The organism is Rhizobium sp. IBUN (assembly GCF_000510625.1).
GTDB lineage: Bacteria > Pseudomonadota > Alphaproteobacteria > Rhizobiales > Rhizobiaceae > Rhizobium > Rhizobium altiplani.
Window position 1 is genome coordinate 56,286 of record NZ_AZNV01000017.1, and the last position, 55,179, is coordinate 111,464.

The 55,179-nt window shown below is 61.0% G+C and carries 55 protein-coding genes and 2 pseudogenes (1 of these 57 cut by a window edge); 26 read left to right on the forward strand and 31 right to left on the reverse strand.

The window, feature by feature from the left end; genetic code table 11:
- The 5 genes from RHIBUN_RS0116905 to ade all read left to right on the forward strand — a co-directional run.
- Positions 1–302, forward strand: the end of a protein-coding gene (locus RHIBUN_RS0116905) for a pyridoxamine 5'-phosphate oxidase family protein (protein ID WP_025660423.1). 454 nt of this gene lie to the left of the window's left edge; the window shows 302 of its 756 coding nt (coding positions 455–756); the start codon falls outside the window, past its left edge; the stop codon is at positions 300–302.
- Positions 303–398: 96 nt separating this feature from the next.
- Positions 399–716, forward strand: coding sequence for a metalloregulator ArsR/SmtB family transcription factor (locus tag RHIBUN_RS0116910; RefSeq protein ID WP_025660424.1), 318 nt, complete (start codon positions 399–401; stop codon positions 714–716).
- A gap of 265 nt (positions 717–981) precedes the next feature.
- Positions 982–2,310 carry an aspartate aminotransferase family protein gene (locus RHIBUN_RS0116915; RefSeq protein ID WP_025660425.1) on the forward strand — a complete coding sequence of 443 codons (1,329 nt, stop codon included), beginning with the start codon at positions 982–984 and terminating at the stop codon, positions 2,308–2,310.
- Positions 2,311–2,567: 257 nt separating this feature from the next.
- Positions 2,568–3,671 (forward strand): branched-chain amino acid ABC transporter substrate-binding protein, encoded by a 1,104-nt coding sequence (locus RHIBUN_RS0116920; protein WP_018857563.1) that lies wholly within the window; start codon positions 2,568–2,570, stop codon positions 3,669–3,671.
- A 137-nt stretch (positions 3,672–3,808) separates the two neighbouring features.
- Positions 3,809–5,506, forward strand: coding sequence for an adenine deaminase (gene ade, locus RHIBUN_RS0116925; RefSeq protein WP_025660426.1), 1,698 nt, complete (start codon positions 3,809–3,811; stop codon positions 5,504–5,506).
- A 4-nt stretch (positions 5,507–5,510) separates the two neighbouring features.
- Here ade and RHIBUN_RS0116930 read toward each other — a convergent pair whose 3' ends face one another.
- Positions 5,511–7,160 (reverse strand): alpha-glucosidase, encoded by a 1,650-nt coding sequence (locus RHIBUN_RS0116930; protein WP_025660427.1) that lies wholly within the window; start codon positions 7,158–7,160, stop codon positions 5,511–5,513.
- Between the two features lie 66 nt (positions 7,161–7,226).
- On the reverse strand, positions 7,227–7,460 hold the full coding sequence (locus RHIBUN_RS0116935; RefSeq protein ID WP_025660428.1) for a hypothetical protein: 234 nt from the start codon (positions 7,458–7,460) through the stop codon (positions 7,227–7,229).
- Between the two features lie 151 nt (positions 7,461–7,611).
- Here RHIBUN_RS0116935 and RHIBUN_RS0116940 point away from each other — a divergent pair, with 151 nt between their 5' ends.
- Positions 7,612–8,532, forward strand: a complete 921-nt coding sequence (locus tag RHIBUN_RS0116940) for a sugar kinase (RefSeq protein ID WP_025660429.1) — start codon at positions 7,612–7,614, stop codon at positions 8,530–8,532.
- 210 nt (positions 8,533–8,742) lie between these two features.
- A pseudogene (locus tag RHIBUN_RS0116945) lies at positions 8,743–9,855 on the forward strand (glycosyltransferase family 1 protein); the annotation flags it as partial.
- Between the two features lie 5 nt (positions 9,856–9,860).
- On the opposite strand, the gene RHIBUN_RS0116950 reads toward RHIBUN_RS0116945, so the two are convergent.
- Positions 9,861–10,874, reverse strand: coding sequence for an alpha/beta hydrolase (locus RHIBUN_RS0116950; RefSeq protein ID WP_025660431.1), 1,014 nt, complete (start codon positions 10,872–10,874; stop codon positions 9,861–9,863).
- Positions 10,875–11,033: 159 nt separating this feature from the next.
- Here RHIBUN_RS0116950 and RHIBUN_RS0116960 point away from each other — a divergent pair, with 159 nt between their 5' ends.
- Positions 11,034–11,471 (forward strand): MarR family transcriptional regulator, encoded by a 438-nt coding sequence (locus RHIBUN_RS0116960; RefSeq protein ID WP_025660432.1) that lies wholly within the window; start codon positions 11,034–11,036, stop codon positions 11,469–11,471.
- Between the two features lie 14 nt (positions 11,472–11,485).
- On the opposite strand, the gene der is transcribed toward RHIBUN_RS0116960, so the two are convergent.
- The 3 genes from der to RHIBUN_RS0116975 all read right to left on the reverse strand — a co-directional run bounded on the left by der (position 11,486) and on the right by RHIBUN_RS0116975 (position 14,298).
- Positions 11,486–12,910, reverse strand: coding sequence for a ribosome biogenesis GTPase Der (der, locus tag RHIBUN_RS0116965; protein ID WP_018857555.1), 1,425 nt, complete (start codon positions 12,908–12,910; stop codon positions 11,486–11,488).
- Positions 12,911–12,925: 15 nt separating this feature from the next.
- Positions 12,926–13,609, reverse strand: a complete 684-nt coding sequence (locus tag RHIBUN_RS0116970) for a tetratricopeptide repeat protein (protein ID WP_018857554.1) — start codon at positions 13,607–13,609, stop codon at positions 12,926–12,928.
- 104 nt (positions 13,610–13,713) lie between these two features.
- A complete protein-coding gene (locus tag RHIBUN_RS0116975; RefSeq protein ID WP_025660433.1) occupies positions 13,714–14,298 on the reverse strand; it encodes an NnrU family protein in 585 nt (194 codons plus the stop codon).
- Between the two features lie 117 nt (positions 14,299–14,415).
- Between RHIBUN_RS0116975 and RHIBUN_RS0116980 the strand changes: the two genes are divergently transcribed.
- Positions 14,416–15,414 (forward strand): polysaccharide deacetylase, encoded by a 999-nt coding sequence (locus RHIBUN_RS0116980; RefSeq protein WP_025660434.1) that lies wholly within the window; start codon positions 14,416–14,418, stop codon positions 15,412–15,414.
- Between the two features lie 134 nt (positions 15,415–15,548).
- A complete protein-coding gene (locus RHIBUN_RS0116985; RefSeq protein ID WP_018857551.1) occupies positions 15,549–15,815 on the forward strand; it encodes a DUF2277 domain-containing protein in 267 nt (88 codons plus the stop codon).
- A 22-nt stretch (positions 15,816–15,837) separates the two neighbouring features.
- On the opposite strand, the gene sbmA is transcribed toward RHIBUN_RS0116985, so the two are convergent.
- Together sbmA and RHIBUN_RS0116995 are read right to left on the reverse strand one after the other, a co-directional pair.
- Positions 15,838–17,103, reverse strand: coding sequence for a peptide antibiotic transporter SbmA (gene sbmA / locus RHIBUN_RS0116990; RefSeq protein ID WP_018857550.1), 1,266 nt, complete (start codon positions 17,101–17,103; stop codon positions 15,838–15,840).
- 124 nt (positions 17,104–17,227) lie between these two features.
- Positions 17,228–18,436, reverse strand: coding sequence for a YbfB/YjiJ family MFS transporter (locus RHIBUN_RS0116995; protein ID WP_025660435.1), 1,209 nt, complete (start codon positions 18,434–18,436; stop codon positions 17,228–17,230).
- A gap of 128 nt (positions 18,437–18,564) precedes the next feature.
- On the opposite strand from RHIBUN_RS0116995, the gene RHIBUN_RS0117000 reads away from it, so the two are divergent.
- Positions 18,565–19,134 (forward strand): PadR family transcriptional regulator, encoded by a 570-nt coding sequence (locus RHIBUN_RS0117000; protein ID WP_025660436.1) that lies wholly within the window; start codon positions 18,565–18,567, stop codon positions 19,132–19,134.
- Positions 19,135–19,138: 4 nt separating this feature from the next.
- Here RHIBUN_RS0117000 and map read toward each other — a convergent pair whose 3' ends face one another.
- The 8 genes from map to RHIBUN_RS0117040 all read right to left on the reverse strand — a co-directional run bounded on the left by map (position 19,139) and on the right by RHIBUN_RS0117040 (position 25,532).
- A complete protein-coding gene (map, locus tag RHIBUN_RS0117005; protein ID WP_018857547.1) occupies positions 19,139–19,897 on the reverse strand; it encodes a type I methionyl aminopeptidase in 759 nt (252 codons plus the stop codon).
- A 106-nt stretch (positions 19,898–20,003) separates the two neighbouring features.
- Positions 20,004–21,065 (reverse strand): LLM class flavin-dependent oxidoreductase, encoded by a 1,062-nt coding sequence (locus tag RHIBUN_RS0117010; protein WP_025660437.1) that lies wholly within the window; start codon positions 21,063–21,065, stop codon positions 20,004–20,006.
- A gap of 153 nt (positions 21,066–21,218) precedes the next feature.
- On the reverse strand, positions 21,219–21,635 hold the full coding sequence (locus RHIBUN_RS0117015) for a DoxX family protein (protein ID WP_018857545.1): 417 nt from the start codon (positions 21,633–21,635) through the stop codon (positions 21,219–21,221).
- A gap of 29 nt (positions 21,636–21,664) precedes the next feature.
- The gene (locus RHIBUN_RS0117020; RefSeq protein WP_018857544.1) at positions 21,665–22,132 is read right to left on the reverse strand and encodes an SRPBCC family protein; all 468 of its coding nucleotides are present in this window, start codon (positions 22,130–22,132) and stop codon (positions 21,665–21,667) included.
- Positions 22,133–22,234: 102 nt separating this feature from the next.
- Positions 22,235–23,494, reverse strand: coding sequence for an RNA polymerase sigma factor (locus tag RHIBUN_RS0117025; RefSeq protein WP_025660438.1), 1,260 nt, complete (start codon positions 23,492–23,494; stop codon positions 22,235–22,237).
- Positions 23,491–23,865: a YciI family protein gene (locus RHIBUN_RS0117030; protein ID WP_018857542.1), complete on the reverse strand. Its 375-nt coding sequence runs from the start codon at positions 23,863–23,865 to the stop codon at positions 23,491–23,493. Before RHIBUN_RS0117030 ends, RHIBUN_RS0117025 begins: the two co-directional genes overlap by 4 nt.
- 207 nt (positions 23,866–24,072) lie before the next feature.
- Entirely contained in the window at positions 24,073–24,999 is a 927-nt protein-coding gene (locus tag RHIBUN_RS0117035; RefSeq protein ID WP_025660439.1) for an MYG1 family protein, read from the reverse strand.
- Between the two features lie 125 nt (positions 25,000–25,124).
- Positions 25,125–25,532 (reverse strand): OsmC family protein, encoded by a 408-nt coding sequence (locus tag RHIBUN_RS0117040; protein WP_018857540.1) that lies wholly within the window; start codon positions 25,530–25,532, stop codon positions 25,125–25,127.
- 72 nt (positions 25,533–25,604) lie between these two features.
- Here RHIBUN_RS0117040 and RHIBUN_RS0117045 point away from each other — a divergent pair, with 72 nt between their 5' ends.
- Positions 25,605–26,687, forward strand: a complete 1,083-nt coding sequence (locus RHIBUN_RS0117045) for a hypothetical protein (protein ID WP_025660440.1) — start codon at positions 25,605–25,607, stop codon at positions 26,685–26,687.
- A 39-nt stretch (positions 26,688–26,726) separates the two neighbouring features.
- Here RHIBUN_RS0117045 and glpK read toward each other — a convergent pair whose 3' ends face one another.
- Entirely contained in the window at positions 26,727–28,220 is a 1,494-nt protein-coding gene (glpK, locus tag RHIBUN_RS0117050; protein ID WP_025660441.1) for a glycerol kinase GlpK, read from the reverse strand.
- A 178-nt stretch (positions 28,221–28,398) separates the two neighbouring features.
- On the opposite strand from glpK, the gene RHIBUN_RS0117055 reads away from it, so the two are divergent.
- Genes RHIBUN_RS0117055 through xdhB form a run of 3 tightly spaced genes read left to right on the forward strand, consistent with a single transcriptional unit; the run spans position 28,399 to position 33,015 of the window.
- The gene (locus RHIBUN_RS0117055) at positions 28,399–29,175 is read left to right on the forward strand and encodes a 3-hydroxybutyrate dehydrogenase (RefSeq protein WP_025660442.1); all 777 of its coding nucleotides are present in this window, start codon (positions 28,399–28,401) and stop codon (positions 29,173–29,175) included.
- A gap of 34 nt (positions 29,176–29,209) precedes the next feature.
- Positions 29,210–30,676, forward strand: a complete 1,467-nt coding sequence (xdhA, locus tag RHIBUN_RS0117060; protein ID WP_025660443.1) for a xanthine dehydrogenase small subunit — start codon at positions 29,210–29,212, stop codon at positions 30,674–30,676.
- Entirely contained in the window at positions 30,676–33,015 is a 2,340-nt protein-coding gene (gene xdhB / locus RHIBUN_RS0117065; protein WP_025660444.1) for a xanthine dehydrogenase molybdopterin binding subunit, read from the forward strand. Before xdhA ends, xdhB begins: the two co-directional genes overlap by 1 nt.
- 54 nt (positions 33,016–33,069) lie before the next feature.
- Here the strand turns inward: xdhB and RHIBUN_RS33540 are convergent, their stop codons facing one another.
- The gene (locus tag RHIBUN_RS33540; protein WP_037216974.1) at positions 33,070–33,267 is read right to left on the reverse strand and encodes a hypothetical protein; all 198 of its coding nucleotides are present in this window, start codon (positions 33,265–33,267) and stop codon (positions 33,070–33,072) included.
- Positions 33,268–33,368: 101 nt separating this feature from the next.
- Between RHIBUN_RS33540 and RHIBUN_RS0117075 the strand changes: the two genes are divergently transcribed.
- Complete coding sequence (locus RHIBUN_RS0117075; protein WP_018857533.1) at positions 33,369–34,274, forward strand: LysR substrate-binding domain-containing protein; 906 nt, start codon at positions 33,369–33,371, stop codon at positions 34,272–34,274.
- Here the strand turns inward: RHIBUN_RS0117075 and RHIBUN_RS0117080 are convergent.
- Positions 34,271–34,603: a hypothetical protein gene (locus RHIBUN_RS0117080; protein ID WP_018857532.1), complete on the reverse strand. Its 333-nt coding sequence runs from the start codon at positions 34,601–34,603 to the stop codon at positions 34,271–34,273. The genes RHIBUN_RS0117075 and RHIBUN_RS0117080 overlap by 4 nt on opposite strands.
- 780 nt (positions 34,604–35,383) lie before the next feature.
- Here RHIBUN_RS0117080 and puuD point away from each other — a divergent pair.
- From puuD to guaD, 3 genes are read left to right on the forward strand one after another with little or no spacing between them, the layout of a single operon-like run.
- Positions 35,384–36,622, forward strand: coding sequence for a urate hydroxylase PuuD (gene puuD, locus RHIBUN_RS0117085; RefSeq protein ID WP_025660445.1), 1,239 nt, complete (start codon positions 35,384–35,386; stop codon positions 36,620–36,622).
- On the forward strand, positions 36,619–37,050 hold the full coding sequence (locus RHIBUN_RS0117090; RefSeq protein ID WP_025660446.1) for a membrane protein: 432 nt from the start codon (positions 36,619–36,621) through the stop codon (positions 37,048–37,050). The genes puuD and RHIBUN_RS0117090 overlap by 4 nt, the downstream gene beginning before the upstream one ends.
- Positions 37,051–37,094: 44 nt before the next feature.
- Positions 37,095–38,402, forward strand: coding sequence for a guanine deaminase (guaD, locus tag RHIBUN_RS0117095; protein ID WP_025660447.1), 1,308 nt, complete (start codon positions 37,095–37,097; stop codon positions 38,400–38,402).
- Positions 38,403–38,458: 56 nt separating this feature from the next.
- On the opposite strand, the gene RHIBUN_RS0117100 is transcribed toward guaD, so the two are convergent.
- Complete coding sequence (locus RHIBUN_RS0117100; protein ID WP_025660448.1) at positions 38,459–39,352, reverse strand: LysR family transcriptional regulator; 894 nt, start codon at positions 39,350–39,352, stop codon at positions 38,459–38,461.
- Between the two features lie 123 nt (positions 39,353–39,475).
- On the opposite strand from RHIBUN_RS0117100, the gene RHIBUN_RS0117105 reads away from it, so the two are divergent.
- The 3 genes and pseudogenes from RHIBUN_RS0117105 to RHIBUN_RS33545 all read left to right on the forward strand — a co-directional run bounded on the left by RHIBUN_RS0117105 (position 39,476) and on the right by RHIBUN_RS33545 (position 41,644).
- The gene (locus RHIBUN_RS0117105; RefSeq protein ID WP_018857525.1) at positions 39,476–39,871 is read left to right on the forward strand and encodes a cupin domain-containing protein; all 396 of its coding nucleotides are present in this window, start codon (positions 39,476–39,478) and stop codon (positions 39,869–39,871) included.
- Between the two features lie 14 nt (positions 39,872–39,885).
- Complete coding sequence (locus RHIBUN_RS0117110; RefSeq protein ID WP_018857524.1) at positions 39,886–40,875, forward strand: aldo/keto reductase; 990 nt, start codon at positions 39,886–39,888, stop codon at positions 40,873–40,875.
- A gap of 24 nt (positions 40,876–40,899) precedes the next feature.
- Positions 40,900–41,644: pseudogene (locus RHIBUN_RS33545) on the forward strand (SDR family oxidoreductase).
- 74 nt (positions 41,645–41,718) lie between these two features.
- On the opposite strand, the gene RHIBUN_RS0117120 reads toward RHIBUN_RS33545, so the two are convergent.
- Positions 41,719–42,570, reverse strand: coding sequence for a LysR family transcriptional regulator (locus RHIBUN_RS0117120; RefSeq protein WP_018857523.1), 852 nt, complete (start codon positions 42,568–42,570; stop codon positions 41,719–41,721).
- A gap of 97 nt (positions 42,571–42,667) precedes the next feature.
- On the opposite strand from RHIBUN_RS0117120, the gene RHIBUN_RS0117125 reads away from it, so the two are divergent.
- Together RHIBUN_RS0117125 and RHIBUN_RS0117130 are read left to right on the forward strand one after the other, a co-directional pair.
- Complete coding sequence (locus tag RHIBUN_RS0117125) at positions 42,668–43,636, forward strand: quinone oxidoreductase (RefSeq protein WP_025660449.1); 969 nt, start codon at positions 42,668–42,670, stop codon at positions 43,634–43,636.
- 76 nt (positions 43,637–43,712) lie between these two features.
- On the forward strand, positions 43,713–44,855 hold the full coding sequence (locus RHIBUN_RS0117130) for an alpha-hydroxy acid oxidase (RefSeq protein WP_025660450.1): 1,143 nt from the start codon (positions 43,713–43,715) through the stop codon (positions 44,853–44,855).
- Between the two features lie 9 nt (positions 44,856–44,864).
- Here the strand turns inward: RHIBUN_RS0117130 and RHIBUN_RS0117135 are convergent, their stop codons facing one another.
- The 9 genes from RHIBUN_RS0117135 to RHIBUN_RS0117175 all read right to left on the reverse strand — a co-directional run bounded on the left by RHIBUN_RS0117135 (position 44,865) and on the right by RHIBUN_RS0117175 (position 50,709).
- Positions 44,865–45,605: a metallophosphoesterase family protein gene (locus tag RHIBUN_RS0117135; protein ID WP_025660451.1), complete on the reverse strand. Its 741-nt coding sequence runs from the start codon at positions 45,603–45,605 to the stop codon at positions 44,865–44,867.
- A 3-nt stretch (positions 45,606–45,608) separates the two neighbouring features.
- The gene (gene uraH, locus RHIBUN_RS0117140) at positions 45,609–45,965 is read right to left on the reverse strand and encodes a hydroxyisourate hydrolase (RefSeq protein WP_018857519.1); all 357 of its coding nucleotides are present in this window, start codon (positions 45,963–45,965) and stop codon (positions 45,609–45,611) included.
- Positions 45,962–46,462, reverse strand: a complete 501-nt coding sequence (locus RHIBUN_RS0117145) for an ureidoglycolate lyase (RefSeq protein WP_025660452.1) — start codon at positions 46,460–46,462, stop codon at positions 45,962–45,964. The genes uraH and RHIBUN_RS0117145 overlap by 4 nt, the downstream gene beginning before the upstream one ends.
- 4 nt (positions 46,463–46,466) lie before the next feature.
- The gene (locus RHIBUN_RS0117150; RefSeq protein ID WP_025660453.1) at positions 46,467–46,829 is read right to left on the reverse strand and encodes a HepT-like ribonuclease domain-containing protein; all 363 of its coding nucleotides are present in this window, start codon (positions 46,827–46,829) and stop codon (positions 46,467–46,469) included.
- Complete coding sequence (locus RHIBUN_RS0117155; RefSeq protein WP_025660454.1) at positions 46,826–47,119, reverse strand: nucleotidyltransferase family protein; 294 nt, start codon at positions 47,117–47,119, stop codon at positions 46,826–46,828. Before RHIBUN_RS0117155 ends, RHIBUN_RS0117150 begins: the two co-directional genes overlap by 4 nt.
- Positions 47,120–47,174: 55 nt before the next feature.
- A complete protein-coding gene (uraD, locus tag RHIBUN_RS0117160) occupies positions 47,175–47,672 on the reverse strand; it encodes a 2-oxo-4-hydroxy-4-carboxy-5-ureidoimidazoline decarboxylase (RefSeq protein WP_018857515.1) in 498 nt (165 codons plus the stop codon).
- Positions 47,672–48,595 (reverse strand): allantoinase PuuE, encoded by a 924-nt coding sequence (puuE, locus tag RHIBUN_RS0117165; protein WP_018857514.1) that lies wholly within the window; start codon positions 48,593–48,595, stop codon positions 47,672–47,674. Before puuE ends, uraD begins: the two co-directional genes overlap by 1 nt.
- 99 nt (positions 48,596–48,694) lie before the next feature.
- Entirely contained in the window at positions 48,695–49,417 is a 723-nt protein-coding gene (locus RHIBUN_RS0117170; RefSeq protein ID WP_025660455.1) for a DUF1045 domain-containing protein, read from the reverse strand.
- A gap of 113 nt (positions 49,418–49,530) precedes the next feature.
- Positions 49,531–50,709: an FAD-binding oxidoreductase gene (locus RHIBUN_RS0117175; RefSeq protein WP_025660456.1), complete on the reverse strand. Its 1,179-nt coding sequence runs from the start codon at positions 50,707–50,709 to the stop codon at positions 49,531–49,533.
- On the opposite strand from RHIBUN_RS0117175, the gene mnmD reads away from it, so the two are divergent.
- A complete protein-coding gene (mnmD, locus tag RHIBUN_RS0117180; protein ID WP_025660457.1) occupies positions 50,708–51,424 on the forward strand; it encodes a tRNA (5-methylaminomethyl-2-thiouridine)(34)-methyltransferase MnmD in 717 nt (238 codons plus the stop codon). The two genes, RHIBUN_RS0117175 and mnmD, sit on opposite strands and share 2 nt — an antisense overlap.
- On the opposite strand, the gene RHIBUN_RS0117185 is transcribed toward mnmD, so the two are convergent.
- A complete protein-coding gene (locus RHIBUN_RS0117185; protein ID WP_025660458.1) occupies positions 51,414–54,260 on the reverse strand; it encodes a response regulator in 2,847 nt (948 codons plus the stop codon). The genes mnmD and RHIBUN_RS0117185 overlap by 11 nt on opposite strands.
- 283 nt (positions 54,261–54,543) lie before the next feature.
- Between RHIBUN_RS0117185 and RHIBUN_RS35410 the strand changes: the two genes are divergently transcribed.
- Positions 54,544–54,930, forward strand: a complete 387-nt coding sequence (locus tag RHIBUN_RS35410) for a hypothetical protein (RefSeq protein WP_082728539.1) — start codon at positions 54,544–54,546, stop codon at positions 54,928–54,930.
- Positions 54,931–55,179: the final 249 nt, after the last annotated feature.

A 55,179-nucleotide genomic window follows, 5' to 3' on the forward strand; every position in this document is an offset into this window, starting at 1 on the left:
CCTATCTTCTTGATGGAGACGACCTGACGATTCGATCCCCCGGCAACGAGAACGTGGCGGCACAGGCCGATGCGATAGTGCAAGAATTACTAGGTACAAGCCCCGATCTCGCCGCCATGACCGCAGCGAGTTTGAAGGCCGGCAACGGCGGCGATTGGCGCATTTGTGGAGTGGACTGCGCCGGTTTCGATCTGATTTCGGGTGATTTGCTTCTGCGTTGCGAATTCGCTGCCGTCGCAGAGGACATCGAGGACGTTTATTTCCATATATCTAACATAAAATCCGCAATACCTGAAATTTAGCTATATACAATCTTGACGCCGTATTGATAGTTTTCGCCGTCCGGCATTGAGCGGGAACATGCGTTTTTGAAATTAGTTTCACATCGGGAAGAAGATATGGACACAATCGATTTAACCGCCAATGCGAATATTGCCGCTGCGCTCTTGTCCGCGATGGCAAACCCGAAAAGGCTTCTCATTCTCTGCAACCTCGTGAAGGGCGAAATCCCGGTCGGTGCGCTGGCGCAGGAGGTTGGCTTGAGCCAGTCCGCGCTGTCGCAGCACTTGTCAAAGCTGCGCGCCCAAAAACTGGTGAAGACGCGCCGCGACGCCCAGACGATCTACTACTCCAGCAACTCCGAGCCGGTCCTCAGGATCCTCGAAGCCCTCACCGACATCTACTCTGTTCAAAGCCAGGCAAAGTCCGCGGCGTAAGGACAAGCTGACATAATGTCAGCCGATAAGCCCCACTGCCGTGAAATGCATCCGGAATAGTGTGGCAACCTCATTTCAGCACGTTTACATACTTTTAGACCGGCAGCGATGCCGGTCTATTTTTTGCGCGTATCTCCGATGCAGCGGCCTGACGGCAATGTCAGCGGCTTGACGCCCGAAGAACCGCTGATAATTTGACCGGGCAGTAAAAAAACCGCATCAGCCAATACCGGGAACGGCCTCCGAAACGGCCATGGAGAGCAGCATGTCCAATCGCCTCAATACCACGCCAAACGACCTTCGGGCCTTTTGGATGCCCTTCACTGCGAACCGCCAGTTCAAGAAGGAGCCGCGTCTTTTCGTCAGCGCCAAGGACATGTACTACCAGACCCATGACGGCCGTCAGGTGCTCGACGGCACCGCCGGCCTCTGGTGCGTGAATGCTGGCCACTGCCGGCCGAAGATCACCGAAGCGATCCGCGAACAGGCTGGTGAGCTCGACTACGCGCCGGCCTTCCAGCTCGGCCACCCCAAGGCGTTCGAACTCGCGAACCGCCTCGTCGACATCGCGCCCGAAGGCATGGACCACGTTCTCTACACCAATTCGGGGTCTGAATCGGTCGAGACGGCGCTGAAGGTCGCCCTCGCCTACCATCGTGTGAAGGGGAACGGCTCGCGCTTCCGTCTGATCGGCCGCGAACGCGGCTATCATGGGGTCAACTTCGGTGGCATCTCCGTCGGCGGCATCGTTTCCAACCGCAAGATGTTCGGCACGCTGCTGACGGGCGTCGACCACATGCCCCACACACATCAGCCGGGCAAGAACGCCTTCACCCGCGGCCAGCCCGAGCATGGCGGCGACTTGGCGACCGAGCTCGAGCGCATCGTCACGCTACACGACGCTTCGACGATTGCCGCCGTCATCGTCGAGCCGATTGCCGGTTCGACCGGCGTGCTGATCCCGCCGAAGGGCTACCTGCAGAAGCTCCGCGAAATCTGCACCAAGCACGGCATCCTGTTGATCTTTGACGAAGTCATCACCGGCTTTGGCCGCCTCGGCGCGCCGTTCGCTGCCCAGTACTACGACGTCAAGCCGGACATGATCACCACCGCAAAGGGCCTGACCAACGGTGTGATTCCTATGGGCGCGGTCTTCGTGACTGCAGAGATCCATGACGCGTTCATGAGCGGCCCCGAGCACATGATCGAGTTCATGCACGGTTACACCTACTCCGGCAACCCGATCGCCTGCGCCGCAGCACTCGGCACGCTCGACACATACAAGGAAGAAGGCCTCCTGACCCGCGCCGCCGAGCTCTCGGATTACTGGGCCGACGGGCTGCACTCCCTGAAGGACTGCCCGAATGTCATCGACATCAGAAACACCGGTCTGATCGGCGCGATCGAGCTCGATCCGATCGCCGGCGAGCCGACCAAGCGCGCCTTTACCGCCTTCCTGAGGGCCTATGAGAAGGGCCTGTTGATCCGCACTACCGGCGACATCATCGCGCTCTCGCCGCCGCTCATCATCGAAAAGCACCACATCGACGAGCTCTTCGGAAAACTGCGCGAAATTTTGCAAAATAACATCTAAACGACGCGTTTTCGGGGCCTGCTTTTGTCAAATCAGGCAAAAGCGGGCCCTATTTCTTTATCTTCTTGCGAAATCGACGGTAAATTCCTAAGAAACTTGCAAAGCGTCCGTCGAAGCCAAATATGGAGGGCGGGTGTTTCGGCGCGCGGCTGCTCATCGTCTCTTGGCGCATCCCCCTGCAAGGGCTGTTGACGATCTGGGCTCGCCGCCGCGGCACTTAAATCGCGGGTTTTGATACCCACCCAAGGAGAAAGAAAATGAGTCTGAAGACTTTGTCGGCGGCCCTCGTCGCCTCGCTTGCCTTTGCGCCGCTCGCCCATGCTGACGTCACCATCGGCCTCATCGCGCCGCTGACTGGCCCCGTTGCCGCCTATGGCGATCAGGTGAAGAATGGCGCGCAGGCTGCTGTTGACGAGATCAACAAAAAGGGCGGCATCCTCGGCGAGAAAGTCATCCTCAAATATGCCGACGATGCCGGCGAACCCAAGCAGGGCGTTTCCGCTGCAAACCAGCTCGTCGGCGACGGTATCCGCTTCGTCGTCGGCCCGGTCACCTCGGGCGTCGCGATCCCGGCTTCCGACGTTCTTGCTGAGAACGGCGTGCTGATGGTCACCCCGACGGCAACCGCACCAGACCTCACCAAGCGTGGCCTCGCCAACGTCCTGCGCACCTGCGGTCGCGACGACCAGCAGGCCGAAGTCGCCGCCAACTACGTCCTGAAGAACTTCAAGGACAAGCGCGTTGCGATCATCAACGACAAGGGCGCCTACGGTAAGGGCCTGGCCGATTCATTCAAGGCCACACTGAATGCTGGCGGCATCAAGGAAGTGCTCGACGACTCCCTGACCCCTGGCGACAAGGATTTCAGCGCGCTGACCACCCGTCTGAAGGCCGAGAACGTCGATGTCGTCTATTTCGGCGGCTATCACCCGGAAGGCGGCCTGCTGGCCCGCCAGCTGCATGACCTGTCCGTCAAGGCCGTCATCATCGGCGGCGACGGCCTCTCGAACAGCGAGTTCTGGAACATCGGTACCGACGCAGCCGGCGGCACGATCTTCACCAATGCCATGGATGCGACCAAGAGCCCGGATTCGCAGGCAGCTGCCGATGCGCTGAAGGCCAAGGGCATCCCGGCCGAAGCCTTCACGCTCAACGCCTACGCCGCAGTCGAAGTCCTGAAGGCAGGTATCGAGAAGGCTGGCAGCGCTGAGGATTCCGAAGCAGTCGCCAAGGCGCTGAAGGGCGGCGAAGCGATCCCGACGGCAATCGGCAAGCTGACCTACGGCGAAACCGGCGACCTGACTTCGCAGAGTTTCGCGCTCTACAAGTGGGAAGCTGGCAAGATCGTTCCGGCCGAATAAGCCTTCGATCTCCCGATTTCGATCGCCGGGCGTCCCTCTGGGGCGCCCGGTTTTCGTTTGTGGACCGGCCGACAAAGCCGATCTCGCTTTGTCAGACACATGGGCTATAACTGGTGAAACGCCAGCACGAGGATGCCATGACCGCCAAGCTCGAACGCCTTATCGACCAAGGGACGGGCCGCCTGCCCGCCGACATCGTTCTGAAAGGCGGACGCTTCTTCGACCTCGTGACCGGAGAACTGGTGGCATCCGATGTCGCGATCGCACAGGATCGTATCGTCGGCACGTGCGGCAGCTACGACGGCGAAACCGAGATCGATATCTCGGGCAAGATCGTGGTGCCGGGCTTCATCGATACGCATCTCCACATCGAGTCTTCGCTGGTGACGCCGCACGAATTCGACCGCTGCGTCCTGCCCTATGGCGTAACGACAGTCATCTGCGACCCGCACGAGATTGCAAATGTTCTCGGCACCGAAGGCATTCAGTATTTCCTCGATTCGTCCCTCGAAACGATCATGGACATCCGTGTCCAACTCTCCTCCTGCGTGCCCGCCACGCATCTGGAAACATCGGGCGCAGATCTGCCGATCGAACGTCTCCTTCCATTTCGCCATCATCCGAAGGTCATCGGCCTCGCCGAGTTCATGAACTTCCCCGGTGTGATCCACAAGGATCCCATCTGCATGGCCAAGCTCGATGCCTTCCAGGGGCAGCATATCGACGGCCACGCCCCCCTGCTCTCGGGCAATGACCTGAATGGCTACCTCTCCGCCGGCATCCGCACCGAGCATGAATGCACCAGTGCTGCCGAAGCGCTAGAAAAGATGCGCAAGGGCATGCATATCCTCGTGCGCGAGGGTTCCGTGTCGAAGGATCTGGCGGCCCTGATGCCCATCATCACCGAGCGCCTGTCGCCGTACCTCGCCCTTTGCACTGATGACCGCAATCCCCTCGACATCGCCGAGCAAGGCCATCTCGACTACATGATCCGGACCGCGATCAAGAACGGCGTTGAGCCGCTGGCCATTTATCGCGCCGCGTCGATCTCGGCTGCCCGTGCCTTCGGCCTGAGGGACCGCGGTCTCGTAGCCCCCGGCTGGCGTGCAGACCTCGTGGTCATCGACAGCCTTGAAAACTGCCGCGCAGATCTCGTCTTTGCCGGTGGGCGCCAAGTGACCCCAGAGCTTTTCGCCACGCGCAAGCCCGTCGAACCGGTCGGCCTTGATAGCGTCAAGGCCCGGCCCGTCAACGCCGCGCACTTCGGCGTTCCCGTCGCCGACGGCGAAACCCCTGTGATCGGCGTCACGCCCGGCAAGATCATCACCGAACATCGCCGCTACCGGCTACCGGTGAAGGGCAACCAGACTGACGTCGATCTCGGCAATGACATCATCAAGGTCGCCGTCATCGAGCGGCACGGCAAGAACGGCAACCATGCCAATGGTTTCGTCCAGGGCTTCGGCCTGAAGAAAGGTGCGATCGCCTCGACCGTCGGGCATGACAGTCACAACATCTGCGTCGTCGGCGTCAGCGAGGATGACATGGCCCTCGCCGCCAATCGCCTCGGCGAAATCAACGGCGGCTTCGTTGTCGTCGAGGATGGCAAGGTCACCGGCGAGATCGCCCTGCCCATTGCCGGCCTGATGAGCCTCGAGACCTACGAGACGGTGCGCGACACGCTCCACCATCTACGCAAGGCCGCCTACGCGCTCGGCACGACGCTTGAGGAACCCTTCCTGCAGGTGGCCTTCCTGCCGCTCCCGGTCATTCCGCACCTGAAGATCTCGGATCGCGGAATGGTGGACGTCGACAAGTTCGCCCTCATCGGGTGAGCGTCTAGCCAGCCACCCGTGCGCAGAATGCATCGAGTGCGGCCAGCTTGATTGGACCGGTTCCGGCTGCCGCCGCGAAGCCCGGCATCGCCAGCCGTTCTCCGATCACCATTCCGGCCGGCGGGATGAACTGCGCGGGCTTGCGCGTCAGGTTGAAGACGAAGAGCAGCTTCTCGCTTCCCTTGCTGCGCGTGAAGGCGAGAAGGTCCTGATTGGTACCGATGAATTCCATAGTGCCATTGAGCAAAGCCGGGTGGCTTTTCCGGAAATTGAGCGTCTGCCGGTAGTGGTGCAACACGGAATTCGGATCGCTCTCCTGCGTATCGACGGAAAGCGCCGCCTGCTCATAAGGCACCGGCAACCATGACTTCTCGGCGCTCGTAAAGCCGGCATGCGCCTTGGCAGCCTCCCAGGGCATCGGAGTGCGGCATCCGTCACGTCCCTTGAACGCCGGCCAGAAGCGGATGCCATAGGGATCACGCAGATCCTCGAAGGCGAGCTCGGCCTCGGGAAGCCCAAGTTCTTCTCCTTGGTAGAGGCAGATCGAGCCGCGCAGCGTCGCCAGCACAGACATGGCGAGCTTGGCGATCACGGGCCGCTCTGCTGCCGTCTTGGCAAAGCGGCTCAGATGACGGTTGACGTCGTGGTTCGAGAACGCCCAGCATACCCACCCATCGGCAACCGATTTCTGGAAGGCATCGACGCAGTTTCGAATATGCGTCGCGGTAAAGTCCGGTCCGAGCAGGTCGAAGGTGTAGCACATGTTCAGCTTGTCGCCGCCGCCCGTATAGGCGGCGACGGTCTTCAGCGAGCGGGCACCGTCGCCGACCTCGCCGACCGTCGCGCGCGCCTCGTAGCGATCAAGCAGCGCCCGGAACCGCCGGAGGAAGCCGACATTCTCCGGCTGCGTCTTGTCGTAGAGGTGGTTCTGCATGCCGTACGGGTTGGTATCCGGCGCATCGAGACCGGTATCGCTCTCATCGGGCGCATGCGGAGGGTTGTCGCGAAGCAGCCTGTCGCAGAAGTAATAATTGACAGTGTCGAGGCGGAAGCCGTCGACGCCGCGGTCGAGCCAGAACTTCACGGTGGCAAGCACGGCATCCTGAACCTCCGGACTGTGGAAGTTGAGATCCGGCTGCGAGGTCAGGAAGTTATGCTGGTAATACTGCCGGCGCACGCCGTCCCATTCCCATCCTGGTCCACCGAAGATCGAGAGCCAGTTGTTGGGGGCCGTCCCATCCCGTTTCGGGTCCGCCCACACATACCAGTCCGCCTTGGGATTGGTCCGGCTCGAGCGGCTTTCGACAAACCAGGGATGAACATCGGAGGTATGGGAAATGACCTGATCGATGATGATCTTGAGGCCGAGCCCATGGGCGGCCGCCATCATTTCATCGAAATCATCAAGCGTGCCAAAGATCGGGTCGACATCGCAATAATCCGAAACATCGTAACCCATGTCGGCCATGGGTGACTTGAAGAACGGCGACAGCCAGATCGCATCTACGCCAAGGTTGGCGATATAGGGCAATCTCCGGGTAATGCCCTTCAGGTCTCCGAGACCATCTCCGTTGGTATCCTGAAAGGATCGCGGATAGACCTGATAAATGACAGCACCCCGCCACCAGTCCGCCGTCTTGCCTGCAACCGACATCAGCCAATCATCTCCCGCATCACGCAATCATGCCAAGACTAAAGCGGGCGCGCCAAAAAACAACCTTCAGCCGGGATCCGTCGCACATCCAAGTTTCTGCATTCGGCGCTTTATCTTGTCGCGGCGCTTGATGTCCTTGCTCGGTAGCTTGCCGCCCACGGAGTTGCGCTCCTGAATGGCGAGTGTCTGGCAATCCATCTTTCGGCCCTTGCCTCCGCCGCGTGCGAAAGCGGGAATAGCTGAGAGGGATAGTCCCGCGACAAGTGAAATGGCGATCAGAGAAACTGGGATCTTCTGCATGAACATATCCCCATAGCTACGCGGGTCATTATGCGCCCCGTCCACACGGTCAACAAATCCGGCCTAATGCCGCAGACACATGCCGCTCGCGGCTTGTCAGGAAGGTGCTCTGCGCGTATCAGCGAAACGGGAAAATTCAGGGAGGCTTTCTGTGAGCGGGCGTTTTTTATCGATCGGTGAATGCATGGTGGAGCTTTCGCAGGCAGGCGCCGGATTGCTACGCAAGGGCTTTGCCGGCGATACGCTGAACACCGCCTGGTATGCCCGCGCCTGCCTGCCGGCAGATTGGTCGGTGGAGTATTTTACCGCGCTCGGCGACGAAGCCATGTCCGATGAGATGATCGCCTTCTACAAGCAGGCTGGCATCGGCACGGAATTTATCAGGCGCATCAAGGGTAAGGCGCCCGGTCTCTACATGATCAGCCTCAAGGACGGCGAGCGCTCCTTCAGCTACTGGCGCGACAACTCGGCCGCCCGCCAGCTGGCAGCCGATGCGGAGCTCCTGCGCGAGGCGATCGAGGCATGCGACGTCATCTATTTCTCCGGCATCACACTTGCGATCCTGTCTCGCAATGACGCCGATACGTTGCTCGCCGAAGTCCGTCGCGCCAAGGCCGCCGGCAAGATCGTGGCCTTCGACCCCAATATCCGCCCGCGGCTTTGGTCCGGCTATGACGTGATGCATGCGACGATCAGCGAAGGTGCGCGCGCCTCGTCCCTGGTGCTGCCGAGTTTTGACGACGAAGCAACGCACTTCGGCGACGTCTCGATCGCTGCGACGATCCAGCGGTATCGCACGCTTGGCGCGACCGATGTGGTCGTTAAGAACGGCGCAGAGGGAGCGACCTTGAGCTTCGACGGCGTGGAGAGCTTCGTCCCAGCCGAAAAGGTCGAACAGGTCGTCGACACGACCAGCGCCGGCGACAGTTTCAACGGCGCATTTCTCGCCCACTATCTCGAAACGAAGGACGCCCCTGCTGCAGCGGCGTTTGCCGCGAAGGTCGCCGCACGCGTGGTTAGCGAACACGGCGCCCTCATCGCATGGGAAAAGCTCGGCATCGACAAGACCTGAGCAACATCGAACGATCGGCGCAGTGCGACTGTAATATTTCCATCATCGACGACCGCCAGAATGTGAGGCGCGGGAATCGAGTCTCCGGGTCAGCCGGGAATTGGGCCGGCGCCCCCGCGGGCGCGGCATGGATGGGATTGGGGCGTGCTGCAACATATGTCGGATGTTGGAGGCAACGAAGGCCGGTATGCATCTCGGCCGGGCATGGCGGAACGGCTGGTGATTGTCAGCGATGCCTGGCATCCGCAGGTCAACGGCGTCGTCCGTTCGATCGAGAACACCAATCGCGAACTGGCGAAGATGGGCATTGACGTGGCGATGGTGACGCCGCAGGGCTTTCACAGCGTGCCCTGCCCCACGTATCCCGAAATTCGTCTCTCGATAGCGAGCTACCGCCGCGTCGCGCGCGAGATCAAGAAACACATGCCCTCCTACGTTCATATCGCGACGGAGGGCCCGTTGGGACTGACGGCGCGGCGCTGGTGCCTGAAGAATCGCATGCCTTTCTCCACCAGCTACCACACCCGCTTTCCGGAATACGTTTCGGCTCGCCTGCCCATACCGAAGAGCTGGCTTTACGCCTTCGTTCGCTGGTTTCACAACTCGGGCGCCGGTTGCATGGTCGCGACCCCAAGCCTTGCGCGCGAACTCTCCGAAAAGGGCATTCGAAACCTCATGCCGTGGAGCCGCGGCATTGATGCCGATCATTTCCGCCCCATGCCCCCGGAAGATGCGCCGTTCAGCCTTACCCGCCCGATCTTCATGACAGTCGGCCGCGTTGCCCTGGAAAAGAACCTGCCGGCCTTCCTCGATCTCGACCTGCCCGGATCGAAGGTCGTCGTCGGTGACGGGCCGGCCCGCACGGAACTCGAGAAACGCTATCCCGATGTGCATTTCACCGGCCTAAAAGTCGGCGAGGAGCTGGCAAAGGCCTATGCCCAGGCCGATGTCTTCGTCTTCCCGTCGCTGACGGATACGTTCGGCAATACGATCCTCGAGGCCCTCGCGTCAGGCGTTCCCGTGGCCGCCTACCCTGTCACCGGCCCGTTCGACATCATCGGAGACGACAACGAAGTCGGAGCACTCGACGACGACCTGAAAACGGCCTGCCTGACGGCATTGTCTGCTTCCCGCGAGAAAGCACGCGAACTCGCGCTTCAATATTCCTGGGAAGCGGCAACCACGCAGTTCATCAACAACATCCGCGCTGCCAACGGTGTCATTACGCCGAAATGGAAAAAGGCCTGGCAATTTGCCGCCAAGTCGCTGCCAAGAACGAAAAAGCCCGGCGAAGCCGCCGGGCCTGTCTCTTCGGGAACCTGAAGGCGTTACTTGCTGAGCGCCTCGCGCAGCGTCTGGCTGGCGACCGAGACCGCGCTGCGCACTGCCGGTGTCTCGGCAATGGCGTTCAGAAGCACGAAGTCATGGATCGTACCGTTGTAGCGGATGGAGGTTACCTTGACGCCGGCTTGCGTCAGCTTGCGGCCATAGGCCTCGCCTTCGTCGCGCAGCACGTCGTTCTCATCGGTAATAATCAATGCCGGCGGCAAGCCCTTCAGTTGGTCGAGCGATGCCTGGAGCGGCGAAGCGGTCGGCTCCTTGCGCTTGGCTTCGTCAGGCAGATAGGCGTTCCAAAACCACTTCATGGCCTCCTTGGTCAGCCAGGGACCATTGGCGAACTGGTTGTAGGAGCCGGTCTCGAAGTTGGCGTCGGTCACGGGATAGAACATGACCTGCTGATCGATTGCGGGACCGCCCCGTTCCTTGGCTAGAAGGGTCACTGCTGCCGTCATGTTGCCACCGACGCTATCGCCGGCCACTGCCAGGCGGCTCGCATCGACGTTGAATTCCTTCTGATGCTCAGCGACGTATTTCGTAGCGGCATAGGCCTGCTCGATCGCGATCGGATAGCGTGCCTCAGGCGAGCGCTCATAATCAACGAAGACGACGGCGGCCTTGGCGCCGTTGGCGATCTCGCGAACGAGGCGGTCATGCGTCTCGGCATCGCCGAGAACCCAGCCGCCACCGTGGAAATACATCACGACGGGCAACTTGCCCTTCGCGCCTTCCGGACGGACGACGCGCAGCTTGATGCTGCCGGTCGGACCAGCCTTGATCGTGAGGTTCTCTTCCTTGGCGGCGAGTTTCTTGACAGCGCCCTTCTGCGCTCCGGCAAGTACGTCGCGGGCGTCGGACGGAGACAGCGTGTAGATCGGCTTGGCGCCGGCCAGCGCGTCGATGAACTTCTGCGTCGTCGGTTCCAATACCGGATCGGCAGCGGCGCCGAATGTGGTGGCTGCCAGGATCGTGGCTGCGGAGAGTGCGGTCTTGATGGTCGACATTGTCCAGTCCTCTTGGTTGCGGTTCGTCGTGAACACGCAATTTGTTTATCGCACGATCGTTTATCGCACGATAAATATTCCGGCATAGCTCCTATGCAACAAACTTGATTGCGATTATTTATTGCGCGATATAATTAGATCAATTTCGGAGAACACGACATGAGCGACGATCTCAACCTCGACGATTTTATGTGCTTCGCCCTCTACACCGCGAACCTCGCGATGAACCGCGTCTACAAGCCGATGCTTGACGCACTGGATCTCACATACCCGCAATATCTGGTAATGGTCACTCTCTGGAAGGAAGACAGACAGACTGTCGGCGGCATCGGCGAGAAGCTGCATCTCGAGTCGAGCACCCTTACCCCCCTCCTCAAACGCCTGGAAGCGACCGGCTACATCAAGCGGCAGCGCGGCAAGGAGGACGAGCGTGTCGTCATTATTGGCCTGACTGAGGAAGGCCGCGAACTCAGGAAGCGTGCGGCATCCATTCCCGGCTGCATTCTGGATGCATCGGGCCGGGAATTTGCAGAACTGAAGCGGCTGGCGGCAGATGTCATCACACTACGCGATACGCTGTCGCGTTATGAGACGTAAGATTGCTCGCTTGATCAGCTCCGTCTTTTCTTCGATTCGTACGGATTTTCGGGCGAGCGGTAGTGAATGCGGATCGGCACGCTCGGCATGTCGAAATCGTTGCGCAAGCCATTGATCAGATAACGCGTATAGGATTCCGGCAACGCGTCCGAGCGCGTGCAGGAGATCATGAAGGCCGGCGGGCGAGCCTTCACCTGCGTCATATACTTGAGCTTGATACGGCGACCGGAGACTGCCGGTGGCGGATGCTGAACCTGCTGCTGCTCCAGCCAACGGTTGAGGCGAGCGGTCGAGATGCGCTTGTTCCAGACCTTGTCCGTATCGATGATCGACTGCATCAGCTTGTCGAGCCCGCGACCCGTCTGGCCGGAGATCGGTACGGCGCGGATTCCTCGCGCCTGCGGCAGCAGCCGGTCGGTCTTTTCGCGCAGGTCCGCGAGAACCGCCTGCGGCTCCTCGATCATGTCCCACTTGTTGAAGGCGAGCACGGCAGCCCGGCCCTCGCGCAGCACGAGATCGACGATGTGCAGATCCTGTTTCTCGAAGGGGATCGTCGCGTCAAAGACGATGACGACAAGTTCGGCGAAGCGGATGGCGCGGAGCGTATCTGCAACCGAAAGCTTTTCCAGCTTCTCGATCACCTTGGCCTTGCGGCGCATGCCTGCCGTGTCGAACATCTTGATGGTGCGGCCGCGCCAGTCCCATTCAACCGAGATGGAGTCGCGTGTGATTCCGGCTTCCGGTCCGGTCAGCAACCGGTCCTCACCCAGGAAGCGGTTGATCAGGGTCGACTTGCCGGCATTCGGGCGGCCGACGATCGCCACACGCAGCGGCTTGGTGTCGTCGTATACGGGTTCTTCCTCTTCCTCGCCTTCCTCGCCGGACGACTGAGGGATATCGACGTCGGTGACGGCGACATCTTCCTTCGGCGGAAACGCCCGGTCTTCGCCAAGCGCTGCAACGATCGCATCCCTGAGATCGAGCATCCCCTGCCCGTGCTCCGCCGAGATCGGAGTCGGCTCGCCAAGGCCGAGCGAATAAGCGTCGTAAAACCCAGCGTCCGAGCCGCGAGCTTCCGACTTGTTGGCCACGAGCACGACCGGCTTGCCGCGACGACGCAGCATTTCCGCGAGCGCCGTGTCGACAGGCGTCAGGCCCGTCTTGGCATCGACGACGAACAGAGAAAGGTCGGCTTCATCGATCGCCGCTTCGGTCTGGGCGCGCATGCGGCCCTGCAGGCTCTCTTCATGGGCCTCTTCAAGACCGGCGGTATCAACGATGGTGAAACGCAGGTCGACGAGCCGCGCCTCGCCGGGGCGACGGTCGCGGGTGACACCCGGCGTGTCGTCGACAAGCGCCAGCTTCTTCCCAACCAGGCGGTTGAAAAGCGTCGACTTGCCAACATTCGGGCGACCGACAATGGCGACCGTGAAGCTCATTGATATTCCTTACTTTCAGCCCTGTGCGGCGGGCGCCTTGCCGGATGCGGTGATGTTATCAAGCATCATCTGGGCGCGATTGGCAACATTGCGCGGGCTCTGCGCGTCGTCAGCGATCGCCTGGAACCACTGGCGTGCCTGCGGCATGTTGCCAGCCTTGTAGGCAGCAAGGCCGAGTGCTTCGCGGGCGGAGTGACGGAAGGCGTTGCCGGGAACAGCCATTTCCTCAACCTGGGCCGAGACCTGTTCGTAGGTGCCACCTTCGATCAGCAGCCAGCCGGCGCGCATTCTGGCGGCATCGCGCACAGCTGCCGGCGCGGCGTTATCCTTGCCGATCACCTCAAAGGCCGCCACAGCACCCGCCGTATCGCCCTTCTGGGCGAGAACGCTTGCGGCACGCATCCGCGCGAGGATCGGATAGGCTCCGTGGCCTTCCTTTTCGAGCGTCTCAAGCGCTGCCAGCGCCTCGTCGTGCTTGTTCTCGTCGGCGAGTTTCATGGCAGCGATAAACTTGTCACCCGCGCCGGAGGACTGGTTGTCGTCCCAATATTCATAGACCTTGTAGCCGACGGTGCCGAGAACGATCAGGACGGCGAGCGCGATCAGGTAGCGGCCGAACCGGCGCCATGCGCCTTTCACCTGGTCGGAACGCAGTTCCTCATTAACTTCACGAATGAAGCTGTCGTCGTTGAATGCCATTCTCGTCTCCGGCCGCGGATATGCTTCGGCATGCGGGTTGCACGCACATTGTGGCGCCTTCTACCCCATTTTTCAGCAGTTGTAAGGGGGATTGGAAAGATTCGTCACATAACGATCGGAGCCACGCCAATCAATAGCTCGTGCAGATTGAACGTGATGAGCGCCCAGGCGATCGCGCCGATGATGACGGCATAGAGATCATACTTGCCCGAGACGAACGGACGAAGGGTGAGCTCGCCGGCGCGCTCACGACGCTTCAGCGCAATCCGCAGGATCACACCCCATGCCAGGAAAGCACCAAACAGCAGTACCGAAGAGGTCTCGCCATTGGCCAGCAGGTGCGAGAAGGCCCAGATCTTCACCGAAAGCACCATCGGATGCTTCGCCTTGACGGCGATATACCCCGCCGGCAGCAGCGAGGCGACCAGACAGATCATTGCGAGCAGCATCAGGGTCAGGGTGATGTGCGCCATCCAGACCGGCGGCGTGTAGAGCAAGCCGGTCACCTGACGGGCCTGACCAAAGCCGTAAATCAGCAGGATCAGCGCGAGAATGCTGACGATGGAATACGCCAGCTTCCAGCCGTTCTCGCCGAGACTATCGATCATGGACTGTCGAAAGCCGGGCGCGATGACGCGTATGAGATGAAGTCCGAGGAAAATGATGATGCCGACGATAAGCAATGTCATGGCGATCTCCTGTGCGTTTTCCGAGACTTAGCCGGAGCCGCGCAAAAACGCCAGCGTCACCGCAGCTTCGCCGCATTTCTGTAACAGGAAAGCCGCAAACAAATTCTCGCGGTGTCCATGTTTCGTTCTTTTTTCCAGGCCTCCCTCGCCCTCTCTTTGTTTATTCCAGGCACAGCGGGCGCTGTCGACCAGCCGAAACAGCTGGTGATGATCTCGTTCGACGGTGCGCACGACAATGCGCTCTGGCAGAAAAGCCGTGAGATGGCCGCCAAGAACGGCGCCCGCTTCACCTACTTCCTCTCCTGCACCTTCCTGATGAACCAGGCGACCAAGAAGGCCTATCAGGCGCCGCACCAGAAGCTTGGCAAATCCAATGTCGGCTTTGCCCAGGGCGACGACGAGATTCGCGAGCGGCTCGGCAACATCTGGCACGCCCACCTCGAGGGGCACGACATCTCGAGCCACGCCTGCGGCCACTTCGATGGACGGCAGTGGAGCGAGGCAGATTGGGGCAAGGAGTTCGCCACCTTCCACGCCACCTTGAAGAATGCCTGGAAGAGCGTCGACCTCGAAGAACCCAAGGGCTGGCAGGATCTGGTCGACCATGGCATCCACGGCTTCCGCGCGCCCTATCTCTCGGCAACGCCGGGCGCCGATATGATCGCCGCGGAAAGGAAGGCCGGTTTCACCTATGACGCCAGCCTGGTGACCAAGGGGCCGACCCTGCCGGTCGAGGAAAACGGCATCATCCGCTTCGGCCTGCCACTGATCCCCGAGGGCCCGCGCGAAAAACCGATCATCGGCATGGACTACAACCTCTTCGTTCGCCACTCCAACGGCGAGGAAGACAAGGCCGATTCGAAGGCATTCGAAGACCGCTCCTATGCCGCCTTCAAGGAAGCCTTCGACAAGCAGTATTCAGGCAGCCGCATCCCGCTGCAGCTGGGCTTTCACTTCGTCGAGATGAACGGCGGCGCCTATTGGCGCGCGCTCGACCGGCTGGTCAGCGATGTCTGCCGTCGCGCGGACGTAGCCTGCGTCAGCTATTCGGAGGCGATCCCGATGATCGAAGCGCGGGGTAAGCTGCAGGACCAGACGCAAACATCGGGTCTTTAAGCAGGCATTGCCATCCCTTCCGCCTTTTGCCGGCGCGGCCATCTGGTCCGTTTGCAATTAGCGCTTACGCGACTACCTTCTGTCCTACGCCACCCTCCTCGTAGTGGCGGAGAGAAGACGACCGGGAGCTAGTCATGTGCCGGAATATCAAACCCCTCTTCAATTTCGATCCGCCAGCAACGGACGAGGAGATCCATGATGCGGCGCTTCAGTTCGTGCGGAAGCTGAGCGGAACGACCAAACCATCGAAACGCAATGAGGCGGCGTTCGAACGTGCGGTCAATTCGATCGCGAAATGCGCCCACGAGTTGCTTGATTCACTGGAGACTTCCCAGCCTCCTCGTGACCGTGAAGAAGTGGCCGCAAAGGCTCGCGCGAGAACAGCGATGCGGTTCGCCTAAGAGGGCCTCACAGCCGACGACTCTAGCCGTCGGCGTGAACGATGCCAGCCTCGCGCTCCAGATAGCGTTGGTCGATATCCGGCAGCGGCTCACCTTCGATCGCGGATTCGAAGGTGCGAAGGCGCTTGTAGATCGACAACAGCTCGACGATGGTCGTCCAGGAATTGACGAGATACTGGAACGAGCCGCGCACCTGGTCGAAGACGTTGTTGATCTGCGTCATCAAGCCGAGCGTCAGCTTGCCGGCGACGATCGACGGCACGAGGACGATCAGGCTGAAGAGGTTATCCGCCTGCAGATAGAAGATGCGGGCGACGTTGAAATACATGTAGTGGAAATAGAGCCGGAAATAGTTGCGGCGCACATTGGCGAAAAGCTCGGCGACAGTCGGCGGCGTCGCGCGGTCGGCATGGTCTTCGCCGTAGACGAGTTCCTTGCGGTAAGAGGCTTCGACGCGCTGGTTGCGGAACTCGAGGCCCGGCAGCTTGATGCCGACCAATCCGAGGAAGACTGTTCCGAAGATCGACCAGAAGATTGCGGCCCAGACGAGCGCGTGCGGCACCTCGCCGATCAGCGGCAACTCGGTGATATTAGCGCCGATCTTGAATAGCACCGGCAGAAAGGCGATCAGCGTCATGACCGAGCTGACGAGGCTGACGCCAAGGCTTTCGACCGTGGAGGAAAAGCGCATCGTGTCTTCCTGGACACGCTGCGAGGCGCCCTCGATGTGCCTGAGCTTCGGCCAGTGTGCCATGTAGTATTCGTTCATCGCCGTGCGCCAGCGGAAGATCCAATGGCTGACGAAGAAGAGGTTGAGCACGCCGACGGTGATCGCCACGAAGGCGATGCCGGCAAAGCCCAACATGCCGAGGTAGAGTTGCATTGCGGTCACCGGCGCCGTCTTTGCGAGCGCCTGCTGGATCAGGTCATAGAACGGTCCATACCACGCATTGATGGCGACGCTCACCTGAACCGAAAAGTAGGTGTTGAAGATGATCAGTGCCGAGCCGAGCACCGACCACATCTGCCAGCGATGCGGGCTGTAGGTAAACCAGAAGGCGGCGAAGAGCGCCACGGCCAAAGCATAATAGATGTAGAACCACAGGAACGGAGCCGACCAGAAGACCGAAACACCGATTGGAGCCTCCGCCCCTGGAGCCAGCGGCGGGAGGCCGATCACCGAGCCGAGGCCGGAACCCACGAAATACCAAAAGAGAACGGCCAGAAGTGCCCAAGCAACAGCTGAGATGAAGAAAAGCCTGGGCCTGGGGAAATACGATACGAACACGGGAGAGCTTGCTTTCCTGAACTGGAGTCTTCGGTGTCTCTAAACAGACAGATTGCGGCGAAAACTACGGCAGTTCGCAAAGAGCGGCAATGGCCTCACCCCATTGTTACGCACTTGTAACGCGCTATGACAGCTTTTTGGCGACCGGCATCACCAGCATTGCGCACACCAGCAGCGCCGCCGCGGCAGCGTAAGTCGGCGTCGTAAAGCTGCCGGTTCGCTCTGCCATCCAGCCAGCAACAATGGGGCCCACAATCTGCCCGACTCCGAATGCTGCCGTCATCGTCGCCAATATCCGGCGCGGGCTGGCCGGCGAAAGTTTACGGCCGATCTGCAGGCCATAGGCGGTGATCGCGAGGAAGGTCGCTCCAAACAACGCTCCCCCAATCAGCGGCGCAACAGAGTGCGGCAGTAGAACAGTCGCCAACACACCGACCGCCTCGATAAGCAGCGCCGCCACGTAGACCCAGCCCAATCCTAGCGGACGGACGAACGGCTTCCATGCAAAAAGCGCGACCGAAGCTGTCAGGCCGGCGATGAACCAGCAGAGAAACTCAACCATCGGCCCGGCGGCATCCATGCGCGCGATCGTCACCAGAAATGTGCCTGTAATCACATAGCCGAACCCGAACAGGCCATAGGACGCCGTGACAAGCAGCATCGGCAGGCTCCAAGCGATCCGCGGTTCCTTGCCGGTCTGTGCCGCGGCAGCCGGGCCCGACGGCAGCAGCCACCAGACTGCCAGCAGGCTGAGAGCCGAATAGATCGCGCCTCCAACCCAGGACGCCCGCCAGGCGTCGCTGCTTCCATCAAAGAACAACCCGACCAGCAGCACCATCACCGATGAAAGCGCGATGCCGGCACCCGGGCCGCCGAAATGGGCTGCCTGCACATGGTCGTTACCGGCCATGGCTCCGTGGCTAAGTACGATCTGCGAACTGAATACGAGAGCAAAGGCACTCGCAACACCCGCCAGGAAGCGGATGACTGCAAAGACCATGACGGATGTCGTCGTGGCCATGGCAGCAAGAAGCAATGCTGTCGCCGCTAGCGCAAGGAGTGCGACCTTGCGCTCACATCCTGTTGCCCACCCGTAGGCGGCGAGAACAGCGCCCACCAGATAGCCGACGAAGTTCGCAGAGGCGATGAAGCCGGCATCGGCAGCCGAGAGCGGCACGCCGCTGATCATGCTCGGCAGGATCGGCGTGTAGGAAAAGCGTCCAAAGCCCATCGCGGCGGCCATGGCGATGGCGCCTGCAAGGCCAGTTCGAAACAAGTTTTCGGGGAAAGTTTCATTGCGTGCCAACATGGCGTGTTTATCGCGCTGCAGCACGGCGCCGACAATCAAGAATTTCTGATCGATTGATCAATCTCACGAAATCATAAAGCCAGCCCTTGAAAGCGACCATCTTACGATATATGTTTTACGACATAGTGAAAGATATATCTAAGGAGTGACCTATGAGAGGTTTTAGAGGCGGAATGATGGGTGGTGGCGGTTTTCGCATGGGGCGGAAATTCGCATCAGGCGACCTGCAACTGGTGATCCTGGCCCTGCTGGTGGAGCAGCCCCGCCACGGCTACGAGTTGATCAAGCTCTTGGAAGAGCGTTCGGGCGGCTTCTATGTTCCAAGCCCCGGCGTAATCTATCCGGCGCTAACCTACCTGGAAGAAACCGGCCTTGCCGACGTGGAGAGCGAAGGCACCAAGAAGCTCTACCGCATCACGCAGAGCGGCCGCAGGCTCGTCGAGGAGAACCAGTCGATGATCGACATGACGCTCGGAAAGCTGGAGAAAATCGGCGCGAAGATGGCGCATGTGCGCAAGATTTTCGACCCAGAAAGCCGCAATGGCGATCGGGACGAGGACGCATTTCCGGAAGACAAAAGCGAAGTCGCAGCTGCACGAATGCTGCTGAAATCGGCCCTCCGGCTCCGCTTTCCCTGGTCGAAGGACGAGGCCAAGCGCATCGCCGGCATTCTGGAGCGCGCGGCCGGCGAAATTCTTGCCGGCGGACGTTCGGGCGAGTGAGGCCTCAGGCGCCGCCTTCCGGCAGCGTCAGGATCAGCGGGCCATTTCGCGTGGCGACGACCGTGTGCTCGTATTGCACGGTCGGGGCCTCCGGGTCCGCGTAGAGCGTCCAGGCGTCGTCGCCGCCTTCCGCCCATGTTGCGCCGAGCGAGAGGAACGGCTCGACCGTGAAGACGAGGCCTTCCGTGATCATTCGCTTCTCGGACGGATCCGGCCAGGTCGAGAGCTCGGCCGGCTCCTCGTGCAGCGAACGGCCGATCCCGTGGCTCGCCAGATTGGCAACAAGCGTATAGCGATTCTTCAGGGCGAAGGCGCCGACAGCCTGCCCGATCTTGGCGAGCGGCTCGCCGGGTTTCACCTGGTTAAGCCCAACCCACAGCGCCCTTTTGCCGTCGCGGCAGAGCTTTTCGATCTTGGACCTGTGCGGCGGAACACTGAACGACGCGCCGGTGTCGGAAAAGAATCCGTCCTTCTCCGCTGAGACATCGATATTGACCAGATCCCCCGGGCGAATGACGCGCGGGCCTGGAATGCCGTGGGCGATTTCCTCATTGACGCTGATGCAGGTCGCACCGGGAAACTGGTAGCAAAGTTCGGGCGCAGAACGCGCACCGGCATCTTCCAACACTTTGCGGCCGATCTGATCGAGCTCCAGGGTCGTGATACCCGGTTCAAGCGATGCGCTCATCACTTGCAGGGCATTGGCGCAGATTCGCCCGATTTCCTTTAGCTTGAGGAGTTCGTCTTCGCTTTCAATGATCATGAATGTCTACCCGGCCTTCTTCGGCCGGTCGGCCGGCTCTCGATCACGATGAGAGCACGACGGCGTTCAGAATCCAATTCATCCTTTACGGCATCATGCTCCAGCTTCAGGCGGTGGCTTTCGCCTCTTCGTCGCTTTCAGTCAATGCCTTTCTGACGAGCGGCGCGACTTTCGTGCCGTAGAGTTCGATCCCGCGCATGATCTGGTCGTGGGGCATCAAGCCGATCGCCATCTGCAGCAGGAAACGGTCGTTCTTGAACAACCGATGGTGCGCGATGATCTTCTCCGCGACCAATTCCGGATCGCCCACGAAGAGCGCGCCGCTAGGTCCGCGGGACATGTCGAAATGCGCCCTGTTCGTCGGCCCCCAGCCGCGCTCGCGGCCAATTCGGTTCATGACCTCGGCCTGCGGGCCGTAGAACTGATCGGCAGCAGCGTCCGTCGTATCGGCGATGAAGCCGTGCACGTTGATGCTGGTCTTGAGCTTCGATGCCTCCTGCCCGGCTCGGCGAGCCGCCTCGCGATAGAGGTCGAACAGCGGCGCGAAACGGCGCAGCTCGCCGCCGATGATCGCCAGTGCCACTGGCAAGCCCATCGCGCCCGCGCGCGCAACCGATTGCGGCGTGCCACCAACGGCGATCCACAAGGGCAAGGGGTCCTGCAGCGGCCGCGGGTAAACGCCACGCCCATTGATCGGCGCACGCAATTCACCCGACCAGGTGACCACTTCCTCGTCGCGGAGGGCCATCAGCAGGTCGAGCCTTTCCTCGAACAGTTGGTCGTAGTCCTCGAGATTGTAGCCGAACAGCGGGAAGGACTCGATGAACGAGCCTCGTCCGGCCATGATCTCGGCACGCCCGTTCGAAAGCAGGTCGAGTGTTGCGAACTGCTGGAAGACCCGAACCGGATCGTCTGAACTCAGCACGGTCACTGCGCTGGTCAGCCTGATGTTCTTCGTTTTCATCGCAGCGGCCGCGAGAGCGACTGCCGGAGCCGAGGCCGCATAATCGGGCCGGTGGTGCTCGCCCAATCCGAATACGTCGAGCCCCACGTGGTCCGCGAGTTCGATTTCATCGATCAGATGCTTCAGCCGCTCGGCCCCTTCCTCACCCTTGCTTCGGCTCGGGTTCGGGTTCACGTCGGCAAAGGTGTAGAGGCCCAGTTCCATCGCTCGCATCCCGTTGTATCTACTGATGGAGATAAGGACTGAGCGGCCTCAGGGCAAACATAAATTCTGGAACCGATCGTTCGAAAAATATCGATAAGCAGTACCGCCGCGACCTGGGATCGCGGCGGAACTTTGATTCTGAAATCAACGGTTTCAGCGCCTGAATGGAATCATTTTCCGAACGGCTTCGTATCTGAGATAAAGGCCACCCCATGCAATGAGCCCGAGATAGCCGCCGAACAGCAGATGGGAAAAGACCGGGCTCCCGACACGCAGATGCGTCGCTATCGCGCCTCCGAGCAGACCGGTGAGTAGGATTGCGCCGAGCACCGACGTCCGCGGAATTGCATAGAGCAGCGCGCACAACAGCGTCAGGGAACCGAGGCCGCGAGCAAGCATCGGGTCGCCCGAATAACCGAGCGCCGTCATAGTCTCCGTGACCGGCACGATCGGCACCAGCTTGATCGCGCCGTCGAACACCAGGAAGGCCACGATCAGCCCGCTCATGACAGTGCCGGTGACGGTCTGCCAGCGCGGAAGCCCGGCAGTTGAATCAACAATTGCAGACATGCCTCTATCCCCCTGTTTCGATTCTAGTCTCAGATCCTGGGCAGCAGCTCGGCGAGCTGGTCGGCGCATTTGCCCCAGCCTTCGTGGAAGCCCATCTGCTCGTGCTGTTCCTTGTCGGCCGCAGTCCAGTGCCGCGCCTTCGCGGTATATTTCGTCCGGCCGTTTCCGAGGTCTTCGAGCAGGATGATGCCGACGAAGAACGGCTTTTCGGATGGCACCCAGGCGCTGGTGAACGCATCGGTGAAGACGATCTTCTCGTTTTCGACGATCTCCAGATAGACACCGCGGTTCGGAAATTCCTGGCCCTCGGGGCTGCGCATGACGATGAGGTTCGAGCCGCCCGGCCGTGCATCGACTTTCACATCAGCAAGGGTCCAGGGACGTGGTACGAACCATTCCTTCATCAGGACAGGATCGGTCCAGGCCTTGAAGATCTTCTCGCGCGGAGCGTCGAATTCCCGGACGAGAACCAGTTCGTGTTGGGCTTCTGCGGTCATCTCGGCATTCCTCCTATTGAGTGAAACCTGTTTTCGATCAGGTTGTTACAAGGACGTGGGAGGTTTTCCGGTTCCGACAACCCGGCGCAATTATTTCTGGAATTATTTGGCGATCGGCTGCGCGGCCCCATGGGCGAGGCTGTCGATCTGCTGGCGGATATGCGCGGCTTCCGCTGCCGAATGAGCAAGTGCTATGGCGCGATCGAAGGCCTCGTGCGCCTCGCGGGCACGACCGATCTGCTTCAGCAGACCGCCACGCAGGCCGTGATAGTAGAAGTAGCCATCGAGCTTCTCGCCAAGCGTTTCGACGAGTGCCAGCGCCACGTCCGGCCCTTTGAGTTTGGAGACGGCGACGGCGCGGTTGAGCGTAATGACCGGCGACGGTTGAACACGCTCCAGCGCGCGATAAAGCAGCTCGATCTCTTCCCAGTCCGTATCCTCGGCGCGCCTGGCCCGCGAATGCAGGGCAGCGATCGCCGCCTGCAGCTGGTAAGGCCCCGGTTGGCGATGGCGGATCGCCTTGTCGAGCAGCGCCAGCGCCTCGTTGATCAGCTCGCGGTTCCACAGCGAACGATCCTGATCCTCGAGCAGCACGATATCGTCCTCACCGTTGAAACGGGCCTGGCGCCGCGAGATCTGCAGGAGCATCAATGCGAGCAGACCCATCAGTTCAGGCTCGCCGGGGAAGATGCGCAGCAGGAGCCGCGCGAGCCGGATCGCCTCGTCGCTGAACGCACAGGCGTCGTGCTTCGGATCCGCCTGGCTGTAGCCCTCGTTAAAGATCAGGTAGATCATTGTGCTGACGATCGAGAGCCGCTCGGCCCGCTCCTGCGCGTCCGGCGTCTCGAAGGGTACACCGGCCTTGGCAACGCGAGCCTTGGCCCGCGTGATCCGCTGCTCCATCGCGCTTTCGCCAACAAGAAAGGCACGCGCGATCTGCTGTACTGACAGGCCCGAGACGATGCGCAGCGCCAATGCGATCTGTTGCGTCGCCGGCAGATCCGGGTGGCAGCAGATGAAGAGCAGCCGCAGGATATCGTCGCGATAGTTGGAATCATCAAGCCGTTCGGCAATATCGCTCTCAGCATCGCTGGTATCGGAGATCAGTTCTTCATCAGGAAGTGCCTGCGTCTTCGAACGCTTGCGCACGGCGTCGATGCCACTGTTGCGGCCGACGAAGATCAGCCATGCCGTCGGATCGCGCGGCGGCCCCTTGTCCGGCCAGGTACGGATGGCGCGCAAACAGGCCTCCTGGAAGGCCTCCTCCGCGATATCGAGATCGCGGAAGTATCTGAGCAGCGCACCAAGCGCTTTCGGTCGGGCCGAAGCAAGCGTCACGTCGATCCAGGCAATGTCTGTCATGCCGAAGAAACTCCCGGTCGGAACACGTAGAACGGCCGAATTTCGTAAGAGGTAGAACCCGGGTTGACCGTGGAGAGCTCCTTGGAAAACGCAACGGCTTCCTCCAGAGTGTCGAAATCAACCACGTAAAAACCGAGGAGTGCTTCCTTCGTTTCCGCGAAGGGGCCATCGAGAACGAGCGGTTCCTCCTTGCCCTTGCGCACGGTGGTCGCCGCTGTCGTCGGCATCAGCCGGCCGACAGGACCAAGCTTGCCGCGCTCGGCCAAAGGTGCCTGAACCGCATAAAGCTTCGCCATCACGGCGTCTTCCTCCTCCTTGGTCCAGGAGAACACCGTTTCTTCATTGGCGTAACAAAGGATTGCATAAAGCATGTCTTACTCCTCTTCCTGAATGACGAAGGAGTAGCGTGACATCCGACAGAACGCAGCAAAAAATTGCAGCGCGCAAAAGGAGATGCCGCCGCCCTGACGGCAGGGGCCGGCGTGCCGAATGCGGCAAACGGACGACGTCTGCGGTCGCAGCCTTTCTTGCTAAAACGGTCGGGCCTGACGAGCGCCAGCTATCTCCTCTCCATCTAGTCAGCCTGATCCGACGTTGATGGCCTCCTGCACGGCCAGCTCGGCCATCGCTAACGCGGCCTCGCGTGTCTTGGCTGCAGCGACGAATCGGCCGTTGTGGCAGAAGGTTGCGCCATCGACGCCGCAAACGGCCTCCAGATCGTGATTGGTCAGGCCGGCCCAGGCAGCAGGCAGATCCGCACGAAGTTCGAACCCCTCGTCCCCGCGGCGAATGCCGGTGACGCACCAATCCCTTTCTCGCGGATGAACGACAAAGAGCAGGTGATCGGCGCCCGCCTTGACGATCGCGGGACGGAAAGGCATTCCCATCGGAAGTTCGAGCACGCGCCCCTGCCCCGTACGCTCTATCGCCTGAAGCACGAGCGTCTCTGCCCGCAGTTTGGCGGCGCTTTGAGCGATCTTCGCCTCGACGAAACTGCGGGCGATGGCAACGGCATCCTGAAATCTGCGATCATCGGCATTCGCGTCCGTTTCGTCGAACACCGGCTTCAAGGTTTCCAGCAAGGTCGGTAGCGTCAGCCCGGCCAGCGGTCCGGACGGGCTGAGCGCACCATTGTCAGTCAGATCGACCGGCAGCACGAAGGAGAGGTCGAACGAGGCATGCAAGGCCGCGACGTGAGCCTCTGGAATGCCGGTGACAACAAGATAGTCGTGGCCGTAGTGCTTCCAGACCAGGCCGAACGAACTGTAGGGCTGCCCATCGTCACGCAGCGGTGCGCCACGCTGATGGTGGTCGAAGATACGCTGAGAGGCATCATACGCGCCGCCGACGTCATAGATGATGCGGTCGGCGCCCGGCTTGATCCACTCCGGCGCCCTGCTGCGGATCACTCGAGCCTGCGGGAAGAGCCGGGTGAGGATGACGCTCGACAGCACCTCATCCGCATGGAAGCCACCGGAATGAGTGACGAGGAACTCTGGAGTCATGCAGGATGCGCCCTTGTTGGTTTGCGGAAGCCGCTTGCGGTCGGCAGCTCATAGCCTTTGCTGGCGGTCATCTCAACCCGTCAGTGCCCGTCGTGCCCGCTTCAGTTCCGGCTATAGGGCCTAGACTAGGCGGCATGCTCAATCGAAACTGCAACCCCACGCCCCAGCGAATTGGCGACCATGCAGACCTCCTTCGCCCGTTCGATCACACGTTCGGCGCCGTCGCCATCCTGCTTTTCGCAGAGAACGGTCATCTTGGCCGATTTGGCGAGCAGCGGGCTCCCCTCGAGCTCCAGGACTACCGAGACCGCAATCCTGCCAAGCAAGACGCCCATCTCTTCGGCGACATAGCGCAGGTCGTTGCAGAAGCACCCGCCGAGCGCCAGCGCCAAAAGCTGTGCGCCGTTGAAGCCGAGCCCCTGCCCACCGGCCTTCCCCTCCGGACGATCGACAATGATGGTGTGCGGACCGGCCCACCCCATCGCCGCTTGCGTACCCTCGACATTCCGCAGCTCCACCGTGACCGCAACCATGCCAACTCCTCCGTGACTGAAACAGGCAAGTCCGAACACGCCGCAGTTTCGCGCGACCTGACGGGAAACTCGGTGCATATTATCCTCATCGATCCGACGGGAGACAAGGACATGACGCCTTCACCGTATTTGAATGACCCCAAGGTCTACATCGATACCGACACCTTCATTGACCTCGTCAGCAAAAAGACACGGTGCCTGATCTGCTGCGAACCCCTCGACAGTAAAGTGGTCAACCGGGAACACGTCCTGCCCAAGTGGATCCTGCGGAAGTACGACCTCTACGACAAGGAGGTCAGCCTGCCGCACGAATACCATGGTCGCCGATACGGTCGCCACACGATCCCCTGCTGCAAGGACTGCAATTCGATGCTCGGAAGAAAGCTTGAACAACCGGTGCGGCGATTAATGGAAGGCGGACACTCGAAACTTCTGCGCCATCTCGACGGTGACACACAACGCCTGCTGTTTGCCTGGCTTTCCTGGATCTTCCTGAAGTTCCTGATCAAGGACGGCGCCATCCCGATCAACCCCGATCACCGCGTGGAAGCGGTGATGCAAGACAAGAACACCGACTGGGCGACGCTGCATCACATTCATTGCCTCGCCAGATCCCCCTACACCGGCGCGCATATCGCGCCAGAGGTGTTGGGCTCGATCGTCATCCTCGCGATTGACGACGATCGCTATCGTGAGGACTTCGACTTCGTCACCGTGCACGAAACGCAAACCATCATGATCCGTCTCGGCGATCTCGCCATCATCGCCAACCTGAGCGACAGTGGCCGCTCGATGGACATCATGCACCGGTTTGTTCTGCCCACAAGACAGGAGAGGTTTACGATCCTGCAGGCGCTTGAAATCTGCGCCGACATGTCGGCAACGACAACGCGGATCAAAGGCAAGCCAGTCTATTCCACGCGCATCGAACAGGCCACGGGCCGCCCCTCGATCCACGCGGACCTACCCGTCTACGAGGCCAACCCTGTCGATCCAGGCACGCGTGCCGCAATATTCGAACTCGTTTACCGAGAGCATCTGCCACACCTGAAGATAGCGGGCAGCGACATGTCCGCCCTGCAAGCCATCAAGGAGAACCGTTTGACTTTTCTCGAGCATCGCATGAGCCGAGCCGCTGGCGAGATCGAGGAATAGCCGACCTACCTGCACCCTCAGCGAACGGGACCACGCTCGTCAGACGTCGGCAAGCGTGCGTTTGATGGCACTCCGCCATCCCTTCAGCTTCGCCGCACGCGTCTTCTCGTCCAAGCTTGGTTCGAAACGGCGGTCGCGTTTCCAACTCTTGGCAAACCCAACGCGGTCCGGCCAGACACCGGCCTTGCTGCCGGCAAGCCAGGCAGCGCCAAGCGCCGTGGTTTCGAGGATGACCGGCCGATCGACAGGCGCGTCGAGAATGTCCGCAAGCCGCTGCATCGTCCAGTCGGAGGCAACCATGCCGCCATCGACACGAAGGACGGTGCTCTCCACGCCGCCCTTCCAATCCTTGTGCATGGCATCGAGCAGATCGCGGGACTGGTAGCAGACCGCCTCGAGCGCGGCCCGAGCGAATTCCTTCGGCCCACTGTTGCGCGTCAGGCCAAAGATCGCCCCACGGGCGTTGGCATCCCAATGCGGCGCGCCGAGGCCGGTGAAGGCGGGAACCAGGTAGACCTCTTGCGTCGGATCCGCGGCATCGGCCAGCTCGCCGGTGCGCGAGGCGGTATCGATGATGCCAAGCCCGTCGCGAAGCCACTGCACCGCGGCTCCCGCGATGAAGATCGAGCCTTCGAGCGCGTAGGTGGTCTCGCCATTCAGCCGATAGCCGATCGTCGTCAACAGCCGGTTCTTCGAGCGAACCATGTCGCTGCCGGTGTTGAGCAGAGCGAAGCAGCCGGTGCCGTAGGTCGACTTCATCATGCCCGGCTCGAAGCAGGCCTGCCCGATGGTCGCGGCATGCTGATCCCCGGCGACGCCGAGGATCGGGATCTCCGCTCCGATGATTGCTTTCTCGGTCGTGCCGAAATCGTCGGCGCAGTCCTTTACCTCGGGCAGCATGGCTACCGGAACGCGCAGGATGTCGAGGAGATCCCTGTCCCACGTGTTGTCGGCAATGTTGTACATCAGCGTGCGAGAGGCGTTCGTCGCATCGGTCGCGAACACCTTGCCGCCGGTCAACCGCCAGATCAGGAACGTATCGACGGTGCCGAAGCACAATTCGCCCTTGGCGGCGCGTGCCCGTGCGCCCTTGACGTTCGCGAGCAGCCACGAAAGCTTGGTGCCGGAGAAATACGGATCGAGGAGAAGGCCGGTTTTCTTCGTAAAAGTCTTTTCGAGATCCTGTCTCTTCAGCTTGTCGCAATAGCTTGCGGTGCGGCGATCCTGCCAGACGATCGCGTTGTGGATCGGCTTGCCGCTCTCGCGTTCCCAGACCACAACCGTCTCGCGCTGGTTGGTAATGCCAAGCGCCGCAATGTCCTTTGCCGTGATCCTGGCCTCACGGATCGCCATCTTGATCGTCGAGATGACGGAATCCCAGATTTCCTCTGGATCGTGCTCGACCCAACCGGATCGCGGATAGATCTGGCGGAACTCCTTCTGGCCCGCACCGGCGATCTTCATCTCGCCGTCGAAGACGATCGCCCGTGTCGACGTCGTCCCCTGATCGATTGCCAGAACATACCCGCTCATGCCAGCCCTCCCGCTGATCGTGATTGTCGGGAGAAATCAATAGGACAGGAGGGCGATTGAGGAAAGAACCCGCCATCGCTTCGACACAGGAGTTTTGCCTTGACCGCAATTGCCAGCAGAGATGCTTTGCGCATAACCTCAGCTCTATTGCGTCGCAAAACACCCTGAGGAGAAGCGCATGGCCAGAACAGTCGTCGTCACCGGATCCACCAGCGGCATCGGGCTTGCGATCGCGACAGCCTTTGCCGGCAAGGGCGACAACGTCGTCATCAACGGCTTCGGAAAGCCCGAGGAAATCAAGGCGATAGTCGAGACGCTTGAATCAGTCTCGGAGGCAAAGGCGATCTACCATCCGGCAGACATGACAAAGCCGACCGAAATCGCGGATCTGATCGAAACGGCCGCCAAGACCTTCGGCAGTGTGGATGTGCTGGTCAACAACGCCGGCATTCAGCATGTCGAGAAGATCGAAGACTTCCCGATCGAAAAGTGGGACCAGATCATAGCCATCAATTTGTCCAGCTCGTTTCACACGATGCGGGCGGCGATTCCGTTGATGAAGGCAAAGAAGCTAGGCCGCGTCATCAACATCGCCTCCGCGCACGGGTTGGTCGCCTCACCCTTCAAATCCGCCTATGTCGCTGCAAAGCATGGTATATTGGGCCTGACGAAGACCGCCGCGCTCGAACTTGCCGAATTCGGCATAACCGTGAACGCGATTTGCCCAGGCTACGTGCTGACGCCCCTCGTCGAGAAGCAGATCCCGGATACGGCCAAGGCGCGCGGCATCACCGAGGAACAGGTCAAGACCGAGGTGATCCTAAAGGCGCAACCAACGCATGAATTCGTCAAGGCCGAAGAGATTGGCGCGCTCGCTCTCTACCTCGCAAGCGACGAGGCTCGGCAAGTGACCGGGACCCACATCTCGATTGACGGAGGCTGGACCGCGGCATAACCATTCAAAACAAAGATAAAAACCAGGGAACAATATGAACGACAGCATCCGCTTCATCCTGAATGGCGAGGACATCACGCTTGGCGATGTCCGGCCGACCGAGACGCTTCTCGATTATCTCCGGTTGAAGCGCCGGCTGACCGGCACGAAGGAAGGATGCGCGGAGGGCGATTGCGGCGCCTGCACCGTCCTTGTCGGACGGCTGATAGACGGCAAGCTACACTATGAGTCCGTCAACGCCTGCATTCGCTTCATGGGGTCGCTGAACGCCACCCATGTCGTCACTGTCGAGCATGTGGCCGCCAAGGACGGCACGCTTCATCCGGTACAGCAGGCGATGGTCGATTGCCATGGATCGCAATGCGGCTTTTGCACGCCGGGCTTCATCATGTCGATGTATGGCCTCTGGCTTTCCAACGACAAGCCGAGCCGCGCAGACATCGAAAAGGCACTGCAAGGCAATCTCTGTCGTTGCACCGGCTATGAGCCGATCGTGAAGGCGGCCGAGCAGGTGAGCCACACCCGCCCGAGCGCGCTCTTTGATCCGCTGGAGAAAACCCGCTCCGAGATCATCTCGCGCCTCTGGGCGATGCGAAACAGTGAGACCGTCACGATCACCACGGCGGAGGGCCGACTGACTCTGCCCGGATCACTGGACGCGCTGGCCCGTGTGCTGTCCGAAGAGCCGAACGCCACGATCGTCGCCGGATCGACCGACGTGGGCCTCTGGGTAACCAAGCAGATGCGTGCCCTGGACCCCGTCGTCTTCATCAACCATCTGACCGATCTGCAGTCGCTCACCGCTGGCGACGGCGGCTTCACGATCGGCGCGGGTGTCACCTACAGCCGCGCCTTCGAGACTATCGCCGGTAAGGTTCCGACGCTTGGCCGCCTCATCAACCGCATCGGCGGCGATCAGGTGCGCAACATGGGTACTATCGGTGGCAATATCGCGAATGGTTCGCCGATCGGCGATATGCCACCACCGTTGATTGCCCTTGGAGCGACGGTGAAGCTGCGCTCCCTGGCCGGAACGCGCATGCTGCGGCTGGAAGATTTCTTCATCGACTACGGCAAGCAGGATCGGCGCCCCGGCGAATTCGTCGAGAGCATTTTCGTGCCCTACCCGGCAGAAGAAACCAAGTTTGCGGTCTACAAGATCACCAAGCGCCGCGATGAAGACATCACGGCGGTTCTCGGCGCCTTCTATCTGACGCTGGACGGCGAAGGCGACGTTAACGACATCCGCATCGCCTTCGGCGGCATGGCCGCAACGCCGAAGCGTGCGCGCAACGTCGAGAATGCGCTTATGGGCCGGCCATGGAACGAACAAACGATCGAAGAAGTGCGTGCAGAGTTCGACGCCGACTTCCAACCGCTGAGCGATTGGCGCGCAACGGCCGAGTATCGCCAGTTGACGACGAAGAACCTGTTGACGCGCTTCTTCCTGGAAACATCCGGCGCACCAGCTGAGCTCCACCGCTTCGAGGAGGTGGCATAATGGACAAGTCGACTTTCGCCGATCCCAAATTCATCATCAACGGCGCGATGCACGATGCCTTGCGCCACGATTCCGCGCACAAGCATGTGACCGGATCGGCCGACTACATCGACGACCTTCCGGAGCCCGCCGGCCTGTTGCACGGCGCACTCGGCCTGTCCGACCGGGCGCACGCCGAAATCGTCAGCATGGATCTCTCGGAGGTCGAAGCGACGCCCGGCGTTGTCTGGGTTCTCACTGGCAAGGACGTTCCCGGCGTCAATGATGTCAGTTCCAACGGTAGCCACGACGAGCCGCTGCTCGCCGAGAAGAAGGTCGAATTCCACAACCAGCCGATCTTCGCCGTCATCGCCGAGACGCGCGAGATTGCCCGGCGGGCCGCCCGCAAGGCGAAGATCGAGTATCGCGACCTGCCGCATTGGAGCGATATTGACGGTGCGCTCGAGAACGGCAGCCCACTCGTCATCACGCCAATGACCCTGCAGCGCGGCGATGCGAAGGCGAAAATGGAAAATGCCCCGCGCCGGCTGAATGGCCAGATGCGGATCGGCGGCCAGGAGCACTTTTATCTGGAAAGCCATATCGCCGTGGCCATCCCCGGCGAGGACGACGACGTTGTCATCTGGTCGTCCACCCAGCATCCGAGCGAAATCCAGCATATCGTCGGTCACGTGCTGAATATTCCGTCGAATGCCATCACCGTCAATGTCCGCCGGATGGGCGGCGGTTTCGGCGGCAAGGAAACCCAGGGCAACCAGTTCGCGGCCCTGGCAGCGATCGCCGCCAAGAAACTGAAGCGTGCCATCAAGTTCCGACCTGATCGCGATGAGGACATGACGGCCACCGGCAAGCGCCATGACTTCCTTGTCGACTACGAACTCGGCTTCGATGATGACGGCCGCATTTACGCGGTCGACGCGACCTATGCGGCGCGCTGCGGCTTTTCTTCCGACCTTTCAGGCCCGGTCACGGACCGCGCTCTTTTTCATGCGGATTCCAGCTACTTCTATCCGCATGTTCATCTAAGCTCGAAACCGCTGAAGACCCATACAGTCTCCAACACTGCCTTTCGCGGCTTCGGCGGACCGCAGGGCATGCTCGGGGCCGAGCGCTTCATCGAAGAGATCGCCTATGCGATCGGAAAGGACCCGCTGGAGATCCGCAAGCTGAATTTCTACGGCCAGCCCGGCTCTGGCCGCACACTGACGCCTTACCACCAGGAAGTCGAAGACAACATCCTCGAACGCATCGTTGGCGAACTGGAAGAAGGCGCTGAGTACCAGGCGCGCCGCAACGCCATCATCGAGTTCAACCGCAATAGCCGCTACATCCGCAAGGGCATTGCCCTGACGCCGGTGAAGTTCGGCATCTCCTTCACCATGACCGCCTTCAACCAGGCGGGCGCGCTCGTGCATGTCTATCAGGATGGCTCGATCCATCTGAACCACGGCGGCACGGAGATGGGCCAGGGTCTTTACACCAAGGTCGCGCAGGTGCTGGCCGACAGTTTCCAGGTCGATATCGAGCATGTGAAGATCACGGCGACGACAACAGGCAAGGTGCCGAACACCTCGGCGACGGCAGCCTCCTCGGGTTCCGACCTGAACGGCATGGCCGCCTACGATGCCGCGCGCCAGATCAAGGAACGGCTAGTCGCCTTTGCCGCCGACAAGTGGGGCGTCCCTCCATCGGACGTCGTCTTCCTGCCAAACCGCGTGCGCGTTGGCGACAAGGAGTTCGCATTTGCGGATTTCGTCAAGCAGGCATACCTCGCCCGCGTCCAGCTTTCGGCTGCCGGTTTCTACAAGACCCCGAAGATCCACTGGGATCGGGCCGCCGGCCGCGGCACGCCCTTCTACTACTATTCCTATGGCGCAGCCTGCTCGGAGGTATCGATTGATACACTGACGGGCGAATACCTCATCGACCGCACCGATATCCTGCACGACGTCGGGCGTTCTCTGAACCCGGCGATCGACATCGGACAAGTCGAGGGCGCCTTCGTGCAGGGCATGGGTTGGTTGACGACGGAAGAATTGTGGTGGGATGAAAAGGGCCGGCTGCGCACGCACGCACCATCAACCTACAAGATTCCGCTCGCCTCTGACCGACCGAAGGTCTTCAACGTACGGCTTGCCGAATGGTCGGAGAATGCCGAGCACACGATCGGCCGCTCCAAGGCAGTCGGCGAACCGCCTTTCATGCTGGCGATTTCGGTGCTCGAGGCCATTTCGATGGCTGTCGCCAGCGTCGCAAATTACAAGGTCTGCCCGAAGCTCGATGCACCGGCAACGCCCGAGCGGGTGCTGATGGCCGTCGAGCGGATGAAGAGGGCCTGACATGACGGGCAGCACGTCGCGGTGCTGCCATCGTTCCCATCCCGGGCCCTACCGCTAGAACTCCCTGTCGTAGCGCGGCTCGCGTCCATCCATGAAACCAAGGTCGCGCTTCACGCGATCCGGCATACCCTCGAGCTCCAGCCTGTCCCATTCCGAAAGCCGGCGCAGCAGCCTTCGGCCAAAGCCGGAGAGCCAACTGGAAGTCCCGGCAGCCCTTGCATGGCTCTCTTGTTCGATAACGGCGCAATCCATAACTTCACCTCAATAATCTGATCCGTTGAGTTGCAGATTGTGCCAATAAATGCTGCAATTCCAATCGAACAATCGTCGGAACACATAAAGAGAACTTATCCATGAAGCTGTCGAAGCAATTTCCGTTGAACGCCCTGCGGGTCTTCGAGGCGGTCGCGCGGCTCGGCAGTTTTACGCGCGCGGGCGAAGAACTCGGCATGACTCAGACTGCCGTGAGCTACCAGATAAAGCTTCTGGAGGAGAATGTCGGCGAGCCGCTGTTCCTGCGTCGTCCACGTCACATCAGTCTGACCGAGACTGGAGAACGGCTGGCTCCACAGGTCACAGAAGCCTTCGAAATGCTGCAACTCGCGATGGCCGAGGCACGCGGCGAAACGGAGGTAACGCTACAGATCACCTGCCTGGCGACATTCGCGTCCCAATGGCTTGCGCGTAAGCTCGGCAATTTTCAGCTCGCCAATCCGAATATCGCCGTACGGCTCAGCACGTCGGATTCGCTGGTCGATTTCGGCCGCGAAGCGGTCGATGTCGGCATACGCTCAGGCAGGGGCGAGTGGCCCGGCCTGCGGGCGGACAAACTGATGGACGTCTACTTCACGCCTATGCTGAGCCCGGCACTCGCGGAAAGCATTGGCGGCATTCATGAGCCCGCCGACCTATTGAAGCTTCGGATTTTCGATCCCACTGATCCTTGGTGGCACCAATGGCTGGACGCAGCTGGTGTACCGATTCCCAGCCTCGAGAAGCGAAGCACAAGCTTCTACGGCGCCCAGGCCTATGAGGCCGCGGCTGCCGTCGCCGGCCAGGGTGTCGCGATCCTGACGCCCGACTTCTATCCGGAAGAGCTTGCAAGCGGGAAGCTGATCCGCCCATTCGAACTGCAATGCACCGATGGCCGAGGCTATTGGCTCGCCTATCCGGAGAACCGTCGCAACGTCCCTAAGATCAAGGCATTCCGAAATTGGATTCTTGCGGAAATGAACGCCGCCGGGATCGACGGCAGCTAATAGCCCATCTGTGGCGCGTAGAAACAGCGCGGCGTATCCTCGTTCGGGAACAGGCAGAGATGGTAGTCGCCATCGCCCGAACGCATCGCTTTGCCCATGGGAAGAAGGAACACATGCGCATGCGTGACAAGCCGGTGATCCCCCGGCAGCAGCGTCACTCGATAGCCGTGCGGCGTGATCGCTACGCTCTTTGGTGGGATCATCTGGCAGTCGCCGGTCTCGCTGTCACCATTGCAACAGAACGGCTCATAGCTCCAGCCCGACGGCGCATCATGCGCGTAAGCACAGGATGCGAATGCAATCATCACACACACAAGAATGCTGCGCATGGGCATCATCTCCGTTGATGAAAGCGCCGCCGGGACGAAGCGGTTTCCACCTCAGCCCGACGGCCTCAAAATGAAATTGTAATCGAAACGTGACATTTCAAGCCACTTTCCATGCTGCACAGCGGCGCTGACAGCCCCCTTTGTTCGGGGGCGCCGTACCATTTCGCGCGCCCACCTCTCGACAGCCGGCAAGCGGTCTCTAGAGTGCCGAGCGTCGCCGGCACAGAGAGCATCCAATGAAAAAACGTCGACATGTTGGCCTAGTATGCTTTGTCTCGATGCCGCTCGCGCTGCATGCCCAGGAGCGCAGGCTTCAGGTAGAGGATCTGATGGCGATCGACGTCGGCGAGGTCCGCAAGGTGAGCAGCCCGGAAAACGGCGTTGATATGGTTTATGTATTGCAGCCTTATCAGGATCGGATTTTCTTCGCGTTCGAGGGCCGGGACAGGTCAACGAGACACTCGACACGATCGGTTACAAGGGCGACGAAGGCAGTTGGGCGGTGCTGTCAATCACCGGCTCCCACGTCGACATGCTCCGGGTAGGTCGCTCCCGCAAACCTTGATCTCCTCAACGAACATGAAGGGAACCACCTGGCTCTACCGGCAGGTTTCGAGCCTCGAGCGTGCGCGGACGGATCGCACGCCGCCTTTTCAAAAGTTCGTTACCGTGATCGGCTCTACGTTATTCTCGGCAATAGCTCCGAGTAACCGCAATCCTCTTTCCTCCGGGCGCGTCTTTCTGCAAAGTGACGAGTCGAGGGAAGAACAGGGGAACTCTATGTATGAATATGCCATAGCGTGGGAATGGTTGGCTTTTGCGGCCCGCTGGTTTCACGTCATTACCGCGATTGCGTGGATCGGCTCGTCCTTTTATTTCATTGCGCTCGACCTCGGCCTAGTGAAGCGGCCGCACCTTCCGCCCGGCGCCTATGGCGAGGAATGGCAGGTTCACGGCGGCGGCTTCTATCACATCCAGAAGTATCTGGTGGCGCCCGCGCAGATGCCCGAGCACCTGACCTGGTTCAAATACGAAAGCTATTTTACCTGGCTCTCCGGCTTCCTGATGCTCTGCATCGTCTACTATGGCGGCGCCGATCTCTTCCTCATCGACCGCCATGTGCTCGACATTACCGCTCCGGTCGCGATCCTGATCTCGCTCGCCTCGCTTGCGGTTGGCTGGGTCATCTACGACCTCTTGTGCAAGTCGCCGCTCGGCAAGAACACCTGGGGCTTGATGGCGGTTCTCTACGCCGTGATCGTCTTCATGGGCTGGGGCTACACGCAGCTCTTTACCGGCCGCGCCGCCTTCCTGCATCTCGGCGCCTTTACGGCAACGATCATGTCGGCCAACGTTTTCATGATCATCATCCCGAACCAGAAGATCGTCGTCGCCGACCTGATCGCCGGGCGCACGCCCGATGCCAAGTACGGCGCGATCGCCAAGCAGCGCTCACTCCACAACAACTACCTGACGCTGCCCGTGATCTTCTTCATGCTGTCGAACCACTATCCGCTGGCCTTCGGCACCGCCTATAACTGGGTAATCGCCGCCCTCGTCTTCCTGATGGGCGTCACCATCCGCCACTGGTTCAACACGACGCATGCGAGGAAGGGCCGCCCGACCTGGACCTGGATCGTCACCGTGATCCTTTTCATCCTGATCATGTGGCTGTCCACGGTGCCGCAGGTGCTAACCGGCGAGAAGGATGCGCAAGCGGTTGCCCCCGCCTTTCAGCAATTCGCCGGCGACCCGCATTTCCCCGCGGTCAAGCAGCTTGTCGGCACGCGCTGTTCCATGTGCCATGCCGCCGAACCGGTTTATGAAGGGCTAGCGCGGCCGCCAAAGGACGTCGTCCTCGAAACCGATGCGGAAATTGCCGCTCATGCGCGCGAGATCTATATACAGGCGGGCCGCAGCCACGCCATGCCGCCCGGCAACTTGACCGATATCACCCCGGATGAGCGCAAGCTGCTCGTCGCCTGGTTCGAAAGCGCAGTCGAAGGCAAACAGGAATGATCTCAGCCACCCTTCGCGCCCTGCTCCTCGCCGCCACCCTGACCGCCTGCGGGCAGAGCGGAGCGGATGCTTCGGGATCGGAGGGCGGCGCGGCACCAGCCGCTGGCAATTTTTCAGGCGTTCTGAACGCCCTTGGCACCGAGCCCTTCTGGGCGATCAAGATCCGCACCGACGGGCTCACGTTCAGCCGTCCAGGTATCGAGGACGTCAAAAGCGCCAACTCCGGTCCGGTCATCGAGAACGATCGCGCCACGTGGACGATCGCCGACGGGCCGGCACCCTTCAAGCTGACGCTGACCAAAGGGGATTGCTCAGACGGCATGTCCGATCGTCACTACACGCTGAACGCGGTTCTGGCATTCGGAGACAAGACCATGTACGGCTGCGCCGACACTCCGGCGGCCATTGCCGCCCAGCCGGCGCCCTGACGCCAACGGCGCAACAAGAAGACAATCGACAGAGACAGAAAGCCATGACACATACCCTCCTCCGCGGCCGCCTGCTTTCCTTCCTGCGCGCACCCCAAGATCTTGGCGATAGTGGAAGCTATCTCTACGAAAGCGACGGCGCCCTCCTGATCAAGGATGGCCTGATCGTTGCCTGCGGCGCCTATGACAAGGTGAGCCCGCACGCCCCCGCCGATGCCGTAACCGTCGACCATCGTCCGCATCTGATCATGCCTGGCTTCATCGACATGCACCTGCATTTCCCGCAGATGCAGGTCATTGCCTCCTATGCGGCAAACCTGCTGGAATGGCTGAACACTTATACTTTCCCCGAGGAATGCCGCTTCGTCGAAAGCGATCACGCCCAGCGCATCGCCACGCATTTCTACGATGAGCTCGTGCGCCACGGCACGACGACGGCCGTCGCCTACTGCTCCGTCCACAAGACCTCCGCCGACGCCTTTTTCGCAGAAGCGCTGAGGCGCAGCATGCGCATGATCGGCGGCAAGGTGATGATGGACCGCAACGCCCCGCAGGGGCTGCTCGACACACCTCAGATGGGCTATGACGAGACCCGCAAGATCATCGCGGACTGGCACGGCAAGGCGCGCTGCCACGTCGCCATCACCCCGCGCTTCGCGATTACCTCGACGCCCGCACAGATGGAGGCCACCCAGGCGCTTGCCCGCGAGTTTCCCGACCTCCACATCCAGACTCACCTCTCCGAGAACCACGACGAGATCAAGTTCACCTGCGAGCTTTATCCCGAGGCGATCGACTACACCGACATCTACGCGCGCTACGGCCTGCTCGGCGACAAGACGCTCTTCGGCCACTGCATCCATCTTTCGGATCGCGAGGCCGATGCGATGAGCGAAGCAGGCTCGGTCGCGGTGCATTGCCCGACGTCGAACCTCTTCCTCGGCTCGGGTCTTTTCCCGCTGAAGGCGCTTGCGCGCCGCGAAAAGCCGGTGCGCATCGGGGTCGCGACCGACATTGGCGGCGGCTCCAGCTATTCGATGCTGCGCACGATGGACGAGGCCTACAAGATCCAGCAGCTGCTCGGCGAACGCCTGAACCCGTTGGAGAGCTACTATCACATAACATTGGGCAACGCCCGGTCGCTGTCCCTTGCCGACAGGATCGGTACGCTCGATGTCGGCTCCGACGCCGATATCGTCGTCCTCAACGCCGCCGCAACGCCCGCCATGGCGCTCAAGATGGAGGTCGTGAAGACGCTGCCGGAAGAACTCTTCCTGCTGCAAACCATGGGCGACGACCGCGCGATCGTGGAGACCTATGTGGCAGGCGTCGCCGCCAAGAGTGCGATCTGAGATCTGCCCGTTGAGGTCGGCATCGGTCCGCAGCGAGCAGGCGAATTTCGTATGCCTCACCCCCGGTAGCGAAGCGCATTGACCAGCAGGGCGAAGGCCGGCGACGTCTGCCGGCTGCTCGGATAATAGAGATGATATCCGGGGAACGGCGCACACCAATCCTCAAGGACGCGAACGAGCCGTCCATCGGACAGTGGCTGCCACACCAGCGCCTCCGGCATAAACGCCAGACCGAGGCCAGAAAGCGCTGCGTTCAGCCGTAACTGCGCGTTGTTGAACACCAACTGCCCCTCCACCCGCACCTTTACCTCTCGCCCTTCTTTCTCGAACTCCCAGGCATAGACCCCGCCATAGGTCGGCAGGCGCAGGTTGATGCAGTTGTGGTCGGTGAGTTCGGCAGGCGCCTGCGGCTTGAGCTGCCGGTCGAAATAGGCAGGCGCTCCGACGACAGCCATCCGCATGTCCGGCCCGATGCGCACAGCGATCATGTCCTTCGCCACCTGCTCGCCAAGGCGGACGCCGGCGTCATAGCGCTCGGCGACGATGTCGGTCAGCCCGTAGTCGACGATGATCTCGACATTGATATCGGGATAATCAGGCAACAGCCTCTCCAGCGCGGGCCAGAGTATGGCGTCAGCGGCGTGCTCTCCCGCGGTGATGCGGATCGTACCCGCCGGCTTCTCGCGAAATTCGCTGAGCGCAGCCAACTCGCTCTCGATCTCATCGAAACGCGGCCCGATCGAGCTCAGCAGACGCTCGCCTGCCTCCGTCGGCGACACGCTGCGTGTCGTGCGCGTCAGCAGCCGCAGGCCGAGGCGTGTTTCAAGGCCGCGGACGGTATGGCTGAGCGCCGATTGCGACACGCCGAGCTTGGCCGCGGCCTTCGTGAAGCTTCTCTCCCGCGCCACGGCCAGAAAGGCGATGAGGTCGTTGATCGATTGCCGCGTCATTCATGAATCTCACTCATAAGCTTATGCCGTTTATACCATCTAATCGCAGGAAAGCATCCGCACTAGATCTTCTTCCGAACGTCGGCCGAGCAGCACGCTCCTGAGCTCACGAAAGGACGAAAGATGAAAATCAAGCGAAACGGCTCCGATCCATCCGCCAAGGGACCGGCGGATTATTTCACTGGGACGGTCCGCATCGATGCGCCGTTCAACGGGGCGGCGCCAGCACGCGTCGGCGGTGCAACGGTGACCTTCGAGCCCGGCGCCCGCACCGCCTGGCACACCCATCCGCTCGGTCAGACGCTGATCGTCCTCTCCGGTACCGGCCGCGCACAGCGTGACGGCGGACCTGTGGAAGAAATTCGCGCCGGCGACATCATCTGGTTCGAACCGGGCGAAAAGCACTGGCACGGCGCATCCGCGACAACAGCCATGACCCACATCGCGATCGCCGAAGCCCTCGACGGCAAGGTGGTCGACTGGATGGAAACGGTCACCGACGAACAATACCAGGGCTAGGAAAGGGAAATTCCATGCAGAAGCGCACACTCGGAAAAAGCGGCCTCGAAGTCTCCGCGCTCGGCCTCGGATGCATGGGCTTAAGCTATGGCTACGGCCCGGCAATGGACACCGCGGACGCGATCAAGTTAATCCGCGCCGCCTTCGAACGCGGCGTCACCTTCTTCGACACCGCGGAAGCCTACGGTCCCTACAAGAACGAGACCCTGCTTGGCGAGGCGCTGGCGCCATTCCGCGACAAGGTCGTCATCGCCACCAAGTTCGGCTTCAACTTCGGCCCGGATGGCGGCCAGAGCGGCATGAACAGCCGCCCTGCTCATATCAGAGAGGTTGCCGATGCGGCGCTGAAGCGCCTCAACACCGACGTGATCGACCTCTTCTACCAGCACCGCGTCGATCCTGACGTGCCGATCGAGGATGTCGCCGGCACGGTCAGGGACCTGATCAGCGAAGGCAAGGTCAAGCACTTCGGCCTTTCGGAAGCCGGCGCCAGGACGATCCGCCGCGCGCATGCAGTGCAGCCGGTCGCCGCGCTGCAGAGCGAATATTCGCTGTGGTGGCGCGAGCCAGAACAGGACATCCTGCCGACGCTCGAGGAGCTTGGCATCGGCTTCGTTCCGTTCAGCCCGCTCGGCAAGGGCTTCCTGACCGGCGCGATCAATGAGACGACCACCTTCGACAGCAAGGATTTCCGTAACGTCGTTCCGCGCTTTTCCGCCGAAGCCCGCAAGGCCAATCAAGCGCTCGTCGATCGCCTCGGCGAGATCGCCCGCGACAAGGGCGCGACCCCGGCACAGATCGCGCTTGCCTGGCTGCTGGCCCGCAAGCCCTGGATCGTTCCGATCCCCGGAACGACAAAGATGCACCGTCTGGAAGAGAACATCAGCGCCGCTGCCGCGCAGCTGACGGCGGAAAACCTTGCCGCCATCGAAACCGCGCTCGCTGGCATAAAGGTCGAGGGTGACCGCTATCCGGCACACCTACAGGCAAGGGTCGACCGCTGAGCGGTGACCAAGCGAAGGGAAAGGATCTGTCATGACTACAGTATCAAGGACAAGGTCGTCGTGATCACCGGCGCGAGCAGCGGCCTTGGTGAAGCGGCGGCCAGACACCTGGCGCGAGACGGCGCCAAACTCGTTCTCGGCGCCCGGCGTCTCGACCGGCTGAATGCGATCGCCGACGAACTCGGCCTCGGCAGCGACGCCGTCGTCGAGACCGACGTAACTAAGGTCGATCAGGTCAAACGCCTGGTCGACCACGCCGTTCGGCTGCATGGCCGCGTCGACGTCATCATCAACAATGCCGGCCTGATGCCGCACTCTCCGCTGGAGCGCGGCAAGGTCGAGGATTGGGACCGCATGATCGACGTCAACCTCAAGGGCGTGCTCTACGGCATTGCCGCAGCGCTGCCCTATATGAAGCAGCAGAAGAGTGGCCATCTCATCAACGTCTCGTCGGTCACCGGCCACAAGGTCAATCCGGGCGGCGCCGTTTATGCCGCGACCAAGCATGGCTTGCGCATCATTTCCGAAGGGCTGCGGCAGGAGGTAAAGCCCTTCAACATCCGCACGACGATCATCTCGCCGGGCGCCGTTGCGAACCGAGCTGCCCGACAGCATCACTGAACCTGACGTCGCCGAGCGCGTCCGCAAGGTCTACGCAATGGCGATCCCGGCCGACTCTTTCGCGAGGATGGTTGCCTTCGCCATGAGCCAGCCGGAGGATGTCGACGTCAACGAGATCCTGTTCAGGCCGACCAAGCAAGAATATTGACTAGGGGCGGCCGGCTCAGGCCGCCTCTTAGCCCCAACCACCTGCGCTATTGCCCACGGAAATGCCCGCAGCTGCTAGCCGGACCACGGAATCGACTTCAGCGCCTCCATCACAACCCGGATGATCGGCACGTTGCGGATGTCGGCATGGACGACGAGCCAGAACTCCCGAGTCAGCGGCTGCCGCTGAGGAATAGCCTCGACGAGATCATCACGACCCGCCAGCATGAAATTTGGCAGCATGGCGATGCCGCCGCCAGCGCGCGCCGCCGCCAGCTGGAATTCCAGCGTCGTTGCCCTTAGTGCCACCTTCCTTCCCTCAGTCGCGTCGGCGAGCCGGATCGACTGCGGTGCGCTCGCCATCGTTTCATCGTAGGCGATGAAAGTCCGCTGTTCCTCCAACGTCGCGGCCAGATAGGCAGCCGTGGCATAGAAGCCGAAGCCGACATTCCCAAGCTTGCTGATGACGAAATTGCCCTGTTCCGGCTTCGTCATGCGGACCGCAATATCCGCCTCCCGCCTGTCGAGTGACGCATAGCGGGTCTCGCCGACGATGGTGATACCAATATCTGGGTGGCGGGCTCGCAAGGCGACCAGCGCTGCCGGCAGCATTGCAGCCGCGAGCGTCGGTGGCGCGCTGATCCTGACCTCGCCGGCAAGCGTCGCGCCGGCCGCAAGCCCCAAGCGTTCGATGGCCTGCGCCTCCTGCCCCATCCGCTCCGCCATGCCCGCCACCCGCTCGCCCTCCGGCGTCAGCACGATGCGCCGACCGCGCCGGTCGACCAGCTTCACACCCATCTGCTCCTCGAGCCCGGCCACTCGACGGGCAACTGTCGCGTGCTCCACTCCGAGGGCGCGCGCAGCTCCGAGCAACGTTCCGGCACGAGCGAGCGCCGCGAAGTAGCGAAGGTTTTCCCAATCGATCATTGTTCATTTTTTCCCATGCAATGAGAAACGATAGGGAATTTTCGACCATAACGCCATGGGCGATGATGGCTGCAGCAGCAATCGGAGAGCACGTTTCATGGATAAGGCCGTTACGCTTCTCGCACCAGGAGGCATCGAGCAACTACAGGTATCAGAACAGCAGCCGCAGGAGCCTGGCGCAAACGAGATCCGCATCCGTCACGACGCGATCGGTATGAATTTCCTCGATATCTACCACCGTCGCGGGCTCTACGCCCTGCCGGCCTATCCCGCCGTACTCGGGGTCGAGGGAGCAGGCACTGTCGAAGCCGTTGGAAGCGCCGTCACGAGACTGAAACCCGGCGATCGCGTAGCCTATGCCGGCGCGCCTGTCGGCGCCTATGCCGCGACAAGGCTCTTGCCGGCGGCCCGCGCCGTTCTCCTACCCGATGGCGTACCTTCAAAGGTTGCGGCCGCGTCCATGCTCAAGGGGCTGACAGCGTACATGCTCTTGACGAAGACCTATCGCGTCGAGCCCGGAACGACCGTTCTCATTCATGCCGCCGCCGGCGGGCTTGGAAGTATTCTCGTGCGGTGGGCAAAGTATCTCGGCGCTACAGTCATCGGAACCGTGAGTTCGGAGGAGAAGGCCGATCTCGCCCGCAGCTACGGTGCGGACCATCTGATCATCGGCCGAGACGCAGATGTCGTCGCCGCAGTGAAGCGGTTGACGGACAGCCGCGGCGTCGATGTCGCGTATGACGGCATCGGGGGCGGCATGCTGGCAAAATCCATAGCGGCCCTTCGTCCCTTCGGTGTCGTCGCCACAATCGGACAGGCCGGCGGGCCGATCCCGCCTGTCTCAGTTGATGAGCTTCGCCCCGGAAAATCGCTGACACATCCCAGCGTCATGGCTTACATCACGGACACTGCAGCCTACCTGACGGCAGCTGAAGCCGTGGTCGGAATGCTGGCTTCAGGCATAACGTCGACAATTGCCCGCGAATACCCTCTAGAGGCGGCTGCGGAAGCCCAGCAATTCCTTGAGGAAGGACGGGCGGCAGGCAGCCTGATTCTTGTCCCATAGGCGACGAAAGAGATACACAAAGCCTCGGAAATCATGTTAAGGGCCATGGCGTTATTCAGATGTGAAAGTCTTATCCATGGCCACTCCTCTCACAATCGCCGACCTCAAGAGCCTCGCCCAGCGCCGCGTCCCGAAGATGTTTTTCGACTATGCGGATTCGGGTGCCTGGACGGAGTCGACCTACCAGGCGAACGAGAGCGATTTTGCCAAGATCAAGCTGCGCCAGCGCGTCCTCGTCGACATGACGAACCGGACACTTGAAACGACCATGATCGGCCAGAAAGTGTCGATGCCAGTGGCGCTCGCCCCGACTGGCATGACTGGCATGCAGCACGCAGACGGCGAAATGCTGGCAGCCCGTGCTGCGGAAGAAGCCGGCGTTCCCTTCACGCTGTCGACGATGAGCATCTGCTCGATCGAGGATGTCGCCTCGGTTACCACCAGGCCATTCTGGTTCCAGCTCTACGTGATGCGCGACAAGGATTTCGTGCTCAACCTGATCAATCGCGCCAAGGCGGCGAAGTGCTCGGCTCTCGTATTGACCGCTGACCTGCAGATCCTCGGCCAGCGCCACAAGGACCTGCGCAACGGTCTCTCCGCCCCCCCGAAGTTCACGCCGAAGCACATCTGGCAGATGGCGACACGCCCCTTCTGGTGCCTCGACATGCTGCAGACCAAGCGCCGCAGCTTCGGCAACATCGTCGGCCACGCCAAGAATGTTTCCGATCTCTCGTCGCTCTCCTCCTGGACCGCCGAACAGTTCGACCCGCAGCTCTCCTGGGCCGACGTCGCCTGGATCAAGGAGCAGTGGGGCGGCCCGCTGATCATCAAGGGCATCTGCGACGTCGAGGACGCCAAGGCAGCAGCAGAAACAGGCGCCGACGCCATCATCGTTTCCAACCATGGTGGTCGCCAGCTGGACGGCGCCCCCTCTTCGATCAGCATGCTGGAGCCAATCGTCGATGTGGTCGGCCACAAGATCGAAGTGCATCTCGACGGCGGCATCCGCTCCGGCCAGGACGTGTTGAAGGCAGTAGCCCTCGGCGCCAAGGGCACCTATATCGGCCGCCCCTTCCTTTACGGCCTCGGCGCCATGGGTAAGGACGGCGTTACACTCGCGCTCAGCATCCTCCGCAAGGAGATGGACATCACCATGGCGCTCTGCGGCAAGCGCGACATCAACGACGTCAATTCTTCCATACTGCTCGGTCGGCAGTAAGAAAAGAAGCTACGGCATCCAACCGGTCGCGAGCGCGCCTGCCCAATCCGGGCGGGCGTTTTCATTTGCGAGGCGCGACATGGCCATGTAGTCGTAGGCGACCGTGCGGAAGGCAGGGAGCCAGCCGGTCTCGCCCTTTTCCAGGATACAATAGGACGCCAGCGGGTGGCCGGTCTCGACCTTGTGGTAATGCGGTCGATCGTCGTCATAGGCCGGGCAGCCGACGCTGCCGGGATTGACGATCAGCCTGTCATCGCTGAGGCGAACCAGTCGCGGGATATGGCTATGGCCACAGAGGATCAGCGGGAAATCCGCGCCCGTGGCCAACGCCTCGATCTCTGCAAGCGGCTTCAGGAAGACATGGCCTTCCGTAGACACGGATTCCAGCCAATAGGTGCTGTCGTTCGCAGGCGTCGCGTGGCAAAGGTAGACCTCGCTCCGATAAACGGCGCTCGTCGGCAGGCCGCGCAACCATTGCAGGTCGTCCGCCGTCAGCTGATCAAACGCTGCCGTGTCCGAAAGATGCATGGCCTCGCGCTGCTGTTCGATCAGATAGCGATCGTGATTGCCGCGGACGGTTAGCATGTCTCGCTCCCGCAGAAGCTCCGCAGTTCGCCCTGCCGTCAGCGGGCCGCTGAAACAATCGCCGAGATTGACGATCTCGGTAACGCCCTGCGCCGCGATATCGGCCAGCACCGCCTCGAGCGCCAGATGGTTGCCGTGTACATCCGCGATCGCCGCAAACCGCATCACCTAGCTACCGCGATAGGTCGAATAGCCGTAAGGCGAGATCAACAAGGGCACGTGGTAATGCGCGGTGACGTCGGCAATACCGAAGCGGATGGGCACGAGATCCAGAAAGGCCGGGTGTGGCAGAGCAATACCCTCGGCGCGCAGATAGTCTCCGGCATGAAAGACGAGTTCATAAGTCCCCGCCTTGAAGCTATCGCCGATCAGGATCGGCCCGCCGTCGACGCGGCCGTCGGAATTGGTCTTGACCGTCTTCATATGGCGACGGACCTCTCCTTCAAGGTGAAAGAGATCGATCCGCAATCCCTCGGCCGGCTTGCCGGACGCGGTATCTAGTACGTGGGTGGTCAGTCCGGTCATAGGCTCGGCTCGCTGATGATGAAGGGCCTTTCGAAGAAGTATTCTTCCAGATTGTTGCCGGGTCCCTCGCGGTCGACAACAAGGAAATCGCTTACGGCGCCAAGCGACATCAACGGGTGGTGCCAGGTATTGCGGCGATAGTTCACGCCCTGATCGCCCCGCGCCAGAAACACCCGCGGACGACCGGGCCTGCCGCCCTCGTCCTCGGAGACGACGACGAGATAGGGGCGGCCGGAGATAGGCGAAAAACTCTGGCTGCCGAACGGATGCCGCTCCATCATGTCAACTTCATAGGGAAAGTGGCGCGGCTGCCCGCGAAACAGGTTGATGATGACGCGCGCGCCCTCGCCTGCCGCTTCGGCAGCGGCAAGCGCATGGAAGCGCTCGGTCGTTCCGTTGTTGATATAGCGCATCGTTACCGGATCGGCTTCGATGATATCACCGAAGGGCGCAAAGGCGGATTTGGTCAGCGGAACAATATCGAGGATTTGAGACATGTCTTTATTCGCCTTCGGCACGCCAATTGCGCACGAGGTCAAGTCTGTAGAGCAGGTCGGGAACATCGTCTTTCGCGGTCGCCCAAACCTTGTCGAGATCGATGTCGAAATAGCCATGAGCAATACGATTGCGCATGCCTCGCATCGCGCCCCAAGGGAACTCGGGGTGCTCTACCATAAACTCGGGATGGATCTTTATGAGTTGTGCAGCGATCTCCGAAGCCATCAGGAGGCTCATTCCGACCGCCCGCTGAAGGATGATGTCAGCCAGAAAGTGCTCCTTACTGACATCGGTGACCATTTGATGGGCATCGGTAGCGGCTTGCCGCATGCGCTCCAGCAGGTAGGAAATTCGCTCGAGGCTCATATGGGCTTCGCTTCCGAAAGGACACGGATACGCACGGGTTCGGGAAAGTCGCCGGGCGTCAGCAGATGGATGGACGTACCCAGCATCATCTGTTCCAGTGCGTCCTGCAAGCCGCCCAGCGTCAACAATGTGCTGCCCGGCAGCGCATCCACCAGAATATCCAGATCGCTGTCCGGCCGGTCCTCGCCGCGCGCCACGGAGCCGAAGACACGTGGGTTCGCCGCGTTGAAGCGCTTCGTCACTTCGCGGATCGCCTGCCTGTTCTTCTCCAGCACTTCGGATGGCCTCATGGCGCAACTATAAGTCACGGGCGCAAAAGAGAAAAGCACCAAGGAGCTGCCTGTCTCAACGCCCCGGCAGTATCATCTCAAGGCGCAGAAACGCGATACGCTCGACCTGTGCGGTGGCTGTTTCGAACTCTTCATCGCGCGTGTTGTCGATGCGCTTTTCGAAGGCAGCCAGAATGTCATCCTTGTTCAGGCCCTTAACCGCGATGATGAAGGGAAAGCCGAACTTTTCGACATAGGCCGTGTTGAGCTCGGTGAAGCGGCCATGTTCCGCGGCGCTCAGCCGATCGAGCCCGGCGCCTGCCTGCTCTTTCTTGCTGTCTTCGGTAAGCTCACCCGCTATCGCGAGACGTCCGGCAAGATCGGGATGGGCACGCAGCACGCCGAGCCGCTCCTCCGGACTCGCCGCCCGGAAGATGGCGACGAGCGCCGTGTGGACACGATCCACCGTCAGTTCGTCGCCGACGAAACCGTCGTCATAGGCACGCTCGGCAATGAACGGCGAATGTTCAAAGACACCGCCGTAGCGTGACACGAACTCGTCCCGCGAAAGCATCAGATTGTCTCCGGCTTGTGGTGGGCATGCCAATGCTGCGCGATCTCGATTCGCCTGGGTATCCACACCTTGTCGTGCTTCAGCACATATTCGATGAAGCGTTTCAACGCTGCGGCGCGACCGGGACGACCGACGAGACGGCAATGCAGGCCAACCGACATCATCTTCGGGCTGCCGGCCTTCCCCTCTTCATACAGCGTATCGAAGGCATCCTTGAGGTAAGTGAAGAACTGATCGCCGGAATTGAAGCCTTGCGGCGTTGCAAAGCGCATGTCGTTCGTCTCGAGCGTATAGGGTATGATCAGGAACGGGTTGTCATCGACACCCTTCACCCAAAACGGCAGATCGTCGGCATAAGAGTCAGAGGAATAAAGGAAACCGCCCTCTTCCATGACGAGGCGCAGCGTGTTGTCCGAAGGCTTGCCTTGGTACATTCCGTAGGGACGTTCGCCGGTCAGTTCCGTGTGGAGGCGCACGGCTTCCTGGATATGCTTGCGCTCGACGTCTTCCTGGAAGTCCTTGTACTCAAGCCAGCGGTACCCGTGGCTGGCGATCTCCCAACCGGCTTCCTTCATGGCCGCGACCGCCTCCGGGTTGCGCGCCATAGCAAGCGTCACCCCATAAACGGTGGCCTGAACCTTGAGCTCCGTGAACATGCGCCACAAGCGCCAGAACCCGGCGCGCGAGCCATATTCGTAAATCGATTCCATATTGAGGTTTCGCTGACCCGGCCAGGACGCGGCACCGACAATTTCCGACAGAAGGTTTTCGGAGGCAGGATCGCCATCGAGAATGCAGCTTTCGCCGCCTTCTTCGTAATTGATAACGAACTGAACGGCCACGCAGGCATCGCCCGGCCACTTCGGGTCGGGCGTGTTGCGACCGTAACCGATCAGATTGCGCGGATAAGTTTCGGATACCATGAAATCACCTTCCTGAAAGTCGGCGAAACGGTAGCATCCAGAGAAGGAATGTCGAGACGGAAAGTACGCAACAGAGTTTTGCCTTTGCGGCGCAAACTCTTAGGCCAGTGTAGAAACACGATCTCGACGTGCGCTGACCTTGCCCATCGGATGCAGCGAATGCACGCTAAACGGCCCGCCATTCCCCTCTTCGACCATCAGCGCGACATTGGCGACCTTGACGGGATCGGCGAGGACTGGCTCGAAGGCGTTCCGAAGCGCCTGCTCGACCCGTGGCATGTCGCAGTGGCTGACAGGACCGGTCAGCGGCATATGAAAGCGAAACTCGTCCATCACAAAAGGGCTGCCCCAGCGATACAGATTGGCGAACTGCGCCGCCGACAGGCCACCCGGGTCCGTCCGCTCGATTTCTGCCTCGCTCAACGGCGCCCGGAATCGGTCGAACTCTTGAACGACGGCACTGGAAAGATAGTGGACATGTTCGCAAGGCCGCGACGGAACGAGACTGTAGAATACACCGAGCCTCGCCACCTCAAGCTGATGGATGTGAAACGGCGTCAGCGTTCCACAGAAGCGCATCAGATCCCGCAGAAGTTGCGCCTCCGTTACGTCGGCGGCGAGGCGGAAGGGCGCCTTCAGAACACCTTGGAAGCCATAGCGGCGCGGTAGCGCCGTATGGAAGGCAATCTCGTGAATGCTCAGGCCGCGGATCGCTGTCGGCTCGACCATCTCGCCAGAGAACACGTTTCGACCCAACCAGTTTGCAGCCACGTGCGAAAGCGGGTCGCTCGCAGCGGGTGTAAAGCAAATGGCATAGCGCATCCAATTTCCTCCGTCGAACAAACGGCACAGCCCTCCGTCGGCGCCGCGGTTGCGCTAGCAGATAGGTGATTTGCATGACAGAATAACGAAAGGCAGGAGGTGCTAATTCACGTTTAGCGTGAAGCGACGCAGATGTGATTGGCGAGCAAGAAGCTTTCCGGCAGCGCGAAGGGCGGCTGGCGGCCGGCCGCGAGGTGGATCGCTGCCGCAGCCAGACGGTGCGCCAGGCCGAAGCTGACCTTGAAGCCGCCGGTCAATGCGATCAGGCCGGCATGGTCGGGATGGACGCCGATCATCGGATCACGATCGATCGCTTTCGGCCGCAGACCGGCCCACCGCTCAACAACGGGCGCGCCTCGCAACGCCGGCACCAATTGGGCAGATGCCTCAAGCAGCGCGTCGAGCTGCTCGTCCGTCGAGAATGGTTCGTCGAAGCGATTCTCGCTGGTGCTGCCGACGGCGACATGGCCGCCCTCATGCGCAACGATATACAGCCCGTCGCGAAAGATCGTCGGCAAGGACGGGGCTATGTCGACTTTCAGCAGGGCTGCCTGGCCTTTGACGGGCTGGCCCAGCGGCTTCACAAGGCCACCGGTATACCGCTGCAGCAATGGAAAGGATTGGTGGCCGGCAGCGACAATGCACTGTCTGAAAGCAATGTCACCTGCACTGGTAATCGCAACCTTGCGCTCAAGATCGAGATCATCGACCGAAACGTTTTCGGCAACGCGGACGCTCCGTGCGTCGCGCAGTGATGCCGCTAGGAGCGCGATGAGCGACCGCGGCGCGACTCTGGCGGCAAGCGTGTCGTGCACGAAGCCGCTTTCACCTGCCGCTGCGTCCAGCCAGTTGTCCTGGGGAGGCTTGTCGAGCACGCGCCAGTGGTAGCGCTGCTCGCCGGCGATCCAGCGATGCTTGGCATCCCGGGAATGACCGAGCGCGATCTCGCGCAAATGCGGCTTCGGCAGCGGAATGAGGCGGCCCGAGCGCCGATAGCCGGCGGAAAGACCGGTCTGCCGTTCCAACGCTGCAATCTCCGCCTCCAGAGAAACGAGCGCATCGAACTGAAATTGCTTCTTGGCATTCCACTTGTCCGGCATGTGCGGCATCAGCGCCCCGAGCAGGCCGCCGCTCGCGCCGTGACCTAGCCGGCCGGCTTCGATGAGCCATGCATTGATGCCCAGGCGTTCCGCCTGAACCGCTGCCCATAGCCCCATGATACCGCCACCGATGATCAGCAGGGCAGTCGATGATTGACCGGAACGCGCGGTCGGACTATCGGCTTTTGGCATGACAGATACTGATCCCGAAAAGAGTGCTGGCCCCCACCAGCCGCTGGAGTGGCGCGACGGCGATATGCCCTATTCACCGGCCTTTGGCGACCATTTTTATTGCCAGACCGATGGCCGGCTGGAATGCGGACACGTTTTCCTCGCCGGCAACGGCCTGCCGCAGCGCTGGCAGGATAACGGCGACTTCCTGATCGGTGAGCTCGGCTTCGGCACAGGTTTGAATTTCGCCGAAACGTGGCGGCAATGGAAACTCTTTCGGCGCAACGGGCAGCAACTGCACTTCATGTCGTTTGAACTTTATCTGATGCGGCGTGGGGAAATCGACCGTGCGCTTTCTCATTGGGCCGAGATCGACATCGAGCGGCAAGCCCTGGCGGCCGCCTGGCCGGAAACGCCGGAAGCAAGCGTCTTCCTGCGGCTCGATGACCAGACGTCGCTCAGCGTTATCCGCGGCCATGCTCTCGAAGGCGTCGCGGCCGCGCAAGCCGGCTTCGATGCCTGGTATCTCGACGGCTTCGCCCCATCGCGCAATGCCGACATGTGGTCTGAGGAATTGATGCGCCTCGTCTGCGAGAAGACGAAGCCAGGCGGAACCTTCGCGACCTATGCGGCGGCCGGCTTTGTCCGACGAAACCTGATCGCCGCCGGCTTTGCGGTGGAGCGTCGTGCCGGCTTTGCCGGAAAACGCGAGATGCTCTGCGGCATCAAATCCTAGACCCCGCGTGCTGCTCGCTCGCGCGCAGCCACTGCGCAAGCTTCTCTTCGAGCAGTTCCGGGCTGATCGGTTTTGACATGTAATCGTCCATTCCGGCGTCCAGGCAGAGATCGCGGTCGACCTCCAGCGTATGCGCCGTCACTCCGATGATCGGCACGCGATGACCTTGTACGCGTTCGCGATCGCGTATTGCGCGCGTCGCGTCGTGGCCGTTCATGACAGGCATCGAGACATCCATCATGATGATGCGTGGTGCGCAGCGATCCCATGCCTCGACCGCCTCCTCGCCGTTGCCGACGACGAGAAAACTGAGGCCGGTTTCCTGCAATATCTGCGTAAAGACGATCTGGTTGACTTCGTTATCTTCCGCAACCAGCACGTCGATGAACTCCGCCGGCGGCCATTCGGAAGGCTCAGCTTTGGCGAGCGGCGGCGGCGCTGCCTCCGGAACCGTCTTCCCCGCCGCAGCGATCTGTTTCGTGCGACTTGCCCGCACGACGTCAACGATGGTGTTTCGCAGCACGTTGGCCCGCGCCGGCTTCATCAAATAGGCTTGACCGTTAAGCGCGGCGAACTCTTTCTCCGTCCCGGAAATGTCCATTGAGGTCAGGAAGATGATCGGCAGCCGTTCAAAGCGGCTGTCGGCGCGCAGCTTCCGTGCGATGTCGGCGCCGTTCATGCCCGGCATCTGGTAATCCAGCACGACCGCATCGATCTCGATGCCCAACTCGTTCGCTGCGGCGATTATTGCCATGGCCGCCGGTCCGTCCTCGGCGGCGGCCCCATCGAAGCCCCAGAGGTCCAGCTGCTCGGCCAAAATCTGTCGGTTGACCGCGTTGTCGTCGACGATGAGAACGCGCGCACCCGTCACGTTGACCGGCAAGGGCTTTGGAGCAAGGCGCGCCGCTGCCACGGTGAGAGGCAGGTTTACCGTAAAGACCGAGCCCTCCCCCGGTTCGCTGTCCACCTCGAGGTAGCCGCCGAACAAGTCGACCAGCCCTGCCGTGATGGCAAGGCCAAGCCCGGTTCCCTCATGGCGACGCGTGGAGGATGAGTCGATCTGCGAGAACTTGTCGAAAATGGAGTCGAGCTTGTCGCCCGGGATGCCGATGCCGGTATCCTCGACCCGGATGCGCGCCATGATTTCGTCTTCCGCGCCCGGCGTAAAGCCGACGTCCACAAGGACGTGACCGCGCTCGGTGAACTTTATGGCATTGCCGACGAGATTGGCGATGATCTGGCGGAAGCGGCCGGCGTCACCGATCACGGCCGACGGCAAATCGGGTGCCGCGCGCACCAGCAGCTCTATGTTCTTCTCAGCCGCCGGCGAAGACAGGAGCGTTGTAACGTCCTCGATCGCCTCGACCAAATCGAACGTCGTGCGCCTGAGGGTCATCTGGCCGGCGTCGATCTTGGAGAAGTCGAGAATGTCGTTGATAATCGTCACCAAGGCGTTGCCCGACTTGGCGATGATATCGATGAACGTCTTCTGGCGCGTGTCGAGATTGGTCTTCGCCAGCAATTCGGCCATTCCGAGAACGCCGTTCATCGGCGTTCGGATCTCATGGCTCATATTCGCCAGGAACTCCGACTTGACGCGATCGGCGGCTTCCGCCCGGGATAGCAACCGCTCAAGCTCGGCCTCACGCTGCTTCGCTTCGGTGACATCGGTGAACAGCGCAACCCAGTGCTGCCGCTCGCTGATCGTCGCATCCAGGTTAACCCAGCGCTCTCCGGCGACATGGAACGGCGTCGAAATCGGCTTCTTGGCCGCGATATTATCGCGCCAGCTCTGCAGGATTTCATCTTCCTGCCCGTGAAAGTCGCCACGTTCGGCGCAAAACCGGAACAGATCGATCCACCCCCGTCCAACTGCGAGATATTCAGGTGGTATGGCGAGGATCTCGCAGAGTGGCTCGCTGGCAAGCAGGATGTTGCCGTCCTGAACGATCAAGAGGCCCTGCGACATCGCCCGTGTCGCGTCCTCCATCAAGTCGCCGAGATGCGCGAGAGCCGCCCGCGTTTCGTGAATTTCCTTCTCCCGCTGGCGGACCGCAGTGACATCAGTATAGGAAAGCAGGACGCGACCGTTGGAAAGGCGGCCGCCCTCGAACAGGACCCGCTTGCCGTTAACCCAGCCCAGTTCTATTGGCGGCTGCTGTTCCGCAGCAAAATGCTTCTCGCGCCGGGCAAGGATCTGCTCCGGCGTGAGCCTGTCCCCATAGCGACCGAGTTGGTGATTGCGACGGATGACGTCGATGAAGGCCAAGCCGTCGAAGCGGTCGTCACGTGGTAGATCCCAGACATCGTAGAACTCGTCATTGGCGTAGAGGACGTTGCGCTCTTCGTCGAGGATCATGACACCGACTGGGAGAGCACGAAGAATGCCTTCAAGATCGTCCGTCAGCGCCCGGCTGCGAGCCAAGTCGGATGCCGAAAGGGTCGGCTTGGCCCCTGTCAGCTGATCGCCGCCGTCTTGATGTGGAGCTGTCCTTTCAAAAATACCGAGCACATAGACGCGGTCTTCGGACGGCGAGAAACTCTCGATCCGCACCCGCTCGCGCCCGAAGCCCCTGCTGTCCAAACAAACGGCACTTTCCTCACTCGCGAAGACGAGCGCGCGCCGCTCCTTGTCTTCGCGGGCCTCCTCTTCCGGCGTATCGATAAGTTCTCGGCTCCGGCAGCCGATGAAATCAGGGATCTCCCTTCCGAAGAAGGATGCATAGGCCTCGTTGACGGCCACATAGCGAAGCTCGCTGTTCTTGACATAGGCGGGGCGCTCCAGATCCGCGATCCGGCGGCAGGCCAGCTCGAGAAGGTCCCCGCTCGATGTCAAAGTTGGTCCTCAGTCAGGAAAAGCTTACTCATCGAGCAAGTATAACGGGCGCTCTTTAACAACCCTTTAACCATAATGCAGCGGCACCCTGCAGGACGCAGGTAACCTGTGCTCTAGCGCCGGCGCGGCCGCTGCGATGCAGCAGTTCAAACCGAATAAACCCTGCGGAACTGTGGTATAGTTTCACTCGTTTCTAAAATGAACTCGTTCAGTTGGCCCGTATACCCGAACGGTTTCGCCTGACGGCTTCAGGAACAAGCATCGTCTACGAAAGGAGACGACCATGTCCGTACTTCATAAAAGCATGGCGGCGGGCTTAATGGCATTGACCCTGACGGGTACAACCCTCATCCCGGCAACGCCCGCGAACGCCAATCATGACTTCTGGGGAGGCGTTGCCGTTGGAGCAGTCGGCGGCCTGCTGCTGTCGCAGGTTGGGCGCCCCTACGCCTATTACGGCTATCCGGGCCCATACTATCGACCGTACTATCGGCCGTATTACAGGTCCTACTATAGGCCGTACTACCAACCCTATTATGGGGGCTACTACAGGCCGGCATATCGGAGCTATTACAGGCCTTATTCGCGGTACTACTACGCGCCTCGGTGCCATATCGTATGGCGGCACAACGGTTGGGGCGACGCTTACCGGACACGGGTCTGCTACTGAGAACGGCGCTGGCATAGGGTGTCGCTGCGGTGGGCGTTGAGCCTGTGCTCTTGACTTTTGGCCCCAACTAGACCAAATGCAGGCCAGCTTTCACCTTCCGGCCGCCGCGTGAGCGTGCCCCTGCCAGCAAATAGGAGCAGGAAGAAGGGCAAAAGCGCATTTCGTACAGGCCGCATCCCAAGACGCGGGCAAGAAGCGCTGGAAAGCTTTTTCCAACAAGACAAGTTCCCACTTCACGCGGGGTTCTTG

What these genes read in the sequence shown, in the direction of transcription:
- RHIBUN_RS0116910 (WP_025660424.1), top strand. Translation starts at nt 399, where the DNA reads ATGGACACAATCGATTTAACCGCCAATGCGAATATTGCCGCTGCGCTC.
- RHIBUN_RS0116915 (WP_025660425.1), top strand. Translation starts at nt 982, where the DNA reads ATGTCCAATCGCCTCAATACCACGCCAAACGACCTTCGGGCCTTTTGG.
- RHIBUN_RS0116920 (WP_018857563.1), top strand. Translation starts at nt 2,568, where the DNA reads ATGAGTCTGAAGACTTTGTCGGCGGCCCTCGTCGCCTCGCTTGCCTTT.
- ade (WP_025660426.1), top strand. Translation starts at nt 3,809, where the DNA reads ATGACCGCCAAGCTCGAACGCCTTATCGACCAAGGGACGGGCCGCCTG.
- RHIBUN_RS0116930 (WP_025660427.1), bottom strand. Translation starts at nt 7,160, where the DNA reads ATGTCGGTTGCAGGCAAGACGGCGGACTGGTGGCGGGGTGCTGTCATT.
- RHIBUN_RS0116935 (WP_025660428.1), bottom strand. Translation starts at nt 7,460, where the DNA reads ATGCAGAAGATCCCAGTTTCTCTGATCGCCATTTCACTTGTCGCGGGA.
- RHIBUN_RS0116950 (WP_025660431.1), bottom strand. Translation starts at nt 10,874, where the DNA reads ATGTCGACCATCAAGACCGCACTCTCCGCAGCCACGATCCTGGCAGCC.
- RHIBUN_RS0116960 (WP_025660432.1), top strand. Translation starts at nt 11,034, where the DNA reads ATGAGCGACGATCTCAACCTCGACGATTTTATGTGCTTCGCCCTCTAC.
- der (WP_018857555.1), bottom strand. Translation starts at nt 12,910, where the DNA reads ATGAGCTTCACGGTCGCCATTGTCGGTCGCCCGAATGTTGGCAAGTCG.
- RHIBUN_RS0116970 (WP_018857554.1), bottom strand. Translation starts at nt 13,609, where the DNA reads ATGGCATTCAACGACGACAGCTTCATTCGTGAAGTTAATGAGGAACTG.
- RHIBUN_RS0116975 (WP_025660433.1), bottom strand. Translation starts at nt 14,298, where the DNA reads ATGACATTGCTTATCGTCGGCATCATCATTTTCCTCGGACTTCATCTC.
- RHIBUN_RS0116980 (WP_025660434.1), top strand. Translation starts at nt 14,416, where the DNA reads ATGTTTCGTTCTTTTTTCCAGGCCTCCCTCGCCCTCTCTTTGTTTATT.
- RHIBUN_RS0116985 (WP_018857551.1), top strand. Translation starts at nt 15,549, where the DNA reads ATGTGCCGGAATATCAAACCCCTCTTCAATTTCGATCCGCCAGCAACG.
- RHIBUN_RS0117000 (WP_025660436.1), top strand. Translation starts at nt 18,565, where the DNA reads ATGAGAGGTTTTAGAGGCGGAATGATGGGTGGTGGCGGTTTTCGCATG.
- map (WP_018857547.1), bottom strand. Translation starts at nt 19,897, where the DNA reads ATGATCATTGAAAGCGAAGACGAACTCCTCAAGCTAAAGGAAATCGGG.
- RHIBUN_RS0117010 (WP_025660437.1), bottom strand. Translation starts at nt 21,065, where the DNA reads ATGGAACTGGGCCTCTACACCTTTGCCGACGTGAACCCGAACCCGAGC.
- RHIBUN_RS0117015 (WP_018857545.1), bottom strand. Translation starts at nt 21,635, where the DNA reads ATGTCTGCAATTGTTGATTCAACTGCCGGGCTTCCGCGCTGGCAGACC.
- RHIBUN_RS0117020 (WP_018857544.1), bottom strand. Translation starts at nt 22,132, where the DNA reads ATGACCGCAGAAGCCCAACACGAACTGGTTCTCGTCCGGGAATTCGAC.
- RHIBUN_RS0117025 (WP_025660438.1), bottom strand. Translation starts at nt 23,494, where the DNA reads ATGACAGACATTGCCTGGATCGACGTGACGCTTGCTTCGGCCCGACCG.
- RHIBUN_RS0117030 (WP_018857542.1), bottom strand. Translation starts at nt 23,865, where the DNA reads ATGCTTTATGCAATCCTTTGTTACGCCAATGAAGAAACGGTGTTCTCC.
- RHIBUN_RS0117035 (WP_025660439.1), bottom strand. Translation starts at nt 24,999, where the DNA reads ATGACTCCAGAGTTCCTCGTCACTCATTCCGGTGGCTTCCATGCGGAT.
- RHIBUN_RS0117040 (WP_018857540.1), bottom strand. Translation starts at nt 25,532, where the DNA reads ATGGTTGCGGTCACGGTGGAGCTGCGGAATGTCGAGGGTACGCAAGCG.
- glpK (WP_025660441.1), bottom strand. Translation starts at nt 28,220, where the DNA reads ATGAGCGGGTATGTTCTGGCAATCGATCAGGGGACGACGTCGACACGG.
- RHIBUN_RS0117055 (WP_025660442.1), top strand. Translation starts at nt 28,399, where the DNA reads ATGGCCAGAACAGTCGTCGTCACCGGATCCACCAGCGGCATCGGGCTT.
- xdhA (WP_025660443.1), top strand. Translation starts at nt 29,210, where the DNA reads ATGAACGACAGCATCCGCTTCATCCTGAATGGCGAGGACATCACGCTT.
- xdhB (WP_025660444.1), top strand. Translation starts at nt 30,676, where the DNA reads ATGGACAAGTCGACTTTCGCCGATCCCAAATTCATCATCAACGGCGCG.
- RHIBUN_RS33540 (WP_037216974.1), bottom strand. Translation starts at nt 33,267, where the DNA reads ATGGATTGCGCCGTTATCGAACAAGAGAGCCATGCAAGGGCTGCCGGG.
- RHIBUN_RS0117075 (WP_018857533.1), top strand. Translation starts at nt 33,369, where the DNA reads ATGAAGCTGTCGAAGCAATTTCCGTTGAACGCCCTGCGGGTCTTCGAG.
- RHIBUN_RS0117080 (WP_018857532.1), bottom strand. Translation starts at nt 34,603, where the DNA reads ATGCGCAGCATTCTTGTGTGTGTGATGATTGCATTCGCATCCTGTGCT.
- puuD (WP_025660445.1), top strand. Translation starts at nt 35,384, where the DNA reads ATGTATGAATATGCCATAGCGTGGGAATGGTTGGCTTTTGCGGCCCGC.
- RHIBUN_RS0117090 (WP_025660446.1), top strand. Translation starts at nt 36,619, where the DNA reads ATGATCTCAGCCACCCTTCGCGCCCTGCTCCTCGCCGCCACCCTGACC.
- guaD (WP_025660447.1), top strand. Translation starts at nt 37,095, where the DNA reads ATGACACATACCCTCCTCCGCGGCCGCCTGCTTTCCTTCCTGCGCGCA.
- RHIBUN_RS0117100 (WP_025660448.1), bottom strand. Translation starts at nt 39,352, where the DNA reads ATGACGCGGCAATCGATCAACGACCTCATCGCCTTTCTGGCCGTGGCG.
- RHIBUN_RS0117105 (WP_018857525.1), top strand. Translation starts at nt 39,476, where the DNA reads ATGAAAATCAAGCGAAACGGCTCCGATCCATCCGCCAAGGGACCGGCG.
- RHIBUN_RS0117110 (WP_018857524.1), top strand. Translation starts at nt 39,886, where the DNA reads ATGCAGAAGCGCACACTCGGAAAAAGCGGCCTCGAAGTCTCCGCGCTC.
- RHIBUN_RS0117120 (WP_018857523.1), bottom strand. Translation starts at nt 42,570, where the DNA reads ATGATCGATTGGGAAAACCTTCGCTACTTCGCGGCGCTCGCTCGTGCC.
- RHIBUN_RS0117125 (WP_025660449.1), top strand. Translation starts at nt 42,668, where the DNA reads ATGGATAAGGCCGTTACGCTTCTCGCACCAGGAGGCATCGAGCAACTA.
- RHIBUN_RS0117130 (WP_025660450.1), top strand. Translation starts at nt 43,713, where the DNA reads ATGGCCACTCCTCTCACAATCGCCGACCTCAAGAGCCTCGCCCAGCGC.
- RHIBUN_RS0117135 (WP_025660451.1), bottom strand. Translation starts at nt 45,605, where the DNA reads ATGCGGTTTGCGGCGATCGCGGATGTACACGGCAACCATCTGGCGCTC.
- uraH (WP_018857519.1), bottom strand. Translation starts at nt 45,965, where the DNA reads ATGACCGGACTGACCACCCACGTACTAGATACCGCGTCCGGCAAGCCG.
- RHIBUN_RS0117145 (WP_025660452.1), bottom strand. Translation starts at nt 46,462, where the DNA reads ATGTCTCAAATCCTCGATATTGTTCCGCTGACCAAATCCGCCTTTGCG.
- RHIBUN_RS0117150 (WP_025660453.1), bottom strand. Translation starts at nt 46,829, where the DNA reads ATGAGCCTCGAGCGAATTTCCTACCTGCTGGAGCGCATGCGGCAAGCC.
- RHIBUN_RS0117155 (WP_025660454.1), bottom strand. Translation starts at nt 47,119, where the DNA reads ATGAGGCCATCCGAAGTGCTGGAGAAGAACAGGCAGGCGATCCGCGAA.
- uraD (WP_018857515.1), bottom strand. Translation starts at nt 47,672, where the DNA reads ATGCTTTCGCGGGACGAGTTCGTGTCACGCTACGGCGGTGTCTTTGAA.
- puuE (WP_018857514.1), bottom strand. Translation starts at nt 48,595, where the DNA reads ATGGTATCCGAAACTTATCCGCGCAATCTGATCGGTTACGGTCGCAAC.
- RHIBUN_RS0117170 (WP_025660455.1), bottom strand. Translation starts at nt 49,417, where the DNA reads ATGCGCTATGCCATTTGCTTTACACCCGCTGCGAGCGACCCGCTTTCG.
- mnmD (WP_025660457.1), top strand. Translation starts at nt 50,708, where the DNA reads ATGACAGATACTGATCCCGAAAAGAGTGCTGGCCCCCACCAGCCGCTG.
- RHIBUN_RS0117175 (WP_025660456.1), bottom strand. Translation starts at nt 50,709, where the DNA reads ATGCCAAAAGCCGATAGTCCGACCGCGCGTTCCGGTCAATCATCGACT.
- RHIBUN_RS35410 (WP_082728539.1), top strand. Translation starts at nt 54,544, where the DNA reads ATGTCCGTACTTCATAAAAGCATGGCGGCGGGCTTAATGGCATTGACC.